Origin of the sequence: Mesorhizobium sp. L2C084A000, assembly GCF_000502875.1 — a bacterium.
Taxonomy (GTDB): domain Bacteria; phylum Pseudomonadota; class Alphaproteobacteria; order Rhizobiales; family Rhizobiaceae; genus Mesorhizobium.
The window spans coordinates 1-57671 of record NZ_AYWX01000004.1 but is presented as its reverse complement, the minus strand read 5'-3'; the positions used below and the strand labels follow the sequence as shown (position 1 = coordinate 57671).

Sequence of the window (57671 nt, the reverse complement as noted above, 5' to 3'; positions counted from 1 at the left end):
GTGCTGATGCTGTCGACCGAAGGCGGCGACATCGACAAGATCGTCGCCGCCGAGCGCAAGGCGATCCTGCGCGTCTTCGGTATCGCGGCCCTTGTCACCGCCATCCTGTCGATGCTGCTTGCCTCCACCATCGCCAATCCGCTGCGCCGGCTGTCGGCGGCGGCGGTGCGGGTGCGGCGCGGCGTCAAGAGCCGTGAAGAGATCCCCGACTTTTCCGACCGTCAGGACGAGATCGGCAATCTGTCGATCGCCATACGCGACATGACCAACGCGCTCTACGCCCGTATCGAGGCGATCGAAAGCTTTGCGGCCGACGTGTCGCATGAATTGAAGAACCCGCTGACGTCGCTGCGCAGCGCGGTGGAAACCTTGCCGCTGGCCAAGAACGACGATTCGCGCGGCCGGCTGATGGATATCATCCAGCACGATGTCAGGCGGCTGGATCGGCTCATCACTGATATTTCCGACGCCTCGCGCCTCGACGCGGAGCTCGCGCGCGAGGATGCCGGGACCGTCGATTTGAAGAAATTCATCACCGATCTGGTCGCCGTTTCGCGCGAAGCGACGCGTAACAAGAAGGCGGTCGAGATCGAGTTCAAGGCCGCCAAACTGCCGCAAGGCGTCAAAGGCTACGTCGTCGTCGGGCATGATCTGCGCATCGGCCAGGTCATCACCAATTTGATCGAGAACGCCCGTTCCTTCGTTCCCGAGGACCATGGCCACATCAGCCTCTCGCTGGCGCGTGCCGGCAAGTTCAACATCGTCACCGTCGACGACAATGGCCCCGGCATCCGCGCCGACAACATCGACCGCATCTTCGAGCGCTTCTACACGGATCGGCCGGCCGGCGAGGCATTCGGCCAGAATTCGGGCCTTGGCCTGTCGATATCCAGGCAAATCGTCGAGGCTCATGGCGGCACGCTGACCGCCGAGAACATCCCCGGCACCAAACCCGGCGAGATCAAGGGCGCACGCTTTGTGGTGACATTGCCGGCCGAAGGCTGAGAGCATGAATTCCAACCACGCTTGGTCCAGCCGTGCAGCCTGAAAATATTCACGCGACAATGGTTTTGATCGGCGAGCGCGGCATTCTCGTCACCGGAGCATCCGGCTCGGGCAAGACGACGCTGGCGCTGGCGCTCATCGACCATTGTCGCCATCGCGGCCTGTTCTCGCGGCTCGTCGGCGACGATCAGCTCTTCGTCGAGGCGCATGCCGGGCGGCTGCTGTGCCGCGCTCCCGCCGCCATAGAAGGCCTCGCCGAGGTGCCGGGGCTCGGCCCCCGACCTCTGCCATTCGAGCCGGCAGGCCTCGTCGACCTCCATGTCCGCCTGGTGCCGGCCGGCGAAGCGGTGCGCTTCCAGGAGGATACCGCAAGCAGCATTGCGGGCTGTCTGGTGCCGCGGGTCGACGTGGTCGAACGCAATGTCCCAGCGGTCTTGCCGGTCGTGATGGCGCGGCTGTCGATCGCGCCTTTTCTATGATCCGTTCCGGGTTTTTTGCTGCAATGCGTCAAAATGGCATGTGCCTGCGCAATTTTGGGCTTGTCAACGGGCCGTGCGTCGACAAGATAGCGCTCCCGCCGCCTGGATTGGCTGGCGAGCATAAAATGCGCCTGTGAAGCGGCGATGACGGGAGCCACCAAAGAATGATCGGACTCGTGCTTGTAACGCACGGTCAACTGGCCACCGAGTTCCGACATGCCGTCGAACATGTCGTCGGGCCACAAGACAATTTCGAAACCGTGGCGATCGGTGCCGACGACGATATGGAGCAGCGTCGCCGCGACATCGTCGACGCTGTTGCCCGTGTCGATACCGGGGCGGGCGTCATCGTGCTGACCGACATGTTCGGCGGCACGCCCTCCAACCTTGCCATTTCGGTGATGGAATCCGGCCGCACCGAGGTGATCGCCGGCATGAACCTGCCGATGCTGATCAAGCTCTCCTCGATCCGCAAGGGCGACAACATGGCCGCCGCGCTCGATGAGGCTCAGGCCGCCGGTCGCAAATACATCAACGTCGCCAGCCAGCTCCTGAGCAGCAAATGAACGCCCTGTCCCCGGAAAAAGATCAGATTGTCCGGGACTTTCCCATCATCAACCAGCGTGGCCTTCATGCCCGCGCTTCGGCGAAGTTCGTCCAGCTGGCCAGCGGCTTCGATGCCTCGGTGCATGTCGAGAAGGACGGCGTCAAGGTCGGCGGCACCTCGATCATGGGCCTGATGATGCTGGCGGCAAGCCCCGGCTATTCGATCCGCGTCACCGCCAGCGGGCCGGAGGCCCGGCAGGTCATCGACGCCCTGGAGCAGCTGGTGGCGTCCCGCTTTGGCGAGGAATGCTGAGTGCAGATGCGCGTCTGAGAGACATGCAGGGATAAAGATTTCTTTATATCCCATTGTCGACCCTGCTCCGATCTGCTAGTCAGGCCGGCAATTCGCGCCCTTCGACGCGCCGACCGGCGCGGGCGTGTCCGCAACAAATTCGCAAGCACAACATTCGCATCGGAGTACTGCCATGACGGGTAGCAAGGACTATGTGGTCGCCGACATCTCGCTTGCCGGCTGGGGCCGCAAGGAACTCGAGATCGCCGAAACCGAAATGCCGGGCCTGATGGCCTGCCGTGAGGAATTCGGTCCCAAGCAGCCGCTCAAGGGCGCGCGCATCACCGGTTCGCTGCACATGACGATCCAGACGGCGGTGCTGATCGAGACGCTGAAGGAGTTGGGCGCCGATATCCGCTGGGCCTCCTGCAACATCTTCTCGACCCAGGACCATGCGGCCGCGGCCATCGCCGAAGCCGGCATCCCGGTGTTCGCCGTCAAGGGCGAGTCGCTCGAGGAGTATTGGGACTACACCGACAAGATCTTCCAGTGGGCCGATGGCGGCCTCTCCAACATGATCCTCGATGATGGCGGCGATGCCACCATGTACATCCTGATCGGCGCCCGCGCCGAGGCAGGCGAGGATGTGCTGTCCAACCCGCAGAGCGAGGAAGAGGAATACTTCTACGCCCAGGTCAAGAAGCGCCTGAAGGCTTCGCCCGGCTTCTTCACCAAGCAGAAGGCGGCGATCCGCGGCGTCACCGAAGAGACGACCACCGGCGTCAACCGCCTATACCAGCTGCAGAAGAAGGGCCTGCTGCCCTTCCCCGCCATCAACGTCAACGACTCGGTCACCAAGTCGAAGTTCGACAACAAATATGGCTGCAAGGAATCGCTGGTCGACGGCATCCGCCGCGGCACCGACACGATGATGGCCGGCAAGGTCGCTGTCGTGTGCGGCTATGGCGACGTCGGCAAGGGCTCGTCGGCCTCGCTCAAGGGCGCCGGCGCCCGCGTCAAGGTCACCGAGGTCGATCCGATTTGCGCCCTGCAGGCGGCGATGGACGGTTTTGAAGTCGTCACGCTGGAAGATGCGGCCCCCACCGCCGACATAGTCATCACCACCACCGGCAACAAGGATGTCGTCACCCTCGACCATATGCGCTCGATGAAGGACATGGTCATCGTCGGCAACATAGGCCACTTCGACAATGAGATACAGGTCGCCGCGCTGCGCAATTTGAAATGGACAAACGTCAAGCCGCAGGTCGACATGATCACCTTCGCGGACGGCAAGCGGATGATCCTTTTGTCGGAAGGGCGGCTGCTCAATCTCGGCAACGCCACCGGCCACCCGAGCTTCGTCATGTCGGCATCCTTCACCAACCAGGTGCTGGCCCAGATCGAGCTCTACACCAAGCCCGGCCAGTACGAGAACCAGGTCTATGTCCTGCCCAAGCATCTCGACGAAAAGGTCGCGCGCCTGCATCTCGACAAGCTCGGCGCCCGCTTGACCGAACTGTCCGGTGAACAAGCCGCCTATATCGGCGTCACGCCGCAGGGTCCGTTCAAGCCGGAACACTACCGCTATTAACCAAAGCTAAAATTACTACCAGATATTGAGGCCGGGCGATTGACTTTTCGCCCGGCCATATTTTTGCGCGCCATCAGCCTTCACGGCGATTCGGCGAGGGGTTATTGTCAGGTGATTCGGCGATGCTTCCAGCCCGAGAGGGTCAAGAGAGGCACGCATCAGGGCGGTCTTGCATTCAGGCGGCGGAGAGGACCAAGACATGCCGGGGCAACACCCGCACAGAGCGGGACGGGCCGTTTCCGGCGGCCATGACGATTCGGGGATTGCTGGCTCCGCCCTGGAAGGCGGGAGCCTGTCCTGGCGCGCCCGCGCGTCGACATTTCTTGCCACCTCCGCGCTCACGGTCCCCTTGGCTGGCGCCGTCGCGCATGCCGAAACCGCTGCTGCCAGCGTCGCCGGACTGTCGCTGAGCGCCATCGAGGTCATGCAGCTTGCCGTGTTCGTCGGCGTGACTGGTGCCGCACTGATATCGGCCATCGTTCTCATCCGCGAAAGAGCCCGCACCTCGGCGGAGAATGTCGAACTCAGGAGCCGCTTGGCCGACATCAACGCGGCGCTCCGCCGTTCGGAGGCGCTGCTCAATCTGCGCGACCAGCGCGTCGTCGTCTGGGCCGCGGAAAACAAGAAGCCCGAGCTCATCGGCACATTGCCCGTCGAAAGCGGCGCTCCCGAGGATAGGGCCGCTTTTCTTGCTTTCGGCCGCTGGCTGATGCCGCGTTCGGCGGCGGCACTCGAACATGCCGTCGCGGGATTGCGCGAAAGGGCCAAACCCTTCGACCTCGTCATCGAATCGCAGGCCGGCGCGCCGCTCGAAGTGCATGGCCGCAAGAGTGCCGCGCATGTGCTCGTGCGTTTCGTCTCGCTCTCGGAGACGCAGCGCAGCCAGGCCAGGCTGAAGATCGAGAACCAGCGGCTGGCCGCCGACCACGACACGATGATCGGCCTGCTCGACGCGATGAACATGCCGGCATGGCTCCGCGGCGAGGATGGCGGGCTGAAGTGGGTCAACCGCGCCTATGCCGATGCCGTCGAAGCCGAAAATGCCGAAGCCGCGGTTCGGGAGAAAAGGGAGTTCCTCGGCGGTCAGGCGCGCGATGCTATTGCCGCCCAGCACAAGACGCATCCGGTTTTCGAGCAGTCGCTGTCCACCGTGATCGAAGGTGACCGCCGTGTGTTCGCGGTCACCGATTTCGCCGGCAGCGATGGCTCGGCCGGCCTTGCCTGCGACACCAGCGCCATTGAGGCCGTTCGCGGCGAATACGAACGGACGGTGCGAAGCCACGCCGACACGCTCGACCAGCTCAACACGGCGGTCGCCATTTTCGACATCGACGAGAAGCTGCGGTTCTTCAATCAGGCCTTCCAGAAGCTTTGGGGGCTGGACGCCGGCTTCCTGCACAGCGCACCCGACAATGCCTTGCTGCTCGACCGGCTGCGCAGCGAAGGCAAGATCGCCGAACAGCCTGAATGGCGCCGCTGGAAGGAAGGCCTGCTCGGCGCCTATCGCGCCGTCGAATCCCAGGAACATTGGTGGCATCTGCCGGATGGCAAGACCATTCGCGTCGTCGCCAATCCGCAGCCCAAGGGCGGCGTGACCTGGGTGTTCGAGAACCTGACCGAGAAGATGGACCTCGAAAGCCGCTACCAGACAGCGGTGCGGGTTCAGGGCGAGACGCTCGACAATCTTGCCGAAGGCGTGGCGGTGTTCGGACCCGACGGCAGGCTCCGGCTGTCGAATCCTGCCTTTGCCACTCTCTGGGGATTGAGCGGTGAAGCGGCCAAGCCCAGCGTCCATGTGTCGGCGATACGTGACCTCTGCGACCGGCAGGCCGCGGACAGCCCCTGGCCCAGCTTCGTTGCCGCCATCACCGGCTTTGACGACGAGCGCCGCGACCGCCACGGACAGACCGAGCTCAACAACGGCAATGTGCTGAGTTACGCCATGATCCCGCTGCCCAACGGGCAGGTGATGATGACCTTCGTCGACGTTACCGACAGCGTCCATGTCGAGCGGGCGCTGAAGGACAAGAACGAGGCGCTGCAAAAATCCGACCAGCTCAAGAATGAATTCGTCCAGCACGTCTCCTATGAACTGCGCTCGCCGCTGACCAACATCATCGGCTTCACCGAACTCCTGTCGCAGCCCACGACCGGTCCGCTGTCGCAGAAGCAGCGCGAATATGTCGAGCATGTCAGCTCGTCCTCCTCGGTCCTGCTCACCATCGTCAACGATATCCTCGACCTGGCGACGGTGGACGCCGGCATCATGCAGCTCGACATTTCCGAGGTGCAGGTCGATCGCACCATCGCCGCTGCGGCCGAGTTGGTGGCCGACCGGCTGGAAGAGCATTCGATCAGTCTCCAGGTGGACGCCGTTGCGGCGCCGAAGACGTTCCATGGCGATGAGGTCCGCGTCCGCCAGATCCTCTACAATCTGCTCAGCAACGCCGCCAATTACGCCCCGGAAGCCAGCATCATCCGGCTCACTTGCCGCCATCTGGCGGATGGGGTGGAATTCTCGGTTCATGACGACGGCCCCGGCATGCCGCCGGATGTGCTTGATTCGGTGTTCCGCCGTTTCGAGCCGCGCGCCAATGGCGGCCGCCGGCGCGGCGCCGGCCTCGGCCTGTCGATCGTCAAGAGCTTCGTCGAGCTGCATGGCGGCAGCGTTCGCATCGAAACCGGCAAGGACAAGGGCACGACCGTCATCTGCACCTTTCCAGACATGCCGGGCATCCGCGCCGCGGCCGAGTAGCGCGTTCGATGACCGGACTGGTGCTGGAGCGATTACTCGCCGACGAGACCCACACAGCGCGGCTGGGCGAAGATCTGGCGCTGTCGCTGCGCCCGGGCGACGTGATTGCCCTCAAGGGCGATCTGGGCGCCGGCAAGTCGACGCTGGCGCGGGCCTTGATCAGGACCCTGGCCGACGATGCCGGCCTCGACGTTCCGAGTCCGACCTTCACATTGGTGCAGAGCTACGACACCCGCATTCCGGTCCATCATTTCGATCTCTACCGCCTGTCCTCGGCGGACGAGCTCGATGAGCTTGGGTTCGACGAAGCCCTGGCGCAGGGTGCTGCTTTGGTCGAATGGCCGGAACGGGCGGAAGCCCATCTGCCGAAAACCACGATCCTGATAGAGCTCGTCCAGCATGGCGACGGCCGGCTGGCGCGATTGTCAGGGCAGGGTGATGCCTTCGATCGGGCGGCACGGTCGCTGGCCATGCGCGACTTTCTCGTGAACGCCGGCTGGGGGGAAGCGCAGCGCCGCCATTTCATCGGCGATGCCTCGGCCCGCTCCTATGAGATCGTTTCGCTGCCGGACCGAAAGCCGCAAGTGCTGATGAACTCACCACGGCTGGTGCTCGGCCCGCCGGTTCGCGACGGCAAGCCCTATGCAGAGATCGCGCACACCGCCCAGTCGGTCTCCGCCTTCGTAGCCATCGACCGCGCCTTGAAAGCGGGTGGGGTCAGCGTTCCGGAAATCCATGCCGAGGACCAGGAGCAGGGATTTTTGCTGCTCGAACATCTCGGTTCCGAGGGGTTTCTCGGCGGCGATGGCCAGCCGGTGGCCGAGCGCTACATGGCGGCGGCCGAGCTGCTGGCCATGATGCATGGCAGGACCTGGCCGCAGCGCCTGGAAACAGGACACGGCGGCTTCCACGATGTGCCGCCTTTCGACCGCGATGCCATGATGATCGAAGCCGATCTGCTGGTCGACTGGTATGTACCGGCGATATCGGGCGACCCGGCAAGTGACAGCTTGCGCGCCGGTTACCACAAGCAATGGAACGCGCTCCTCGACCGGCTGCAAGGCCGCGAGTACACGCTGATGCTGCGCGATTTCCATTCACCCAACATCATCTGGCGCGGTGATCGTTCCGGCCATGACCGGCTGGGCATCGTCGATTTCCAGGATGCGCTGATCGGCCCGTCCGCCTATGACGTCGCTTCGCTTGCCATGGACGCTCGTGTTACGATGTCGCCCGAGCTCGAGAGAGCGGCGCTCGACGCCTATGTCGCCGCGCGCCACGCAGCCGGTGCTTTCGACGAAGCAAGCTTCCTCGAAACCTACGCCGTCATGGCGGCGCAGCGGAATTCCAAGATCCTCGGCATCTTCGTCCGTCTCGAAAAGCGCGACGGCAAGCCCTATTATCTGAAACACCTGCCGCGCATCCGCGATTATCTGCGCCGGGCCTTGTCTCATCCGGCGCTGGCAAGCCTGCGCGAGTTCTACGACGCCCACGGTTTGCTGGAGGAGCGAGCGCTGTGACAGCAGGACCCGACACCGCCATCGTACTCGCAGCCGGGCTTGGCAAACGCATGCGGCCGATTACCGACACCATCCCCAAGCCGCTGGTCAGGATAGCCGGCAAGACGTTGCTCGACTGGAGCCTCGACAGCCTGGCCGCCGCCGGCGTCGGCAAGGCGGTCGTCAACGTCCACTACTTTCCCGAACAGATCGTCGCCCATGTCACTGCCCGCCGCGCGCCAAACATCGTCATTTCCGACGAGAGCGAACAACTGCTCGATTCCGCCGGCGGCATCGTCAAGGCGTTGCGGGAACTGGGCGATCAGCCCTTCTACATCCTCAACGCCGACACGTTCTGGATCGATGACGGTCCTCTGAATCTCCAGCGCCTCGCCCTTGCATGGGACGCGGCGAAAATGGATATTCTGCTGATGCTGGCGGATCTCCAACAGGCGACCGGACACTGCGGCAGCACCGATTTCCTGGTGGCGCCGGATGGCGGCTTGCGGCGTTCGAAAGGCGACCCGGCGGGGCTGATCTATGCCGGGGCGGCGATCGTCCATCCGCGCCTGTTCGAGGGTGCACCGGCCGGGCCGCACTCGCTCAACGCCTATTTCGATTCCGCCATCGCGGCCGGCCGCCTGTTCGGCATGCCGATGCATGGCCACTGGATCACCGTCGGCACGCCCGATGCCGTACCGCTCGCGGAAGCGGCGGTCGCCGGTGCGCTCATCGAGTCGCAATGAGCGGCTCCAGCCGCGTTTTCTCGATCCCGCCCGGAGCGCCGTTTCTGCCGACGCTTGCCGAGGCGCTGCTTGCCGGCCGTCTTGTCCCGGGGTTTCGATTTGACGGCGACCCGCTCGCTTTGGCCGATGTCACCATCTATGTGCCGACACGCCGTGCTGCGCGCGCTCTGCGGGGTGTCTTCGTCGACAGCCTGGCGGCACGCGGCGGCGGCGGCTCGGCGATCCTGCCGGTCATCCGGCCACTGGGCGAGTTCGACGAGGATGAGGCCGCATTCGAGACGGAGGCATCGGCGGCCATCGATCTCGCGCCGCCGATTTCGGCAACCGAACGCCTGTTGCTGCTGACGCCGCTGGTTCGGGCCTGGAAACGCCGGCTGCCGGCGCATGTCGCCGCCCTTTTCGCCGAGGAGATCGTCATCCCGGCTTCCACCGCCGACGCAATCTGGCTGGCGCGCGATCTCGCCCGGCTGATGGACGAGATCGAGACGGAAGGCACCGACTGGGCCAAGCTCACAGATCTGGTGACCGGCAATCTTGCCGGATGGTGGCAGGTGACGCTCGAATTCCTCGGCATCGTCACCGAAGCCTGGCCGAAATTCCTCGCGGAAAGCGACCGCTCCAATCCGGCCGCGCATCGCAGTGCGCTGATCCGCGCCGAGGCGGCGCGGCTGCTGCGCAATCCGCCCGCCGGNCCCGCCGGCCCCGTTATCGCCGCGGGCTCGACCGGCTCGATACCCGCCACGGCCGAACTGCTTGCCGCCATCGCCGGCCTGCCCGGCGGCGCCATCGTGCTGCCCGGCCTCGACCGTACGCTGGACGAAGCGTCGTTCCAGGCAATCGCCGCGCCAGGCGCGCGTCCAGCCGTGCTCGGCCACCCGCAATATGGCCTGGCCAGATTGATCGCCAAGGTCGGCGGGCTGCGCGGTGACGTCGACGAGCTCGGCGTGGCCGAGCCGCGTCTGGCGCTCCGCGCCGCTCTTGTCGGCGAAGCGCTGCGGCCGGCCGAGACCACCGAACTCTGGGCCGAGACACGTGCGGGCTTCCCGGCCTCCGATATGGCCGGCGCCTTCGCCGGGGTGACCTTGCTCGAAGCTGCAAGCGAACGTGATGAAGCCGTCGCCATCGCCGTCGCGCTCAAGCGCGCGGTTGAACAGCCCAGCCAAAGGGCGGCTCTCGTCACCGGCGACCGCGCGCTGGCGCGGCGCGTCTCGATCGAGCTCCAGCGCTTCGGCGTCGCGGCCGACGATTCCGGTGGCACGCCGCTCGCCAACACCCCCGCGGCCAGCCTGCTCAGGCTGGCGCTCGAGGCATTATTCAGGCCAGGCGATCCGGTCGGCCTGCTGTCGCTGCTCAAGCATCCGCTGCTTGGCCTTGGCCTCGAACGGGCCGATGTGCGCCACGCGGCGGAACTGGTCGAGCTGGTGGCGCTGCGCGGCGGCACCGGCCGCCCCGACATCGTTTCGCTGCCGGAACTGTTTGAGGCCCGCCTCACCGGCCTGGGCGGCGGCAGCCGGCAGCCCTTCTGGTTTTCCCGGCTGACCGTGCGCTCCATCGAAACCGCCCGGAATTTGCTTGAACGTCTCAAGCAGGCGCTGGCGCCGCTCGCAGCCTTCCGCGGCCGGGACGATGCCGACCTTGCCGCGCTTGTCAGGGCCAGTGTCGCCATCCTCGAAAATCTCGGCCGCACCGTCGATGGCGGCCTTGCCGAACTCTATGCCGGTGACGCCGGCGAGAAGCTTGCCGAACTGCTGCGCGGGCTGGTCGCGGCTTCGGCTTCGCTATCCTTCGCGGCGACCGAGTGGCCCGATATCATGGCGGCGCTGATCGCGCCTGAAACGGTCAAGCCGGCACACGGCACCGACCGGAACATCGCCATCTGGGGCGCGCTGGAAGCGCGCTTGCAGACTGTCGATACGCTGGTCATCGGCGGGCTCAACGAGGGCGTGTGGCCGCGCAAGCCAGAGAGCGACCGCTTCATGTCGCGGCTGATGAAGACCGGCATCGACCTCGAACCGCCGGAACGGCGCATCGGCCTTGCCGCGCATGATTTCCAGATGGCCATGGGGGCTGGGAAGGTCGTGCTGTCCCGCTCGGCGCGTGCCGGCGACGCACCCGCCGTGCCATCACGCTGGCTGCAGCGGCTGTTGACCTTCATCGGCAACGATCAGGCAGCAGAGTTGCGCCGGCGTGGCGACGAACTGCTCGCCTGGGCGCGCGCGCTGGATACAGGCCCAAGGCAGGATTTCGCGCCACGGCCGCAGCCGAAGCCGCCCTTGTCGGTGCGCCCGACGCATTTCTCGGTCACCGAGATCGAGACCCTGCGCCGTGACCCCTACGCCGTCTATGCAAGACGCATCCTCGGCCTGATGCCGCTCGATCCGGTCATTCGCGATCCTGGTGCGGCCGAGCGCGGCACGCTGTTTCACGCCATCCTGCACCTGTTCTCAGGCAGCGTCGCCGATCCGCGCGCCCCCGATGCGCTTGCCGGCCTTATCGCCGCCGGCCGCGTCTGTTTCGTCGAAGCCGACCTTCCGGCGGATGTCGAGGCCGTGTGGTGGCCACGTTTCGAGAAACTCGCCGCAAACATCATCGAGTGGGAGCGCACGCGCGCCGATGCAGTGACAAGGCGCCATGCCGAGGAGCGCGCCGGAAAGACCGTCGTCGGCCAATCCGGCGTGACTCTGTCCGGCTACGCCGACCGCGTTGACCTTTTGGCCGGCGGCATGGCCGACATACTGGATTACAAGACGGGGTCCTCGCCGTCCAAGGCGCAGGCGCACACACTGCTTGCGCCGCAACTGGCGTTGGAGGGCGCGCTGCTCAGGCGCGGCGCCTTCAAGGATTTGGGCGCGCGCGAGCCCTCTCAACTGGCCTTCATCAGGCTGAAGCCGAATGGCGAGGTGTTCGAGGAATCCATCCTCGAACACAATCGCCAGCCGCGGACCGCGACCGACCTTGCCGAAGAGGCCTGGGCGCGGCTGGAAAAGCTGTTGATCCACTATGCCGATCCTGCGACGGGTTATCTGTCGCGCGCGCTGCCGTTCCGCGAAGGCGAGACCGATGGCGACTACGACCATCTTGCCCGCGTGCTCGAATGGTCGGCAGGCGGCGATGCCGGTGACGAGGGAGGGGAGGCATGAAAAAGGCCTATCCGATCCCCAGCGACACCGCGACCAGCCAGGCCCGCGCCGCCGATCCCGGCAATTCCGCCTGGGTGTCGGCGAATGCCGGATCCGGCAAGACCCATGTGCTGGCCCAGCGCGTCATCCGGCTGCTGCTGCGCGGCACCGATCCGTCGAAGATCCTGTGCCTGACCTATACGCGTGCCGCCGCCGCCAACATGTCGAACCGGGTGTTCTCGACGCTGTCGGAGTGGACGACGCTTGGTGACGCGGACCTTGCGGCAAAGGTCGAGGCGCTGGAGGGCCGCCGGCCCGATCTCGAGACCATGCGCCGGGCGCGGCGCCTGTTCGCCGAGGCGCTGGAAACACCCGGTGGGCTGAAGATCCAGACCATCCATGCCTTCTGCGAATCGGTGCTGCACCAGTTCCCGCTGGAAGCCAATATCCCGGCCCATTTCGAGATGCTCGACGGCCAGATGGAGGCCTCGCTGTTTGCCGCGGCTCGCCGCGAGATGATTTCGGGCACATCCGCCGGTGACAAGAATCTGGCTGAGGCTTTTGCCGCCATTCTCGATCGGGGCGGCGAAGCCGGGCTAGACGCCTTGCTGGGTGAGATCGTGCGCAAGCGCGACGGCTTGCGCAATTTCATCGACGCCGTCGGGCGTGACGGCACGCGCTTCCAGGCCCTGTTCGACGAATTCCATTTCCATCCAGGCCAGACGGCCGAGGGCATAGCCGCTTCGGTATGGCCGTTGCCGGGTTTCCTGCCCGACTATTTTGCCGGCTTCGCCCACGCAGCCGAGGCCACCGACGCCAGATCGGTGCTGAACAACATCCTGCCCTATGCGCGGCAGGCTTTCGCCGAGGGCGATCCCATTCGGCGCCTGCAACTGCTCGCGCGAGCCTTCCTCAAGACCGATGGCGACGCCTACGACCCGGCAAAGGCCTTCAAGAAGGCCCTGGTCGACCGGCTGCCGGATCTGGCGGAGCGCTATCTCTCGGCCGCCAACGCCATCGTCGAAACCACCGACCGGCTGGCCCTGTTCCGGATGCTGGAGGGTACAAGAGCGGCGCTGACCATCGCCGACTGGCTGATCGCCCGCTACGAAATGCTGAAGCGCAGCCGCGGCTTTCTCGATTTCAACGACCTGATCACCCGCACCGTCAACCTGCTGGCGCGACCAGACGCCGGCCCCTGGGTGCAGTACAAGCTCGACCAGGGCATCGACCATATCCTGCTCGATGAAGCGCAGGACACCAGTCCGGACCAATGGGAAGTGGTGAAACGGCTGGCGGAAGAATTCTTTGCCGGCTTGGGCGCGCGCGACAGGGTCCATCGCACGGTCTTCGCCGTCGGCGACGAGAAGCAGTCGATCTATTCGTTCCAGGGGGCTGCCCCGGACTCCTTCGCCGACAGCCGGCTGTTGTTCGCCGGACGAGTGCGTGACGCCGAGGCGTCCTTTGCCGACCTCAAGCTGACCTGGTCGTTCCGCTCGACCGACGATGTTCTGACCGCGGTCGACCGCGTCTTTGCCGACGCGAGCGTGCGGCGCGGCATCAGCCATGATCCCGATCCGCTGCGCCACCAGGCGATCCGCACCGACGCACCGGGCTATGTCGAGGTGTGGCCGTCAGTCGGCGCCGATGTCGTCGATGAGCCCGACGACTGGACGCAAGCCATCGACCATGCGCACGCGCCGGCGGTGCGCGTGGCCGAGAACGTCGCCGCCACCATAGCCGGCTGGATCGGCACCGGTGAGATCATCGAGGGTCGCGGCAAGCGGCTGCGGCCGGGCGATGTGCTTGTGCTGGTGCGCAAACGCGATCGCTTCGTCCATGCGCTGACCCGCGCACTCAAACGCCGCGACATTCCGGTCGCCGGCGCCGACCGGCTGAGCCTGCCCGGGCACATCGCGGTCAAGGACCTGATTGCGCTCGGTCACCTCCTCATCCAGCCGCAGGACGACCTGTCGCTCGCCGCGGTGCTGCGCAGCCCGATCTTCGATCTGCCGGAAGAGACGCTTTTCACGCTCGCCGCGCAGAGGCCGGCTGGCCTGTCGTTGATCGCATCGCTGCGCCAGCACGCCGGCGAAAGCGAGAGAATGGCGAAGATCGTCGCTCAGGTCGACATCTGGACGAACGAGGCCGCCTTCAAACCGGTGTTCGAGTTTTACGCTTGCCTGCTGGCGCGCGATGGCGTGCGCCGCAAGATGATCGCGCGGCTTGGGCCCGAAGCCGGCGACATTCTCGACGAGTTCCTGAGCTTCTGCCTTGCCGAGGAGCGGACCGGCCTGCCGGGGCTGGAAGCCTTCCTGTCGACGCTGGAAAACGCCGGTCCCGAGATCAAGCGGGAGATGGACCAGACCCGCGACGAGGTCCGAGTCATGACCGTGCACGCTGCCAAGGGGCTGGAAGCGCCGGTCGTGTTCCTGGTCGATGGCGGTTCCGCCCCGTTCAGCGACCAGCATTTGCCGCGCCTGATGCCCTTCGACGGCTCCGGCGCGAACTGGGACGGCAAGGGCTATCTCTGGCGCTCGGCCAGCGACGTCGCCAACGGCTTTTCCAAAGCAGCGGCAGCGCGGGCACGGGAACTCGCCGACGACGAATACCGCCGGCTGCTCTATGTCGGCATGACCCGTGCCGAGGACCGGCTGATCGTCTGCGGCTATCACGGCAAGCGGGCGCCGAACGCCGGCACCTGGCACTCGATCGTCAGCCGCGCGCTGATCGGCGCGCCGGAAAGCGAACAGCGTGCGCATCCCGCCGGCGGCGAGCCGGTGCATCGTTTCCATGTCACCAAGCTGCCGCCGGTCGCACAGGCTTCCAGCGAGCAGGCGCGGCGGACGGATGCTTTCGGACCTTTGCCGGCGACTTTGTTCCGGCCCTTGCCGCCCTTCGAGGATCTGCCGCGTCCGCTGTCGCCATCCGGTGCCTCGGCGCTGATAGACGAAGGCAAGGAAGCTGTGGTCGACAAGACGTCTCCGGTGCTGGACGCCGATGCCGAGCCGGGCTTTGCCGTGCTGCGGGGGCTTGCCCTGCACAAACTGCTGCAGATGTTGCCCGGCATTGCGGAGCCTGACCGCTCGGACGCCGCCGAGCGCTATCTCGCACGAACGGGTGCTGATTGGCCTCCGTCAGAGCGTAAAAAGGCCCTGGCGTCGGTCACGTCAATCCTTGCCGATCCCGGCTTCGGTCAGCTGTTTGCACCGTCGTCGCGCGCCGAGGTCGCGATCATGGGCAGCCTGGAGGTCAAGGGCAAGAAGCGCTCGATTTCCGGCAAGATCGACCGGCTGGCGGTGACATCGGACAGTGTGTCGATCGTCGACTACAAGACCAATCGGCCGGCGCCCGGCTCTCTGGCCGAGGTTACGCCGGCCTATGTCCTGCAGCTCGCGCTCTATCGCGCCTTGCTGCAACCGCTCTATCCCGGCCGCATGGTCAAGGCGGCCTTGCTGTTCACCGAGGCGCCACGGCTGATCGAACTGCCGGCCAGCGCCATGGACGACGCTCTTGCTCGACTCACGCGAGCGTGACACAACACCTGCTTGAAGAAGGGCGCGATCGCCACCACATTTGGTGGTACAAAAACTTTCAAAAGGATTTTTCCATATGGCAACCGTGAAGGTCGACAAGAGCAACTTCCAGGCTGACGTGCTTGACGCCAACGTACCGGTCGTCGTCGATTTCTGGGCGGAATGGTGCGGCCCCTGCAAGCAGATCGCTCCGGCGCTCGAAGACATCGCCACCGAACTCGGCGCCAAGGTCAAGATCGCCAAGCTGAACATCGACGAGAATCCCGAGCTTGCCGCCCAGTTCGGCGTGCGCTCGATCCCGACGCTGATGATCTTCAAGGGCGGCGAAATGGCCGACATGAAGGTCGGTGCGGCGCCGAAGACCGCGCTGTCGCACTGGATCAATGGCAACCTCGCCTGACCTATCTGAAATTCCTGATATCAAGCCCGGCCTCGCGCCGGGCTTTTTGTTGGCGTCATTGGTAACAGGCTCTGGCCCTCACATCCGGGCAATCCATGTCTTCTGTTGGCAGCGCAAGCAGGGAGAAATGATATGACCGGATCCGCCAAGGCCACCGTCTTCATCGACAATGAGCGCGTCATCGTCACCGAATACCGCTTCCAGCCCGGCGACAATACTGGCTGGCATCGCCATGGCCATGACTATGTCGTGGTGCCGCTGATGGACGGCAAGGTGAAGCTGGTGACCAAGGATGGCGAGAACTTCGCCGAGATGAAGAAGGGCGCACCCTATTTCCGCAAGGAAGGCGTCGAGCACGACGTGATCAGCGCCAATGAGGGTGAATACGCCTTCATCGAGATCGAGCTGAAGTGATGGCGTGCCATCATCTGCCATCTTGATGGCAGGGGCAGGAAAGGCTATATCTTTTCAAAAGGGAGTTTGAAATGGCCGAACCCCAGCTTTCCGTCCGCAGCGCAAAAGCACGTGATCTTGCGCATCGACTCGCTCGTCGCGAAAACCGCTCAATAGCTGATATCGTCGAACGCGCGCTTGAATCCTATGAGATTCGCGAGGCCGGGCGAGAACCGGCATCCGCCTTCTACTCCCGCCTGACGGCAAGCGTTGGCGTCGACATCGATCTGGAAGAAATCATACGGGAAAACCGCAAGGTCCATACAGGGCCGGAGCTTTGATTTTCGTCGACACCAATGTGATTTCTGAGAGCCTTAGAAAGGCGCCTGACGCGGCTGTCATGGCTTGGCTGGTTCGCAACGATACCGAACTGGCGCTTCCCACGGTGGCGATTGCCGAAATCGCTTTCGGTATCCAAAAGATACGACCTGACGAGCGTGCCGATCGCCTGGAGCAAGGTCTCTCCCAATGGCGCCATCGCTTTGCCGGTCGCATTTTTGGGCTGACGGAGGAGGCGGCTCTGGCTTATGGCGAGATTATGGGAACGGCGACGCGCAAGGGCCGGGGCATGTCGGCACCCGATGGCATGATTGCAGCGATAGCGCGCGTGAATGGCGGTCGGCTGGCAACGCGTAACCTGAACGACTTCGGCCCGGCCAACCTCGAGCTGATCTCACCTTGGGATTTCTAATGCATGTCGCCCAAAAGTGATCTCGGTTTTGGGAAGACGACATGCATAAAAACAATGGCCTAAAGCGGGTCACCTGAATTCGTTCAGACGCGACACGCGTTAGGGCGTTTCACCGTTTCACGGAAAAGGAGGAATGCTCTACCAATCGGCGATGCGGTCGCCGCCGGCGAACTGTGCGCTTTTGCCGGTGTATTCGAACAGCTCGATCTTCACGCCGTTGGGATCGCGGATCCAGGCCTGGAAAGTGTCGTCGCAGGCGTGCTTCTTGGCCGTGACGTCGATGCCCTTCGATTTGATGTGATCGATCGCAGCATCGATGTTTTCCACCTCAAGGCAGAAATGGTTGATCTGGTTCTGCTCGGTGTAGGCCGTGCCGTCCTTCTGGAACACCTCGATGTGGCTGCGCCCGCCGCAATTGAGGTAGAACCCGAAAATCTTGCCGTCGCGCAGGAAATTGAACTGCGTATCCAGGCCCAGCACGTCGCGATAGAAGCTTCGCGTTGCCTCCAGGTCATGCGCGAAGATGCAGACGTGAGCGAGCTGCTTAACCTTGATCATGACGGGTTCCTCGCAACTCCGACCTCAGGTCGGCGGAGTGCCGTTCTCGGCCAGCACCGCGCCGGTCAGATACAACGAACCGCTGATCAGGATGCGTGGCGCCGGGCCGTCCCAGGTGTCGCGCAGCAGCATCAGCGCGCTGGCGACGGAACTCACCGGCTCGGCGGTCAGCCCGGCTTCCGTCGCGCGGATCGCCAGTTCGTCATTAGGCACGCCGGCCTCGCTGAGGCTCACCGGCACCGTGTAGACATGCCGGGCGAGGCCCTTGAAGGCACGGAAATAGCCGCTCTGGTCCTTGGTGTTGATCATGCCCGAGATGAGGAACAGCGGACGCGGGTTCTTCTCTTCCTGCTCGGCCAACGCTTCGGCAACCACCACGCCGGCTCCCGGATTGTGGCCACCGTCGAGCCAGATATCGGCGCCCTTGGGTGCCAGTTCGGCCAGCCGGCCCTGCATCAGCTTCTGCATGCGGCCGGGCCAGGCGACATTGATCATCGCCTTTTCGGCGGCGCGATGGCTGATCTCGAAACCGGCCGCCTTGACCGCGGCAATCGCCGCCGCCGCATTGGCGAACTGGTGGCGGCCGGGCAGCCTGGGCGGCGGCAGGTCCATCAACCCGTCTTCGTCCTGGTAGACCATGCGGCCGTTCTCCTCGAAGGCAAGGAAATCCTGGCCGTAGACGAAGGTGGGGCATTCAAGCCGCTCGGCGGTTTCGATCAGCACCTGCAGCGCCGTTTCGCTCTCCTGCGCGCCGATGACCACCGGACAGCCGGGCTTGACGATGCCGGCCTTTTCGGCCGCGATCAGTTCGACCCGGTCGCCGAGATAGGCCTCGTGGTCGAGCGACACCGGCATGATCACCGACACGGCGGGCTCCTTGACGACATTGGTCGCGTCGAAGCGGCCGCCGAGCCCGACCTCGATGATGGCGGCGTCGGCCTGGTGTTCGGAAAACAAGAGGAAGGTGACTGCGGTGAGAATCTCGAAGACGGTGATCTTCTCGCCCTCATTGGCCCTGGCGGCACGGGCAATAGCATCGGCGAAAACCCTGTCTTCGACCAGCCTGCCGCCGCCATCGGCAGCCAGCCGGTAACGCTCATGCCAGTTGACCAGATGCGGCGAGGTATGGACATGGACGCGGTAGTCCGCGGCCTCGAGCAGGGCGCGCGAAAAGGCGGCGCACGAGCCTTTGCCGTTGGTGCCGGCGATGTGGATGACCGGGGGCAGCCGATCCTGCGGATTGTCAAGCCGCTCCAGCAGCCGCGAAATGCGGTCGAGCGAAAGGTCGAAGCCTTTCGGATGAAGTGCCATCAGGGCTTCGATTTCGCGGTCGGCGGCAAGCGTCGTCATGGGTAGAATCCTAGCGCATGAGCCTGAAAACCAGAATCGTTTCGGATGGCCATGGCAATCAAAAGCTACAGCGCGCCGAAGCCGTCGTGCAATCGCGGTCGCGGCGCTTCGTGTCGCTTCAGGCTTGCGGCCGAGCTTCCGCGGCGACCGCTGCCGGCGGCAGGATTTCCGGCTCCAGCGGCTTTTGCTCCTCCGGCAGCTTGAGCAGCATCTTGAGCAGCCGCGATATGGTTTCGCGCAGCTCCAGCCGCGACACCACCATGTCGACCATGCCGTGCTCCATCAGATATTCGGAGCGCTGGAAGCCGTCGGGCAATTTCTCGCGGATCGTCTGTTCGATGACGCGCGGTCCGGCAAAGCCGATCAGCGCGCCGGGCTCGGCGATGTGCACGTCGCCCAGCATGGCGTAGGAGGCGGTCACGCCGCCCGTGGTCGGGTTGGTCAAAACGACGATATAGGGCAGGCCGGCTTCCTTCAGCCGGTCGACACCGATCGTTGTCCGCGGCAATTGCATCAGGGACAAAATACCTTCCTGCATGCGCGCGCCGCCGGAAGCGGCGAACAGGATCAGCGGCCGCTTGCGCTGCAGGGCCACTTCGAAGCCATGCACGATGGCGTCGCCGGCAGCCATGCCGAGCGAGCCGCCCATGAAGGCGAAGTCCTGCACCGTGACCACCACCGGCAGACCCTCGACGGTGCCCAGCGCATTGATGATCGCGTCCTCAAGGCCGGTCTTGGCCTTGGCGTCCTTCAACCGGTCGACATAGCGCTTCTCGTCGCGGAATTTCAGCGGATCCTGCATCACCTTGGGGTTGTCCAGGGTCTCGTATTTGCCGCCATCGAAGAAGAATCTCAGCCGCTCCTTGGCCGAGATCTTCATGTGATGGCCGGACGAAGGAATGACGAACTGGTTGGATTCCAGGTCCTTGTGGAACACCATCTCGCCGGTCTCCGGATCCTTGATCCAGAGATTCTCGGGCATGTCGGTGCGCCGGCCGAGCATCGAATTGATCTTCGGGCGAACGTAATTGGTGATCCAGTTCATCGCTTCGGCTCCTGTCCTGACGAAGATTTGGCTAAAGACGTAGGGAAACTATTCGGCAGCAGCAAGGCGGGCCGAGCGCACACCTTGCGCAAGGCCGCTGACCAGCGTGGCGACGGCTTCGGCCGGATCGGCGGTCTTTTCGCCCTTCGGTCCCAGCACATTGGCCACCGCATTGACGATCGCGGTGCCGACGACGACGCCGTCGGCATTGGCGCCGATCACCCGGGCCTGCTCGGCGGTCTTGACGCCGAAGCCGACGCAGACCGGCAGGTCGGTGTGGCCCTTGATGCGCTTGACCGCCGCCGCCACCTTGCCGGTGTCAGCCAGCGCCGAGCCGGTGATGCCGGTCATCGAGACGTAATAGACGAAGCCCGACGTGTTCTGCAGCACTTTCGGCAGGCGCTTGTCGTCGGTGGTCGGCGTCGCCAGCCGGATGAAGTTGATGCCGGCCTTGAGCGCCGGAATGCACAGTTCCTCGTCCATCTCGGGCGGCAGGTCAACGACGATCAGCCCGTCGATGCCGCTGGCGATCGCGTCCTTGAGGAAGCGGTCGACGCCATAGATGTAGATCGGATTGTAATAGCCCATCAGCACGATGGGCGTCTCATTGTCGCCAGCACGGAAGTCGGACGCCATCTTCAGCGTCTTGACCAGCGTCTGGCCGCCCTTCAGCGCCCGCAGGCCCGCTGCCTGGATCGCCGGGCCGTCGGCCATCGGATCGGAGAACGGCATGCCGAGCTCGATGATGTCGGCGCCAGCCTTGGGCAGTGCCTTCATGATCGACAAAGAGGTGTCGTAGTCGGGGTCGCCGCCCATGAAATAGGTGACGAGCGCCGGGCGGCCCTCGGTCTTCAGCTTCGCCATGCGGCGGTCGATGCGGGTCACCATGATCAGATCTCCATGCCCAGCATCGAAGCCACCGTGTGCACGTCCTTGTCGCCACGGCCGGACAGGTTGACGATGACGATCTGGTCCTTGTCCATGGCGGGCACGATCTTCACCGCATGCGCAATGGCATGCGCGGATTCCAGCGCCGGGATGATGCCTTCGACGCGCGTCGTCAGCTTGAAGGCCTCCAGCGCTTCGTCGTCGAGGATCGGCACATATTCGACGCGGCCTGAATCACGCAGCCACGAGTGCTCCGGGCCGACACCAGGGTAATCGAGGCCGGCCGAGATCGAATGGCCATCCATGATCTGGCCGTCAGAGTTCTGCAGGAGATAGGTACGGTTGCCGTGCAGCACGCCGGGCGCGCCGGCATTCATCGACGCGCAATGCTCGATGCCGTCGAGACCGCGCCCGCCGGCTTCGATGCCGATGATGCGGACATCCTTGTCGTCGAGGAACGGATGGAACAGGCCGATGGCGTTGGAGCCGCCGCCGACAGCGGCGATGATCGTGTCCGGCAGCCGGCCCTCCTGTTCGAGGATCTGCGCCCGCGCCTCGATGCCGATCACCGACTGGAAATCGCGCACCAGCTCCGGATAGGGATGCGGGCCCGCAGCGGTGCCGATCAAGTAATAGGTGTCCTCGACATTGGTCACCCAGTCGCGCAACGCCTCGTTCATGGCGTCCTTCAGCGTGCCGTGACCGGCGGTCACCGGCCGCACTTCGGCGCCGAGCAGCTTCATGCGGAAGACATTGGGGCTTTGCCGGGCGACGTCGGTGGCGCCCATATAGACGACGCAGGGAAAGCCGAAGCGGGCCGCGACCGTGGCCGACGCCACGCCGTGCTGGCCGGCGCCGGTCTCGGCGATGATGCGCTTCTTGCCCATGCGCTTGGCCAGCAGGATCTGGCCGAGGCAATTGTTGATCTTGTGCGAACCGGTATGGTTCAGATCCTCGCGCTTGAAATAGACCTTTGCGCCGCCGAGATGCTTCGTGAGGCCTTCGGCGAAATAAAGCTTCGACGGCCGTCCGGCATAGTGGGTCGACAGGTCAGTCAGCTCGGCCCTGAAATCCGCATCGTTCTTGACCTCGTTCCAGTGCCGCTCCAGATCGAGGATCAGCGGCATCAACGTTTCGGCAACGAAACGACCGCCGAAAATGCCGAACATGCCCTGTTCGTCGGGTCCGGTGCGGAAGGAATTGGGTGTCGCCGGCTTGTTCATCGCCGATCTCCTGGCTTGTCGTTTACAGCACGCTCAGGCTGCGCGGGTGTTCCGCGCGGCCCTGACGGCCCGGAAAAACTGTTCGATCAGCGCCGGATCCTTGATGCCCGGCGCGCTTTCCACGCCTGAGGAAATGTCTATTCCGGGCGGGTCGGCAAGCCGAAGGGCATCGCCGATATTGGCGGCGTTGAGCCCACCGGAAAGCATGTAATCGACGCTGCCGTCAAGGCCGGCGAGGATGTGCCAGTCGAAGGCCACGCCGTTGCCGCCCGGCAGTTGCGAGCCTTTCGGCGGCTTGGCGTCGAACAGGAACCGGTCGGCTATGCCGATGAACGGCTTTATCCGTTCGAGATCGGCGGCCTCGCTGAGCGGCAGCGCCTTCATCACCGGCAGGCCATAGCGGGCTTTGACCTCGGCGACGCGATCGGGCGTTTCCGCACCATGCAGCTGCAGCATGTCAGGCTGCATTTTGGCAACGATTTCATCAAGGAAGGCGTCGCTGGTATCTACGGTGACGGCAACCGCCATCGCCTTGCCGCGCGCAGTCTCGCGCAGACGGCCAGCCTCGGCAGGTTCGACATAGCGCGGGCTTTTGGCGAAGAAGATAAACCCGACATGGCTGGCGCCGCCGGCCAGCGCCGCGGCCATTGCCCCGTCGGTCTTCAAGCCGCAGATCTTGATGTCGAGTGCCATGGCGCGGGAATTGGCATGAAAAGCGAAAAGAGTCGAGAAAAAGCATGCTGTTTGCCGACACGGCCAAAGGCGCTACCTATGGATGAACAGGACACGGCGGGAGCACGATCATGACCGACAGGACAATTGCCGAACTCAGGCAGAAGGTCGCGCAGGCGCGCGAGGTCATCGCGCACCTGATCGACAAGGCTGCCTTCAACGGCGCCGAAGCGCACCGGGCGCTCGACTATTTCGGCGGCGATGAATTCGACGGCAATTTCCTGCCGTGGCCGCATCATGGCGATGAGGGGTTGCGGCCTGAGGACTTGAACGCCGCAAACGACGACTGAGCGATCTACTCGAACATGATCGCCTGCAGCGCACCGCCATTGCGCTTCAGCCAGTCCTTGCAGCGATCGGTGTCGGGGCAGAGCTTTTCGCACAATTTCCAGAATTTCGGACCATGGTTCATCTCCTTGAGATGCGCCACTTCATGCGCGACGAGATAGTTGATGACCGGCGACGGCGCCATCATGATGCGCCAGGAGAAGGACAGATTGCCTTCGGAGGTGCAGGAGCCCCAGCGGCTCGACGTGTCCTTGAAGCGGACGGCCTTGGCGCGTTTGCCTAACGCCTGGGTGTGCTTGAGCACCAGCTTCTCGATGTCCTTCTTGGCCTCGCGCTTGAGGAAGTCGGCGATGCGGCGCGGTAGGTGTATGCGATCGCCGTGCACGATCAGCAGCGGGCCGCGCTCATCGCTCGACACCGTCACGGTCCCGCGCTTTGATGGCTCATGGACGATGCGGTGCGCCACGCCACGCACCGGGATCCTGATGCCGGGCCGCACCTGCGGCCGCGTCGGCACCTTGGCCAGTCGCTGCTCCAGCCAGTCCTGGTGCCGCTCGAGGAACCTGTCTACCTCGCCGCGGCGCAGGCCTGGCGGCACGGTGATGCGCAGACCCTGGCCGCCTGAATCGATGCGCAGCGTCATTCGGCGCGCCCTGGCGCTCTCGACGATCTTGAGCGGCAGCGTGCGGCCGGCGATGCAATATTCGCGTTCCACGACAGGCGTGGGCTTGGGCTTTGTCAGATTGCGAAAGAAGCCGAGAGTCATGGCGGGACGATACGCGATTCGAGAAAAACGACTAGAACAAAAAAGAAACGGCGCCGCTCGCGCGACGCCGTCGTCATACCTTGGCCTGTCCTACAGCGCCGCGCGTCCTCTGGGACGCGCAAAGGACGCTGTAGCACTTTAAGTTGGCGCATGACCCGAAAACCGGTTCCGGTTTTCGGGGTTATGCGTCGGGCCTCAGTCGTCAAGCAGGTTCGAACCCTTGCCACGCTTGGTGGTCGTCGTTCCGGCGCCCGGATCGGTCTTCGTCGGAGCCGTCGACTTGTTGCGGTTGGCCATGAACCGGTCGAACTCGTCCTGATCCTTGGCGCGGCGCAATTCGCGGGCATACTCGTCGAACTGGGTCAGCATCTCGTCGAGCTTGCGACGCTCTTCGTTCAGGCGCTCCAGTTCCTTTTCGCGCCAGTCGTCGAAAGCGACGTTGCCGGTGCGGGCGGAGCCATTGCCCCAGCGCGCGGCCTTGTCGGAACCGCGGCGGCATCCGGCGAAGATGCCGTCGGTCGCGCGGTTGACGTCACGCTTGAAGCCATCGAGGCGGTCGCCCCAGATGATGTAGGCGAGCATGGCGAAGCCGAGTGGCCAGAACACCATGAAACCCACAACCATCAACGCGATGGTTGCGGGCGTCCAGGCCGGACGGATCAATGCGGATGTGTTCATTTTCTCCCATTCCTTCGGTTGGAGACAGCCAAACCCGGCTGCGTGGAATCGAAATGGGAAGAGAAAAACGGCGATTCAAGACAATGTCCGCCAAATCCGGACAAGCATCTGAAATGATTACCGCTTTTTGATCATATCGAGGGAAAGCACGACCAACCCGGCAATCAGGCCCCAGAATGCGGCGCCAACGCCGAACAGCGTCAGGCCCGACGCGGTGACGACAAAGGTGACGGTGGCGGCCATGCGATCCGCCTCTTCCTTCAGCGCGATAGACAGCGCGTTGGCGAGCGACGCCATCAGCGCCAGGCCTGCCACCAGCACGATCAGGCTCTGCGGCAGCACCGCGAAGATCGCCACCAGCGAAGCGCCGAAAATAGCAAAGATGAGATAGGCGAGCGCATAAAACGGCCCGGTCTTCCAGCGCTCGGCGGGATCGGGGTGGACGTCCGGCCCGGTGCAGATCGCCGCCGAGATCGCCGCCAGATTGGTCGTCGAGCCGCCGAACGGCGCCGACAGCAGCGAAAACAGGCCCGTGACACCGATCAGCGGGCCGGGCTCCGGGTGATAGCCGGCGGCGCGCAGCACGGCGAGGCCGGACAGGTTTTGCGACGCCATGGTGACGAGGTAGAGCGGCAGTGCCAGGCCAATCACCGCCTTGGTGGTGAAGTCAGGCGCAATCAGCGTCAGCGTCGACAGTTCCGGTGTCGGCAGGCCACCGACACGGCCGGTGAGGAAAGCGGCGAGGCCACCGCCGATCAGAACCGCCAGCACCGACAGCGCCGGGTTGAACAGCCTGATAACGAAGAAGACGGCGATCAGCGGCAGGATCAGCCACGGGTCGATCGGAATGGTCTTCACCGCATTGAGCGCGAAGGTGACGACGATGCCGGCCAGCATGCCCGAGGCGACGGAGGGCGGTATCCTCGAGATCAGCTTGGTCAGGGGCCGAAACAGCCCTGTGGCGATCAGAAGGACGCCGGTGACGATGAAGGCGGCGACGGCCTCGCTCATCGAAAAGCCGCTCGATGCCGCGATCAGCGCCAGGCCCGGCGTCGACCAGGCGGTGATGACAGGCATTTTCGTGCGCCATGACAGCCACAGGCTCTCGATCGCCATGGCCAGGCAGATCGTCGTCACCCAACTTGCCGTCTCGATCTGCGTCGCACCGACTGCGGTGGCGGCTGCGATGACGATGGCCAGCGTGCCGCCGAAGCCGACGATCGCCGCGACGAAGGCGGATATCGGGATGGAAAGGCGCATCAGTTTCCCCTCTGCGCCATCGCATCGACGGCCCGCACCAGCATGTCGAGATCTTGGGGTCGCGACAAGCGATGGTCGCCGTCGGGGATCAATGACAGTGTCACGTCGTCGGCGGGCAGCAAGCTGACCAGCTTCAGTGCGTGGCTTGCAGGCACGTCCGCATCGGCCAGGCCCTGCAGGATGTGCACCGGGCAATGGGTGTCGATCGGGCCTGTCATAACCCGGTTGTAGCGCCCGTCCTCGATCAGGGCGCGGGTGTAGATGTAGGGTTCCGTGGAATAGTCCGACGGCTCTTCGAAGAAACCTTTTTTGGCGAGATCGCGCTTCTGCGCCTTGGTCAGCACCGGTTCGACCAGGTCGGCGGTGAAATCCGGGGCTGGCGCCAGCAGCACCATGCCGGCGACGTTGCTATCGCCTGCCTTGCGCAATTCCTGCACCATGCGCAGCGCGATCCAGGCGCCCATCGAGGAGCCGACCAGGATCTGGCTGCCCCGGGTGAAATGCCGGAACACGGCAAGGCTCTGCGCAAGCCATGTCGAAATCGTGCCGTCGGCAAAGGCGCCGCCGGATTCGCCATGGCCAGAATAATCGTGGCGCAGGAAGGCGCGGCCTTCTTTCGCCGCCCAGTCCGTCAGCGTCTGCGCCTTCGTGCCCAGCATGTCCGACTTGTAGCCGCCGAGCCAGACGATGCCTGGCGCAGAGCCAGCAGTATGGCGCACCGCGATGCGCGATCCATCTACATCCAGAAAGATTGGGGGCGTAGCAGTCATGGCTTTTCCTCAACGCGGGTCTTGTGACACAGCCGGTGGCGTGGCGAAAAGTGCTCACGATGTTGTTTGTTTGGTGCAGAGCAGCGATCAGGGTGATTTTCTGTCAATGCTGTGCTATTGACTCCGCCCGCGCGCTCACCACATTGCGCGTCCACGCATCAACACTGACGAACCTGAACGAAACGGCCAAGGAGACCACGACCATTCGCAGACCTTTCAAAGCAGCGGCGCCGACCAAGGATGGCCCGCGCTCCAACCGTGACATCCGGGTTCCCCGGGTCCAGCTTATCGACGCCGATGGCCAGAACCGCGGCGATATTTCCATCAACGATGCGTTGCTGCTCGCCGAAGAGGCTGGGCTCGATCTCGTCGAGATATCGCCCAATGCGGTGCCCCCCGTCGTCAAGATCCTCGATCTCGGCAAGTTGAAATACGCCAACCAGAAGAAGGCGGCCGAGGCGCGCAAGAACCAGAAGGTCATCGAGATCAAGGAGATCAAGATGCGCCCGAACATCGACAGCCATGACTACGAGACCAAGATGAAGGCGGTTCGCCGCTTCTTCGAGGAAGGCGACAAGGTCAAGCTGACGCTGCGCTTCCGTGGCCGCGAGATGGCGCATATGGAACTCGGCATGCAGCTTCTGAACAAGGTCCGCGAGGAAGTGGCGACGATTGCCAAGGTCGAAGCGGAACCGAAGCTCGAAGGCCGCCAGATGATGATGGTGCTGTCGCCGCGCTAGAGCGATCCCCGTCAAAAGCAAAGGCCGCTTCGGCGGCTTTTGTTTTGTTTTGCCTCCGCCATGATTTCTCCGCAAGTTGCTTCGACAAGGATTCTGGTTGCCGGTCCTCGCGGCGAAAGGATTCTCCCATGACCGCTGCGGCACGTTCTACAAGTGAAATGGGTCGCTATCAGCGGCGCCGGCGCGTCCTGCTGGCGCTGCTAATCGGCGCTTTTTGCGCTTTGCTGATCTTCGGCGGCTCCCCGCACGATGAACTGACCCACGAACGCATAGAGGCGCACGGGATCGCCCTGATACTGATCGGAATCGGCGGCCGGCTCTGGTCGATCCTCTATATCGGCGGCCGCAAGTCGGCCGAAGTGGTTGCAACCGGCCCATATTCGGTGATGCGCAACCCGCTGTATTTTTTCTCCACCGTAGCGGCCGTCGGCATCGGCACCCAGACCGGCAGCGCGATCGTCGCGGTAGCGTCGGCGGTTTTGTGCGCGGCCGCGTTCCACATCGTCACGCTGCGCGAGGAACGGCATTTGACGACCGTGCTCGGGGCGCCGTACAAGGACTACGTTGCACGGGTGCCGCGTTTTTTTCCCAATCCCCGGCTTTATCGCGATCAGGCCGAGGTCACCTTCACACCGCGCATCTTCAATCACACGCTGCGCGACGGCTTGATGTTTCTGGTTTCCATACCGTTTTTCGAACTCATCGAGTCCGGACAGGAAAGCGGTGTAATTCCCGTCCTCTTCTGGCTGTATTGAGCTGCGGTAGGCAGTCAAAAGAGGCGACATGCATTAAATCCGCCTGAATTATCCTGCAAGCCGTCCCAACGATCGGCGGGGCCCTGTTTTCTTGGCCAGAAGCTGCGATCGCCGGCAAGTTTTTCGACGATCGGATTCCGCCATGGTCAATGAAATCAAGTCTGCGCCCGTCGAGGCACACGGGCTGGGCAACTACCAGCATATGCGCCGCATGGTGCTTGCGGTGCTGGTGGTGGTGCTGTTTCTGGCACTGCTGTTCGGCCAATCGACGTTTCCGCCTGAAACCTGGGTGCATGAGTCGATCGAAATGTTCGGCGTGCTGCTGATTTTCCTCGGCATCGTCGGGCGCCTTTGGGCGACGCTCTACATAGGCGGGCGCAAATCTTCCGAGGTGGTGACCGGCGGGCCTTACTCGATCACCCGCAACCCACTTTATGTGTTCTCGACCGTGGCCGCGGCGGGCGTCGGCGCCCAGATCGGCTCGTTCTCCGGCATCATCCTCTTTGCGCTGCTGTGCGCGGGTGCCTTCCACATCGTCATCCTGCGCGAAGAGAAGTTCCTCAAGGAAGCGCTCGGCGCGCCGTACCAGGCCTATCTGGAGAAGGTGCCGCGCTTCTTCCCGAAGCTGTCGCTCTACCAGGAGGGCGATACGGGCAGCTTCAAGCCCCGCCTGTTGCTGACCACGCTGCTCGACGGCCTGGTCTTCCTCGTCGCCCTGCCGGCCTTCGAGCTGATAGACGGAGCCCAGCTGTCAGGCATGTTGCCGGTCTGGTTCACGCTGCCCTGACCAAGGACACAGCGCCGCATCTCCACAGGTGTTGCACGCGGGCCGTCTTTGACGTATAGCACCGCCGTTCAAGAAAACCGCCCGGCAGGGCATGCCGTGGCGGTTTCATTTGCTTTTCGGGCTTTGGTCGGCCCGAAGCGAACAAGAAGCGCGATAGTGCGCCAACAATACGGAGTAGCAAAATGCCCAAGATGAAGACCAAATCGGCCGCCAAGAAGCGGTTCAAGATCACAGGTACGGGTAAAGTCCTGTCGGCTGCGGCCGGCAAGCGTCACGGCATGATCAAGCGTTCCAACAAGTTCATTCGAAATGCCCGCGGCACGATGGTTCTGGCTGAACCGGATGGCAAGAAGGTCATCAAGAATTTTCTGCCGAACGGTCTCTAGGGAATGATGCCAAAAAGTTGCAGACTTTTTGGAAAACATCATTCGCCAAAATAAGATCATTCGGTCCGGACACGCATTTGTTTTACGCAATTCCGAACGGAAAACCGCAAGGCACTTTTCCTGGAATTGCTTTTAAGGAGATCATGACATGGCACGCGTAAAAAGAGGCGTCACTTCGCACGCCAAGCACAAGAAGGTCCTGAAAGCCGCCAAAGGCTTCTACGGCCGCCGCAAGAACACCATCCGCATCGCCAAGCAGGCGGTGGAAAAGTCGATGCAGTACGCGTATCGCGACCGCAAGAACCGCAAGCGCTCGTTCCGCGCGCTGTGGATCCAGCGCATCAACGCCGCGACGCACGAGCATGGCCTGACCTATGGCCGCTTCATCGACGGCCTCAACAAGTCGGGCATCGAGATCGACCGCAAGATCCTGTCGGACATGGCCATCCATGAGCCGCAGGCTTTCGCAGCCCTGGTCGCCAAGGCCAAGGTGGCGCTCGAATATCTGAAGAACACCACGCCGAACGCTTTTGAAAGCGCTGTCGCCTAAGACCAGCGCTTCCCAAGCATTCGCAATTCTGATTTGGGGAACCCGCGCTGGCACGGCTGGCGCGGGTTTTTCTTTTGCCTGAACTTTCAACTTAAAAGTGACTTTCACTTTGAGCTGATTTCCAACGTAGCGAGTTTGACCGTGAACGACGCAACCACTGGCCTGGATACGCTTGAAAACTCACTTCTGGCCGAAATCGCCTCGGCCGCCGATGAGCCGGCCATCGAGGCCGTGCGCATCGCTGCTTTCGGCAAGAAGGGCGCCGTGTCCGAGATGCTGAAGACCCTTGGCGCCATGACCGCTGAGGAGCGTCAGGTCAAAGGCCCCGCAATCAACGGACTCAAGAACCGCGTCACAGATGCGCTGACGGTGCGCAAGGCCGAGTTGAAAGATGTGGCGATCACCGCCCGCCTCGCCGCCGAAAGGGTCGATGTGACGCTGCCGGTGCGGCAGTCGCCGGCCGAGCGCGGCCGTATCCACCCGATCAGCCAGGTCATCGATGAGATCGCTGCGATCTTCGGCGACCTCGGGTTTTCCATCGCGGAAGGTCCCGATATCGAGACCGATTACTACAATTTCACTGCGCTGAATTTCCCCGAAGGCCATCCGGCGCGCGAGATGCACGACACCTTCTTCTTCCAGCCGGACGAGAAGGGCGAGCGCAAGCTTTTGCGCACGCACACTTCGCCGGTGCAGATCCGCACCATGGAGACGAGGAAGCCGCCGATCCGCATCGTCATTCCGGGCAAGACTTACCGCCAGGATTCGGACGCCACTCACTCGCCGATGTTCCATCAGGTCGAGGGGCTGGTGATCGACAAGACGGCCAACGTCGCCAACATGAAGTGGGTGCTGGAGGAGTTCTGCAAGGCCTTCTTCGAGGTGCCGCAGGTCAAGATGCGCTTCCGGCCGTCCTTCTTCCCGTTCACCGAGCCGAGCCTCGAGGTCGACATCCAGTGCGACCGCTCGCGGCCGGGCGAAGTGCGCTTCGGCGAAGGCTCCGACTGGATGGAGATCCTCGGCTGCGGCATGGTCCATCCCAACGTGCTGCGCCATGGCAGGCTCGATCCGGACGAATATCAGGGCTTTGCCTGGGGCATGGGCATCGACCGCATCGCCATGCTGAAATACGGCATGCCGGACCTGCGCGCCTTCTTCGATGCCGACGTGCGCTGGCTGTCGCATTACGGGTTCAGGCCGCTCGACATGCCGACGCTGTTTGGGGGCCTGAGCGCATGACAGCGCCCTACGCCGGCGGCTGTCGCTGCGGCGCCGTGCGGTTCGAGGCATCGGCCGAACCGCACCACGTCAGCTATTGCCATTGCGGCGATTGCCGGCGGGCCAGCGGCGCGCCTGTATCGGCCTTTGTCGGCTTCCCGGCCGGTCAGGTCGCGTTCACCGGCAAGGCGCTGAAGATGTTCGAGAACGGCCCGGTGACGCGCTCGTTCTGCGGCACTTGCGGCTCACCCATCGCCTATGTCGACGAGCGGCTGGAAGACGACATCTACTTCATGCTCGGCGCCATGGACATGCCAGCCGATTTTGAACCCACGCTGCATGCCTATGTCGGCGAGCAGCTGCCCTACCTGCATATGTCCGACGACCTGCCGAGACATCTGAAATCAAGCGTCAAAAGACCAGACGGAACAGCCCCATGAAATTCACCCTCTCCTGGCTCAAGGACCACCTAGAGACCGACGCTACGCTCGACGAGATCGTCGAGCGGCTGACCTCGATCGGCCTCGAAGTCGAGCATGTCGACGACAAGTCAAGCCTGAAGCCCTTCGTCATCGCCAGGGTGCTGACGGCGGTCCAGCATCCCGATGCCGACCGGCTGCGCGTGCTGACCGTCGATACGGGCGACGGCAAGCCACCCGTGCAGGTCGTCTGCGGCGCGCCAAACGCCCGCGCTGGCCTGATCGGCGCCTTTGCCGCGCCCGGCACCTATGTGCCCGGCATCGACGTGACGCTGGCGGTCGGCAAGATCAGGGGGGTCGAAAGCCACGGCATGATGTGTTCCGAGCGCGAGCTGGAACTGTCAGACGAACACAACGGCATCATCGACCTGCCCGAGGATGCGCCGGTCGGCACCAGCTTCGCCGCCTATGCGCATATCGACGATCCGGTCATCGAGATCAATTTGACGCCGAACCGGCCGGATGCCACCAGCGTCTATGGCATCGCCAGGGATCTGGCGGCGAGCGGGCTTGGCCGCCTCGTTGGCGGCGCCATCATGCCGCATGTCGGCAATGGCATGTGTCCGGTCAAGGTGACGATCGAAGCGCCGGAGCTTTGCCCCGGCTTCGCGCTCAACCTGGTCAAGGGCGTCAAGAATGGGCCGTCGCCAAAATGGCTGCAGCAGCGGCTGATCGCCATTGGCCTGAGACCCATCAGCGCGCTGGTCGACATCACCAACTACGTCACCTTCGACCGCGGACGCCCGCTGCATGTGTTCGACGCCAGCAAGGTTGCCGGCAATCTCGTCGTGCGCCGCGCGCGCGATGGTGAAAAGGTGCAGGCGCTCGACGGCCGCGAATACACGCTGACGCCGGAAATGTGTGTCATCGCTGATGACAATGGCGTCGAGTCCATCGCCGGCATCATGGGCGGCGAGCATTCGGGCTGCGACGAGAACACGACCGACGTGCTGATCGAATCCGCCCTTTGGGATCCGATCACCACGGCGCGCACCGGCCGTACGCTCGGCATCATCACCGACGCGCGCTACCGCTTCGAGCGCGGCGTGGACCCTGAATTCATGGTGCCTGGCGTCGAGCTGGCAACGAAACTGGTGCTCGATTTCTGCGGCGGCACGCCGACCGAAATGGAAGTCGTCGGTTACGCCGGCCACAAGTCGAAGATCGTTTCCTTCCCGCTTTCGGAAGTGAAGAGGCTGACCGGCATCGAGGTTCCCAGGGCGGAAAGCCTCGACATCCTGTCGCGCCTCGGCTTCAAGCCGGAGGGCTCGGGCGATGTCGTCGATGTCGCCGTGCCGTCCTGGCGCCCCGACGTCGATGGCAAGGCAGACCTGGTCGAGGAAGTCATGCGCATCCACGGCGTCGACAACATCGCGCCGCAGCCGCTCGGTGCGCATGACGCGGTCAACGCAAGGATACTCACCACGCTGCAGGTCCGCACCCGCACCGCCAAGCGCGCGCTTGCCGTGCGCGGCATGATGGAAGCCGTCACCTGGTCGTTCATTCCGGCCAAGCATGCCGAGCTGTTCGGCGGTGGCCAGACCGCGCTGAAGCTCGCCAACCCGATCGCCGCCAACATGTCCGACATGCGGCCGTCGCTGCTGCCGGGCCTGATCGCGGCTGCCCAGCGCAACGCCGACAAGGGTATCGGCGACGTGGCGCTGTTCGAAGTGTCGGGCACCTATGAGGGCGACGGCGCCGACCAGCAGCGGCGCGTCGCCGCCGGCGTGCGCCGCGGCACCGCCAAGCTCGACGGCTCAGGCCGCAACTGGGCCGGCAATTCGGGTGCGGTCGGCGTGTTCGACGCCAAGGCCGACGCGATCGCCGCGCTCGAAGCCTGCGGTGCGCCGGTCGAGCGGCTGCAGATCGAGGCCGGCGGTCCAGCCTGGTACCATCCCGGCCGTTCCGGCACCATCAAGCTCGGCCCGAAAACCGTGCTCGGCACCTTTGGCGAATTCCACCCGAAGACGCTGGAGGGGCTCGATGTTTCCGGGCCGCTGTGCGGCTTCGAGGTGTTCGTCGATGCGGTGCCCGAACCGAAGGCCAAGCCGACGAAAACCAAGCCGAAACTGGAACTGTCCCCCTTCCAGGCGGTCAAGCGCGACTTCGCTTTCGTCGTCGACAAAACGGTCGAGGCCGGCACGCTGGTCCGCGCGGCGCTCGCCGCCGACAAGAAGCTCATCACGGGCGTTTCGGTCTTCGACATCTTCGAAGGCGCTTCGCTCGGCGAGGGCAGGAAGTCTATTGCCATCGAAGTGTCGATCCAGCCGGTCGAAAAGACGCTGACCGACGAGGATTTCGAGGCACTGGCCAAGCGTATCGTCGAGAATGTCGGCAAGCAGACGGGCGGCGTTCTGCGCGGCTAAGACTTGCGAGCAGATGGCGAATCGCCCTCCAAAGGGCGATGGACCATCTGCGGTATTCCGGACTTCCTTTCGAAGAACAGCGCGCGGCGTTTCTCGCCATCGTGCCTGCCGACCCGCTGGTCCGCGACGCGCTGGCGCGGGCTCGCACGCTCGACCTGCCGGGCTGGCTGGTGGTGTCCGGCGCGCTCTACAACAGTGTCTGGAACCACCTGACCGGCAAGCCTTCGGGTTACGGCATCAAGGACGTTGATCTCTTCTACTTCGATGACAGCGACCTGTCCTACGAGGCCGAGGACGCGGTGATCCGCCGGGCGGCGCGGCATTTCGAGGGGCTAGCGTTGCCGGTCGAGGTGCGCAACCAGGCGCGGGTGCATCTATGGTATCCGCAGAAGTTCTGCCAACCCTGCCCGCGCTATTCGAGCGCCAGCGAATCCGTCAGCTATTTTGCGTCGAAGACCCATGCGGTGGGTGTGCGATACGATGCGGATGGGCAGCTCGAGATCGTGGCTCCATTTGGTCTTGACGATATTTTTTCGTTCCGCATCACACCGAACCGGGTGATGGACAATCAGCGCACGCATGAGGTGAAGGGCAGACGCGCCCAGGAGTATTGGCCGGGGACCACTGTCGTGCCTTGGTAGGGAGTTGCCGGAATGTTGGCGCGAGGCACCCCCCTCTGGCCTGCCGGCCATCTCCCCCGCAAGGAGGGAGATTGGCAACTTCATCGGCGGCACCCTTCTTGCAACGTTGGTGATTGGCGAAAGCCGGCGTGACATCCGATCTCCCCCCTTGCGGGGGAGATGTCCGGCAGGACAGAGGGGGGTGCCTCGCGCCAACGTCACGCAACCTTCTGCACCATCGCGCATGAAAAGGGGCGCCGAAGCACCCCTTCCGCTTACTCACCAGCTTTCACCCATTCACCAGCGCCAACTCCTTCTGCGCATAGCGCCTACCGACCACCTTGTCGGGCGACAGCGCATCGCCAATCGCCTGCACCTCGACAGCGCTAAGTGCAATGTCCGCCGCCGCCGTGTTCTGCTCGAGATGGCGGATTTTGCGCGCACCGGGGATCGGTACGATGAAATCGCCCTGGTGCAGCACCCAGGCCAGCGCCAGCTGCGCCGAGGTTGCGCCCTTTTCAGCCGCCAGCTTTTCCAGCGTGGCGATGACGGCGGCATTGGCTTCCATCGCCTCGGCCTGGAAGCGCGGCAAGGTCCGGCGCCAGTCGTCGTCGCTCAAGGCCTCGGGCTTGGCGATCGTGCCGGTCAGCAGCCCACGGCCGAGCGGGCTATAGGGAACGAAGCCGATGCCGAGCTCGCGGCAGACGGCGAACACCTCGTCTTCCGGGTCGCGGCTCCACAGCGAATACTCGCTCTGCACGGCCGATATCGGATGAACGGCATGGGCCCGGCGGATGCTCGCGGCACTCGCCTCGGACAGGCCAAGCGCGCGCACCTTGCCCTCGCGCACCAGTTCGGCCATGGCGCCGACCGTATCCTCGATTGGCACGTTGGGGTCGACGCGGTGCTGGTAGTAGAGGTCGATCACATCCGTGCCCAGCCGTTTCAGCGAGGCCTCGGCGACCGCCTTGACGTGCTCGGGGCGGCTGTCGACGCCCGCCATGCGGTCGAGGCCTGTGCCTTCCTCCAAAATCTTGAAGCCGAATTTTGTCGCGATCGTCACCTTGTCACGCACCGACTTCAGCGCCTTGCCGAGCAGGATCTCGTTCTCGTAAGGGCCATAGACTTCCGCCGTGTCGAAGAAATTGACGCCGATGTCGACGGCGCGGTGGAGCGTGGCGATCGCATCGGCTTCCGCTTGGCCGCCATAGGCGAAGCTCATGCCCATGCAGCCGAGGCCGACGGGGTAGACGTTCAATTCAGTTCCTAGCTTGCGGGTGTGCATAACGCGTCTCCTTGTTGCGATGTGGCAGAAATAGCGCCTTGCCTTGTGTTCGATAATCGGTTTTCATCCGCACGGGCTGTACTAAAAGATAGATCAATGAATCGAGCGCATCTTTCACAACTGGCGGTGCTGGCGACTGTCGCTCAATGCGGCAGCTTTCGCGGCGCTGCCAGGGAATTGGCCATCGCGCCTTCGGCGGTTAGCCACGCGGTATCCAGCCTCGAAGCCCGGCTTGGCGTGCGCCTGTTGGCACGCAGCACGCGCAGCGTTGCCCCGACCGAGGAGGGCGCGCAACTGCTCGAGCGATTGCGGCCGGCGCTTTCCGAGATCGACCTGGCGCTGGAGACGGCAATCGAAGCGCGCGACCGACCGGCCGGCAATCTGCGGCTGACCGTGCCGCGCACGGCGGCCCATTTGGCGCTGACGCCACGGCTGGGCGCCTTTGCGTCGGCCTATCCCGACATCGTGCTGGAGATCGTCATCGAGGACCGCTTCACCGACGTGGTGGAAGGCGGCTTCGATGCTGGAGTCAGGCTAGGCGAGAGCCTGCAGCGCGACATGATCGCGGTGCGCATCGGGCCGGACCTTCGCGGCGCGGTGGTCGGCGCCCCGGTCTATTTCGAGGTGAGCCCCAAGCCGCTCCACCCGCGCGACCTAGCCGGCCACCGCTGCATCCGCTTCCGCTTCTCCAGCGGCATCCTCTACCGCTGGGAATTCGAGAAAGGCCGCGAGACGATCGAGATGGCGGTGGAGGGACCGCTGATCCTCGATGAGGACCATCTGATCGCGCAGGCGGCGGTCGACGGCGCCGGGCTTGCCTTCGTCTTTGAGGATTATGTCCGCGCCCCGCTCGCCGACGGCAGGCTGATCCGCGTGCTGGAGGATTGGTGCCCGCCCTTCGACGGCTTCTTTGTCTATTATCCGAGCCGCCGTCAGATGCGGCCAGCGCTCAGGGCGTTTGTCGATTTCTTCAAGGTGAGTGGATAGAGCGGGCTCGCCCCTCCCCCTGGTGGAAGAAAACCGGCATCGCGGTCGTTCACCAACGATGCAAACATCGATCACCAATAGCACGACCAGCTACGGCTGGGGCGCGATCATTCTCCACTGGCTGATTGCGCTCATCTTCATCGGCCAGTTCGGACTCGGCTTCGTCATGGTGCGGCTGACCAGCCAGCGCACCGCCTTCGAACTGATCCAGCTGCACAAATCCTTCGGTTTTCTGCTGCTCGGCCTGATCGTCCTGCGCATCGCCTGGCGCCTTGGCAATGTATGGCCGCCGCTGCCGCGCTCGGTCGGGACTCTGGAGCGTCGGGCGGCACCGTTGGCCCATTTTGCGCTCTACGCGTTCCAGCTTGCCTTGCCCTTGTCCGGCTGGGCGCTGGTGTCGGTCTCGATGCTGGAGATTCCCAGCCTGCCGTTCAACCTGTTCATCATGCCGAACCTGCCGCTGGCCGAATCGGATGGTGCCGAAAGCTTCTGGGCGGCGGCGCACTGGTATCTCGGCTATGCCGGCATGGCTCTGGTCGCGCTCCACGTCGCGGCGGCACTGCGGCATCATTTCCAGCTCAGGGATGGCGTGCTCACGCGCATGATCACGCCTTCGTCAGATCCGGAATAGAGCGAGCGGTTCATTCGTTCATGGAGTGAGGGCGCAAGAAATGCGCTGCCTCCAACAAGGAACATCCCATGTACACGCGCATCCTCGGATTTGCGGCGGTCGCCGCTTGCCTTGCCATGCCTGTTTCAGCGGCCGTCGCGCTTGGTGACGCCGCCGGCAGCTATTCGATCAGCCCGGCCAGCTCCAGCATCCGCTTCTCCATCGACAAGGTCGGCGGCGGCGGCCTCAATGGCGCCTTTGCCCGCTTCAAGGGGTCGATCCGCATCGACAACAGCGATGTCGGGCGCTCGCAGGTCAATTTCACCATCTTTCCCGAAAGCGTCGGCACCGGCCAGGGCCGTATCGATGCCTTCCTGCGCTCCGACGCGGTGTTCGATGCCGCCAAGAACCCGGAAATCCAGTTCCGCTCGACCAGTGTGACCCGAACCAGCGACACCACGGCCCTGGTCTCCGGTAGGCTGACGGCGCGCGGCAAGACGTTCCCGGAAAAATTCACGGCCGAGCTTGGCGGTCTCAAGGCTGGCACCATAAAATTCCATGTCACCGGCAAGGTGTTGAGGTCACGCTACGGCATGGATGTCGGCACGCCGATCTATTCCAACATCGTCGACTTCGACATGACGCTGACCGGCAAAAGGGGCTGACCCTCGTCATTGGCTTTTCCGGCAATTTCGGGCAAACCTCGTGGCCTGTAATCGTGATGGAGAAGCCTGATGTTCCGATGGGGTGTGTTGTCGACGGCCAAGATCGGCCGCGAGCATTTGTTGCCGGCCATGGTCGAGGCGGAGAACGGCGTGCTGTCGGCGATCGCCAGCCGCGACCTGTCGAAGGCCAAGGCGCTCGCCGACCGCTTCGGCGCGCGCCATGCCTTCGGCTCCTATGAGGAACTGCTTGCCTCCAATGAGGTCGACGGCGTCTACATCCCGCTGCCGACTTCGCAGCATGTCGAATGGACGGCAAAGGCCATCGAAGCCGGCAAGCACGTGCTGGTCGAAAAGCCGCTGGCGCTCGACGCCAACGACATTCTTCCGCTGATCAAGCTGCGCGACCAGAAAAAGGTGCTGGTCTGCGAGGCCTTCATGGTCATCTACCACCCGCAATGGATCAAGGTACGCGACCTGATCGCCAGCGGCGCCATCGGCCGGCTGCGCCATGTGCAGGGTGCCTTCTCCTACTACAATGTCGACCCCAGCAACATGCGCAACCAGCTCGACCTCGGCGGCGGCGCGCTGCCCGACATCGGCGTCTACCCGACCGTGTCGACGCGCTTTTCGACCGGCAAGGAGCCGCTGCGCGTGCAGGCGACGATCGAGCGCGACCAGAAATTCGGCACCGACATCTACTCCTCGATCCGCGCCGATTTCGGTGACTTCGAACTGTCCTTCTACCTGTCGACGCAGATGGCGGCGCGCCAGGTCATGGTGTTCCACGGTGAGAAGGGTTTCATCGAGTTGTTCTCGCCTTTCAATGCCGGGCTCTACGACCACCACCGCGTCGAACTGCACAACCAGAACCACTCCGAGGCGCAGGTGTTCCGCTTTCCCGGCACGCAGCAGTACCGGCTGGAGGTCGAGACCTTCGCGCGTGCGGCACAGGGCGGCAAGGAGCGCGTCTTCACGCTGGAGGAATCTGTGCTCAACCAGAAAGTCATCGATGCGATCTTCCGCGCCGGCGGCACGGACGGCTGGGAGACCGTCTGACCGCTTGCAATAAAGTAACCGGCTAATTCTGGGAGGAAAGATGGCTGACGATGCGGACGTGATCATTGTCGGCGCTGGCCTTGCCGGGCTGGTTGCCGCCGCCGAGCTTGCCGAGGCCGGCAAGAAAACCATCATCGTCGACCAGGAGCCGGAGCAGTCGCTCGGCGGCCAGGCGTTCTGGTCGTTCGGCGGCCTTTTCCTCGTCGATTCGCCCGAGCAGCGGCGCATGCGCATCCGCGATTCGCATGACCTGGCGCTGGAAGACTGGCTGGGCACCGCGGCTTTCGATCGGCCCGAGGATTTCTGGCCGCGCAGATGGGCGGAAGCCTATGTCGGCTTTGCCGCCGGCGAAAAACGATCCTGGCTGCTGCAGCGCGGCCTGAAGTTCTTTCCCGTGGTCGGCTGGGCCGAGCGCGGCGGCGGCAATGCCATCGGCCACGGCAATTCGGTGCCGCGCTTCCACATCACCTGGGGCACGGGACCGGGAGTGCTCGAACCTTTTGTCCTACGCGTGCGCGAGGCGCAAAAGCGTGGATTGATCAGCTTCAAGTTCCGGCACCGAGTCAATGAACTGACACGGACGGGCGCTGTTGTAACCGGCGTGCGTGGCGACATCCTGCAGCCCAGCGCTGTCGAGCGCGGCCACAAGAGTTCGCGCGAAATATCAGGCGATTTCGAGCTTCACGCCCAAGCGGTGATCGTCGCCTCCGGCGGCATCGGCGCCAACCATCAACTGGTGCGGGAGAATTGGCCCAAGCGGCTTGGCACGGCGCCCAAGCGCATGATCACCGGTGTGCCCGACCATGTCGACGGCCGAATGCTGGCGATCACCGAACGGGCCGGCGGCTCGATCGTCAACCGCGACCGCATGTGGCACTATGTCGAGGGCATCAGGAACTGGTCGCCGATCTGGACCGACCATGCGATCCGCATCCTGCCCGGCCCGTCATCGCTGTGGCTCGATGCGCGCGGCAAGCGCTTGCCGGTGCCGCTCTATCCCGGCTTCGACACGCTGGGCACGCTCTCCCACATCATGAGCACCGGCTTCGATTATTCCTGGTTCATCCTGACCAAGAAGATCATCCAGAAGGAGTTCGCGCTGTCGGGCTCAGAACAGAACCCGGACCTGACCGGCAAGAGCTGGCGCCAGGTGCTCGGCCGCGCCACCTCGGGCATTCCGGGTCCGGTCAAGGCGTTCATGGAAAGAGGTGAGGATTTCATCGTCGAGGCCGATTTGCCGGCGCTGGTCGCGCGCATGAACGCGCTTGCCGGCGGTGAGCCGCTTCTTGAGGTGGCCCAGGTCGAGCGCGAAATCCGCGCCCGCGACCGGCAGCTGGACAACCCGTTCTCCAAGGACATGCAAATCAGCGCCCTGCGCGGGGCGCGCGCCTATCTCGGCGACCGCCTGATCCGCACGGCCAAGCCGCACAAGATGCTCGATCCGGCAAACGGCCCGCTGATCGCGGTGCGCCTCAACATCCTGACCCGCAAGACGCTGGGCGGCCTGCAGACCGATCTCGACAGCCGCGTGCTGGGTGCCGATGGCCAGCCGGTTGCGGGGCTCTACGCTGTCGGTGAAGCCGCCGGTTTCGGCGGCGGCGGCGTGCATGGCTACGCGGCGCTTGAGGGTACCTTCCTCGGCGGCTGCATCTTTTCCGGCCGCAGCGCCGGCCGGGCGGCGGCGGCGGCCGTGCAATAAGGTCCAAACCGCGAGACGATAAAACCGCTCACCAGAGCCAGGCGCCCTGTCCAAGGGCGGCCACCGCATCGACGATCCGGGTAAAACTCGCTCGGGCGCGGCCCACCGTGTGCCGGGCTCTGAGATAGCCATGCACCAGCCCTGGTTCCTCGAACCAATATGCCCGTCCGCCGGCCGCGACGATGCGGTCGCGATAGGCTTCGCCGTCGGACGACAGGGGATCGCATTGCGCGGTGATCAGCACTGTCGGCGGCAGGTTGGCAAAATCGGCATCGGCAAGCGGCGACTGCGTGATGTCGCCGGTGCCGTCTTGCCCGCCGGTGCGGATGTTCTTGTAGAATTCGAGATCGCGCGTGGTCAGCATCGGCGCTTCGGCATGCGTTATGTACGATCCTTGCGACCGGTCGCCGCCGAGGCCGGGATAGATCAGAACCTGGCCGATCGGCCTTTTCGAATGGCCGCGCGTTGCATGGCTGACGGCGGCGCAGAGATTGCCGCCGGCGCTGTCGCCGCACAGCAGGATCGGGTGCGAAGGGGTCGCGGCGGCCCATTCGAAAGCGCTCATCAAATCGTCGAAGGCGGCCGGATGCAGATGTTCAGGCGCCAGCCGATAATCGACCGAGACCACCTCATAGCCGGTGCGGGCACAAAGCTCGGCGCAGACATCGTCATGGCTGTCCAGTCCGCCGAGGATGAAGCCGCCGCCATGGACATAGAGCACCGTCACGGCTGCCTGGAGTGGGCTTCGATAGATACGGGTCGGGATATCGTGCGTGGACGTCGCGATGGCTGAGGTTTCGACAGCAACGCCGTCGGGATAGCCGGCAAAGAATTCGCGGCACATGCGGTCGTAGATCTCGCGCTGCTGCGCGATCGTGTAGTCGATTGTATCCGGCGGGTAATAGGAATTGGTGCGCTCGATGAAGGCCCAGGTCTCGGCGTCGATGAGGGTTTTGTAGTCGGTCATGAGTGAGGCTGCCGAAGTCGAACCTGGGCACCCCCCTCTGGCCTGCCGGCCATCTCCCCCGCAAGAGGGGAGATTGGCAGTTTCGATCGCGGTGCTCTTCTTGCAACGTTGACGATTGGCGAAAGCAGAAACGACATCCAATCTCCCCCCTTGCGGGGGAGATGCCCGGCAGGGCAGAGGGGGGTGTGACGGGACGCCATCGTTCCCACTACTTCCCCTTCCACACCGGATCGCGCTTTTCCGCAAACGCACGAAAGCCTTCCATGCCGTCCTCGGAGCCGTAGAGTGCATCGACCGTCGCCAACTGGCGCCGCGTCACCCTGTTCATCGCATCCTGGAAGGTCAGCGCCTCGGCCACGCGCGCCGTCTCCTTGATCGCGGCAAACACCAGCGGCGGGCCGCCGGCCAGCAGCCGGGCGATCTCCCAGACGCGCTCCTCGAGCTTCTCCTTGGGCAGCACTTCGTTGACCAGGCCCCAGCGATGCGCTTCAGCGACATCCATCCAGCGGCCGGTCAGCAGCAGGTCCATGGCGACATGGTAGGGGATGCGCTTCGGCAGCTTGATCGTTGCCGCATCGGCCAGCGTGCCGGCGCGGATTTCGGGCAGCGCGAAGGAGGAATGGCCGGAGGCGTAGATGAGGTCGCAGGAAAGCGCCAGTTCGAAGCCGCCGCCCACCGCCATGCCGTTGACGCAAGCGATCACCGGCTTGTTGAGGTCGCGCAATTCCTGTAGCCCGGCAAAGCCGCCGACGCCATAGTCGCCGTCGACCGCATCGCCGCCTGCAGCGGCCTTCAAATCCCAGCCGGCGCAGAAGAACTTGTCGCCTGCGGTCTTGACGATGGCGACGCGCAATTCCGGATCGTCTCGGAATGCCTTGAAGGTCTCGCCCATCAGCCGCGAGGTCTTCAGGTCGATGGCGTTGGCCTTGGGCCGGTCGAGCGTGACTTCGAGGATGGTGCCCTCGCGGCGGGTCGAAATGACGTCAGACATTCTTGTTCTCTCCCAGCACCAGCAGTGCGTCGGCGATCCAGGCGCCCTTGCCTTCGGCGCAGACGATCAGCGGGTTGATGTCGAGTTCCTCGATCTCGCCGGCATTCTGCTGCACGAAGGCGGCAATGCCCGAGATGGCGTCGATGGCAGCGGCGACATCGGCTTTCGGCCGGCCGCGATAGCCTTCGAGCAGCGGGAACAGTCTCAGGCCGCGAAGCGCCGCCTCAATATCGTCGCGCGTCGCCGGCAGCATCAGCGTGACGCTGTCGCGCAACAATTCGACCAGCACGCCGCCGGTGCCGAGCGTCATCACCGCGCCGAACATCGGATCGCGGGTGAAGCCGACAATGAGTTCGGCGACACCGTCGCGCACCATGCGCTCGACATAGAGCCCGGTGCCGAGCGGCAGCAGGTCATGCGCTGCGGTGCTGACGGATTCGGCATCCCTGAGATTGAGCCTGACAGCGCCAACTTCGGATTTGTGAGTGACGCCGAGCGCCTTCAGCGCCACCGGGAAGCCGAGCGCCATGGACGAGATCACCGCCTCGACCGCATTGGCGGCGCGTTCGCCCTTCGGCACCGGCAGGCTGGCCTTGATCAGCCGTGACTTCGCCTCGGCCTCATCGGGCGTGACGTGGTCACCGCCAGGCGCACCGGATGCGGACGTGTCGATCGGCTGCGCCTGCGGCTCGTGCCACGCCCAGCCGATGAAGGCTGCCGCCTGGGCGGCGTCCATGGCTTCGGAAATGCCGAACAACGGCACCATGCCGCGTGCCATCAACTCGGCGGTGTATTCCTCCGGCAGGTTCTCCGGCAGCGAGGAGACGATCGCGCCGTGCGCTTTATTGGTCTTCAGTGCCGATTCGAAGGCGCGCAGCGTCGCCCACCAATCGGTGACCGAGCAGCGGTCGGGGCGCGGGAAATCGAGCACCAGCATGTTGAGGTCGAAGCCGCCCGACACCATGGCGGTGAAGGTGGCGGTCATCGCCGGCTCGTTGTTCCAGATGAAGGTGTGATAGTCGAGCGGGTTGGCGACCGCGACCAGCGGCCCGAGCGTCGATTTGACATGGGCGCGGTGGCTGTCGATCAGCACAGGGAAATTGACCCAGCGCCCTTCGGCGCTGTCGGCCATGACGGAGGCCTCGCCGCCGGAGCAGCTCATCGACGACAGCCTATAGCCTGGCAGCGGGCCGGTGATGTGCAGCAGCTTCAGCGCCTCGATGAAGGCGGGGATCGAATCGACTCTCGCAATGCCGAGCCGCCGCAGGAACGCACCCGAGGCCGCGTCCGAGCCGGCCAGCGAGGCGGTATGCGAGACAGTCGCCTGCCTGGCCTGTTCGGAACGGCCGACCTTCATGGCGATGATCGGCTTCTTCAGCTCGCGCGCCCGTGCCGCCAGCCGCTCGAAGCCGGCTACCGAATCGAAAGCCTCGATATGCAGGCCGAGCGACGTGACCCGCTCGTCCTCGATCAGGCCGAGCGCCATTTCGGACAGGCCGGTCTGCGCCTGGTTGCCGGCGGTCATCAGGAAGGCGATCGGCAGGCCGCGCCTTTGCATCGTCATGTTGATGGCGATGTTGGAGGACTGGGTGATGATGGCGACGCCCTTGCCGCCCTCGGCCAGTCTTATCCCGCCATGCTGGTCGGGCCACAGAAGCGCGCCGTCGGCATAATTGATCAGGCCGTAGCAATTCGGCCCGATGATCGGCATCGAGCCGGCCGCCCCGACCAGCTCGGCCTGCAGCCGCTCGCCGTCGTCGTCATAGGCCTCGGTTTCGAGGAAGCCGGCGGCAAAGCAGACGGCGCCGCCGGCGCCGCGTTCGGCCAGCGCCTTGACCACCTCTATGGTCAAATGCCGGTTGACGCCGACAAAGGCGGCGTCCGGCGCGGCCGGCAGGTCGGCGACCGAGCGATAGGCCTTGCGGCCGGCGACCTCGTCCTTGGTCGGATGCACCGGCCAGATCTCGCCGGCAAAGCCCATCTTGATCGATTGCGCGACGACGGCTGCAGCCTGCGCACCGCCGAATACGGCAATCGACTTCGGCCGCAGGAGACGCTCAAGTTTATGCATATGTTATGCCCCAAACGGACGCAGCAGCGCCCGTGAAATGATGTGGCGCTGGATTTCCGACGTGCCCTCCCAGATGCGCTCGACGCGGGCGTCGCGCCAGATGCGCTCCAGCGGCAAATCGTCCATCAGCCCCATGCCGCCATGGATCTGGATCGCTTCATCGGCAACGTATGCAAGCATTTCGGTGGCCTTCAGTTTGGCCATGGCCATGTCCTGGTCGGTGACTGTGCCCTGATCGTACTTCCAGCCGGCTTCGAACACCATCAGGTCGGCGGCCTTCAGTTCGGTCGCCATGTCGGCAAGCTTGAACGATACGCCCTGGAACTTGCCGATCTGCTGGCCGAATTGCTGGCGCTGCGCGGCATATTCGACGGCATGGCCAAGCGCCCGCTCGGCGCGGCCGAGGCAGGTGGCGCCGACCTGCAGCCGGGTGGCGCCGAGCCAGGAATTGGCGACGTCGAAACCCTTGTGGACTTCGCCCAACACTTGGGCGGCGGGCAGCCGGCAATCGTCGAATTCGAGGATGGCGTTGGTGTAGCCGCGATGCGAGACGTTGCGGTAGCCATCGCGGACGGTGAAGCCCTTCGTCCCTTTGTCGACGAAGAAGGCGGTGATCTTCTTGCGTTTGCCGCGCGGCGAATCCTCTTCGCCTGAGGCCATGAAAACGATGGCAAAGTCGGCGAGGTCGGCGTGGGAGATAAAATGCTTGGTGCCGTTCAGCACCCAGTCGTCGCCGTCCTGCACCGCCGTCGCCTTCATGCCGCGCAAATCGGAGCCTGCGCCCGGCTCGGTCATCGCCAGACAGTCCCATTTCTCGCCGCGGATGCAGGGGAACAGATACTTCTCGCGCTGCTCGGGCGTGCCGGCCAAGAGGATGTTGGAGGGCCGCGCCACGCAGGTCCAGTGCAGCGCATAGTTGGCGCGGCCGAGTTCCTTTTCGTAGAGCAGCCAGGTCACCGTATCCAGGCCAGCGCCGCCGACATCGGCCGGCATGTTGGCGGCATAGAGCCCGGCTTCGATCGCCTTGACCTTGATCTCCTCGATCAGGTCGCGGCGCAGCACGCCGGTGCGCTCGACCTCGCGCTCATGCGGGTAAAGCTCGTTCTCGACGAACGCACGCGTCGTCTCGACGATGAGCCTCTGTTCCTCCGACAGCCCGAAATCCATGCTCTCAGCCTTTCTTCTTGCCGGTCTTTTTCTTCGGCTTTTCGGCTCTCTTGACCGGTTTCAAGGCTTTGGCCTTCTCGGCCGCCTTGGAGGCCGTGGGCTTCTTCGCCGCCAGCTTGGCCAACTGCCTGGTATAGTCCTTGTGCAGGGCGCCGGCGCCCCAGCCCTTGCCTTTGTTCTGCTTCGACAGCGCATCCATGATGGCGACCAGATTGTCGTCGCGGATCTTTTCCAGTTCGCGGATCGACAGGCCATGCGCCTGGTCGTCCGACTGCGTGGCGATCAGGTCGACCAACTCGTCGTTGAACTCCGGCACATCCATCAGCTTGGTCCATGGCCATTTCAGGCAGGGCCCGAACTGCGCCATGAAGTGGCGCATGCCGGCCTCGCCGCCGGCGACGCGATAGACCTGGAACATGCCCATCTGCGCCCAACGCAGGCCGAAGCCGTAGCGCATGATGTCGTCGAGTTCCTCGACCGTGCAGATGCCGTCCTTGATCAGCCACAGCGCCTCGCGCCATGCCGCTTCGAGCAGGCGGTCGCCGACGAAGGCCTCGATCTCCTTGCGGATGACGACCGGCTTCATGCCGATCGAGGCATACATCTCCTTGGCGACCTCGATCGCCTCGGGAAAGGTCTGCTCGCCGCCCACGATCTCGACCAGCGGCAGGAGATAGACCGGGTTGAACGGATGGCCGACGACCAGCCGCTCCGGATGCTTCTTCATCGCCACCTGCATGTCGGTCGGCTTGATGCCGGAGGTCGATGAGCCGACAATCGCATTGGCCGGCGCGTGGGTATCGATCTCGGCGAGCACCCGGTGCTTGAGGTCGAGCCGTTCCGGCACGCTTTCCTGAATGAAATCGGCATCGGCCACTGCCTCGGCGATGGTCTTGGCGAAGGTCAGCTTGCCCTCCTTGGGCAGGCCGCCGGGCACCATCTGCTTGTAGGCGCGGCGCGCGCCCTTCATCACTTCGCCGACCTTGCGCGACGCCTCGGGATCGGGATCGAAGATCGACACGTCGATGCCGTTGAGCAGCAGCCGCGCCACCCAGCCGGCGCCGATGACGCCGCCACCGATGGCGGCTGCCTTGTTGATGATGCTCATGCGGAAGCTCCGGTTCTGGTCATGGCGGTTGTGGGATCTATGAGCGGCACGCGTTCGCCGGCGCGGATCACGGACGGGTCGTAGGCCTTGCGGGCAAAGGCTTCGAGCACGAAGGGCCGGAAGAATTCGATCGGCAGGGTGTCATAGTCGGGGTCGAAGCTCGACTGGTCCCAGCGTTCGCAAAACTGGTCGCAATCGTCGAAATAGGCGTGGCCGGCAAAGCGGTCGCGCGCATGGCGGTTACCGCCCAGATGATGGGCATAGTAGAGCCGCTGGAAGTCGCCATGCTTTTCCACCACCCAGGTGCATTGTTCGCGCACGAAGGGTTTCAGGATCGAAGCGGCATATTCGTCGTGATTGTATGGCGCGTAAATGTCGCCGATGTCGTGCAGCAGCGCGCAGGCGATCCAGTCGGTGTCGGCGCCGTCGCGCCAGGCACGCGTCGCCGCCTGCAGCGAATGGCCGAGCCGGGTGATCTTGTAGCCCGACAGGCCCGCGTCGAGCTGCACCAGCGCATCGAGCAGCCGCTCGCCTGTCCTTGCCGCATAGTCGATCTCATGCGCGGTCAGGAACTCGTAGTCGTCCCGGTCGCCATCCTTCATCGCGGTGAATTTTACGGTAGTCATGCCGACCCTCCCGATGAATAATTTATGCCGCGATCGGCGCCCGCTTGGTGAGGTTGAGCTTTTGCCGCACCTCTTCCGGCCCAAGAATCCTGGCGCCGAGATTGGTGACGATGCTGGCGGCACGCTCGACCAGCTGCGCATTGGTCGCCAGCACGCCCTTGTCGAGCCACAGATTGTCTTCGAGACCTACCCTGACATTGCCGCCAGCCAGCACCGCCGCCGCGGCATAGGCCATCTGGTTGCGGCCGATGGCGAAGGCCGACCAGTTCCAGGTGGACGGGACATTGTTGACCATGGCCATGAAGGTGTTGAGGTCGTCAGGCGCACCCCACGGCACGCCCATGCAGAGCTGCACCAGCGCATCAGGGTTGAGTACTTTTTCCTCGACCAGCTGCTTGGCGAACCACAGATGACCGGTGTCGAAAGCCTCGATCTCCGGCTTGACGCCGAGCGCCGTCATCATGCCGCCCATGGCGCGCAGCATGCCGGGCGTGTTGGTCATGACATAGTCGGCTTCGGCGAAATTCATGGTGCCGCAGTCGAGCGTGCAGATTTCCGGCAGGCACTGGCGCACATGTTCCATGCGGTTGGTGGCGCCGCCCATGTCGGTGCCTTTTTCGTTGAGCGGCAGCGGCGCTTCCGGCGATCCGAACACCATGTCGCCGCCCATGCCGGCGGTCAGGTTCAGGATGACGTCGACTTCCGCCGCGCGGATGCGCTCGGTCACTTCGCGGTAGAGATGCACATCGCGCCTCGGCTTGCCGGTTTCGGGATCGCGCACATGGCAGTGCACGATCGCCGCACCCGCCTTGGCTGCGTCGATGGCGGAATCGGCGATCTGCTTGGGCGAGCGTGGCACATGCGGGCTGCGGTCCTGCGACCCGCCGGACCCGGTCACGGCACAGGTAATGAAGACCTCACGGTTCATCGCAAGCGGCATGGAACTCTCCTCCGATAGAAACAGACCACAACAATGCCCGACTTGCCGGAAATTGTTTTGCGCTTTACGAAGCTTCCATGACAAAAAGCGAAAAACCGACGATCTTTCGCGCCGAGCGTCTGCCGCTCAAGGTGACGCTGCTGGTGTTTTCCGGCTCGTCGATCATGTGCGTGGCCTCGGCCGTCGATCCGCTGCGCGCCGCCAACCGTATCTCCGGCGAGACCCTGTTCGATTTTCGGCTGGTCTCGGTGACCGGCGAGGCTCCGGTCACCACATGCGGCCTGCCGGTGGCGGTCAGTGGCCGTTTCGACGCGGGCGAGCCAACCGACGTCCTTGTCGTCGTCGCCGGCTTCGGCACCCAGAACTATGCAACTTCGGCTTTGTTGTCCGGACTGCGCCGGGCCGCACGCACGGCGCGTGCTTGCGGCGGTGTCGAGGCGGGCACTTGGCTGGTGGCACGCGCCGGCCTGCTGGAAGGGCGCAGCGCCACCACCCACTGGGAGGACATGGAGGATTTTTCCTCGGCCTTCCCTGGCGTCGATGTCCGCCCGGATCGCTACGTCATCGACGGGCCGGTGTTCACCTCGGGCGGCGCTTCGCCGACCTTCGACCTGATGCTGCATCTCATCCGCACGCGGCTCGGCATGGCGGTGGCGCTCGATGTCGCCAGCGTCTTCATCTATGACCAGGCGCGCGCCGCCACCGACGCACAGCCGCTGGTCTCGCTCGGCCGGCTCGACGGCTACGATCCGCGGCTGGCGCATGCGATCCGGCTGATGGAAGCGCATGTCGACCAGCCTCTGACCATAGAGGCGGTGGCAAAGCGTGCCGGGGTGACGGCACGGACGCTGGAAAGCATCTTTCGCAAATCTATCGGCGAGACACCGGGCGCCTATTACCTCAGGCTGCGCCTCGGCGCCGCGCGCCGGCTGGTGGTCGATACGAGGGTTGCCATGGCCGATATTGCCGGGCGGACCGGGTTCTCGTCCGCCGCCGCATTTTCGAGAGCGTTTTCAAGGACTTTCGGCGAAGCGCCGGTCAGATTGCGGAGGGGGTAGGTTTCAACGGGCGATCACGCCGCGTTCTGACGGTCGCCGTCGATCTGCGAGCGCATCTGCCTGGCCAGACGGGTCTCGAAGCGGCTGGCGACAGCGCGATCCCATTCGTTCGCAATCTTGGCGTCGTCGGATTTCCTCGGCATCGCCATCAGCCGGTCGATGATCGATCCGGCCTCGCCAGGTGAGAGCAGGGCGTCGATTTCACGTTCGTTCTGCATATCGGTTCGCCTCCTTCTTCCTCTCCCGCCACGAGCCAGTCTTATACGAGATTCGTGACGGCAGTTTGAAGGCAAGAGCGAGGTCATTGAAGGGCGTCGAAGGGCAAAACCATGTCGCGGGACCGGGCAATGCGCAAAGCTGTTCCTGCGCCTTGGCAGGTCAGGTCAAGGAGAGATCTACAGCCGCTTTTCGAACAGCACCGTGGTGAAGCCACTGTCCCATTCGTCGTCTGGATAGCGGTTTTTCTCGATATAGCCGACCGCCTTGTAGAGTGCTTGTGCGGGCAGATTGAACGTGTCGGTTTCCAGCCGCGCCTGCGCCAATCCGGCGGCGCCGATCGCCTGTTCGGCGTGGGAAAGCAGCTTGCGGCCGACACCTTGCCCTTGACGGGATGCCGTCACGTGCAGGGCCTCGATGAAATCCGCGCGCCAATGGATCAGGCCGGCGACCTCGCCATCGATCTCGGCAACGGCGAATTCAGGCCAGCTCTGGTCGACATAGCGCCCGCCAATATCCGTCTCGACATAGCGCCGCGCCGCTGCTTCGGTGATGTTCGGCAGCCATGTGCCTTCGAAGGTTTCATGCAGCACCTGCTTCAACGCCGGAATATCGCTCGCCTGCGCCGGGCGCACGATGGTTCGATCCTCTGCCATTTTCCGTCTCCCGCCAATGCATGTCGCCCAAAAGCGCACAGCGATTTTGGGATGGCGACATGCATAAAATAAAGGCTGCCGCACGGGCCCTCTTTCGGCGGCACGCGTGGCATCTTGATCACACGCTGGCTGCCGAAGATCTGTGCGATCCTCGGCAGCCTCGTGCGAAGTGGGCTGACTAGCAGATGGCGATGGCGGCGGCTTTCAGCCAGTGGTGTCGGATGTCGGTCCAGAGATGGAGCGGCGCGCGCCTTACACGTAGCGGTTGACGATATTTTCCAGCAGTTCCTGGCGACCGGACCTCGGCTGCGGCTCGATCTTCTTCTTGACGACGCGCTCGGCGATATCCTCCAGCGTGCGCTTGCCGGCGAGCATCGCCTTGCCCTCGGCCGTGTTCCAGCCGGCATAACGTTCGGCCAGCGGCGCCGATAGCGCCTTGTCCTCGACCATGCCGGCCGCGGCTTTCAGGCCGCGTGCGCAAGAATCCATGCCGCCGATATGGCCGATCAGCAGGTCCTGCGGATCGAGCGACTGGCGGCGCAGCTTGGCGTCGAAATTGGTGCCGCCGGTCTTGAAGCCGCCGGCCTGCAGGACCTGATAGTAGGCCAGCGCCATTTCCGGCACGTTGTTGGGGAACTGGTCGGTGTCCCAGCCCGACTGGTAGTCGTTGCGGTTCATATCGATCGAACCGAAAATGCCGAGCGCATTGGCCAGAGCCAGTTCGTGCTCAAAGGAATGGCCGGCCAGGATGGCGTGGCCCTGCTCGATATTGACCTTGACCTCCTTCTCCAGCCCGAAGCGCTTGAGGAAGCCGTAGACGGTGGCGACATCGTAATCGTACTGATGCTTGGTCGGCTCCTGCGGCTTCGGCTCGATCAGGATCGTGCCCTTGAAACCGATCTTGTGCTTGTAGTCGACGACCATGCTGAGGAACCGGCCGGCCTGTTCCTGCTCGCGCGCGAGGTCGGTGTTGAGCAGCGTCTCATAGCCTTCGCGCCCGCCCCACAGCACGTAGTTTTCGCCCTTCAGCCGCTTGGTGACGTCGATGCAGCTTTTTACCGTCGCCGCCGCGTAGGCAAAGACGTCCGGATCGGGATTGGTGGCCGCACCCGACATGAAGCGGCGATTGGAGAACAGATTGGCGGTGCCCCAAAGCAGCTTGACGCCGGTCTGCTTCATCTTGCCCGCGAAGTAATCGGCGATCTCGTCGAGGCGCGCGGCACTTTCGGAAAAGTCCTTGCCCTCCGGCCGCACATCGGCGTCATGGAAGCAGAAATAGGGCGCGCCGAGCAGCGAGAACATCTCGAAGGCGACGTCCGCTTTCAGTTTTGCCAGCTCCATCGTGTCGGTGCCGCCTGCCTTGGGAAACCACGGCCGGTCGAAGGTCTGGCCGCCGAACGGATCGCCGCCCGGCCAGGCAAAGGAGTGCCAGTAGGCCACGGCGAAGCGCAGATGATCTTCCAACCGCTTGCCGGCGACGACCTCGTCGGGATTGTAGAACCTATAGGCCAGCGGATTGGTCGAATCCGGCCCTTCATATTTGATTTTCTTGATGTCGCCGAAGAATCCGCTGCTCATGATTTCTGTCCTCTCACAAAGTTCTGCCGCCATTACCTCAGGCGTAATTGGTTTCAGGCCAGCGCTGGTCGAAAAAGGTCATGTCAAAGCCACCAAACGAAGGAGACAGACCATGACCGACCTCACCAAGATCGCTGAAAACTACATCACCGCCTGGAACGAAAGCGATGCCGGCCGCCGGGCCGAATTGCTCAAGGCGACCTTCACGGAAGACGTCAGCTATCGTGATCCGCTCATGCAGGGCGACGGCCATGAAGGCGTCACGGCTCTGATCGACGGCGTGCAGCAGCGCTTTGCCGGCTTCCGGTTCTCGCTGAAGGGCACGCCGGATGGTTTTGCCGACAAGATCCGCTTCTCGTGGAACCTCGGACCTGAGGGGACGCCTTCGGTGATCGAAGGTACCGACATCGGAATCATCGAGAACGGCCGCCTGAGGAGCGTCACCGGCTTTCTCGACAAGGTGCCTGCGCAGTAAGGACTTCTGGGGGAGGCGGGCGTGAAGCGCCCCCCTCTGGCCTACCGGCCATCTCCCCCGCAAGGGGGGAGATTGGTTGGCATCCGCGCCTTCGCCAATCACCCACCTTGCAGGACTGGCATACCCGCCAACGCTGCTAATCTCCCCCCCCGCGGGGGAGATGCCCGGCAGGGCAGAGGGGGGTGCCTCGCGCTCACTCACGCGGTCACGCTCTTAATTGCCGGGTACAGCGACCGGTAGCGCTGATATGCATCCGCATACGCCCCAGCGAGCGCAGCGTCCGGTTCAACGGTAGCATCCGTCCTGGGCGCCGTGCACACAGCCAGCGGATCGGCATCCGTTGCCGCAATCAGACCGAGCCGTGCGGCACCAAAGGCGGCGCCGAAATCGCCGTCGGCGGGAATGTCGACAGGCAGTTGAAGCGCGGTGGCAATCGCCTTCAACCAGTAGTGCGAGCGCGAGCCGCCGCCGATCGCCGTCACCCGCGTCAAGGTCGTGCCGGCCGTGGCCAGGGCTTCGAGGCTGTCGCGGAAGGCAAAGGCCACACCCTCCAGCACGGCCTGGGTCAGCACGGCACGGCTCGATTCATGCGCCAGCCCGGTGAACGCGCCGCGAATGGCGGCATCATTGTAGGGTGTGCGCTCACCCGAAAGATAAGGCAGGAAGGACACGCCGCTGGGCGCCTTCAATGTGTCGCCGAGCTGAGCGGTCAATTCGCCGGCGCTCTTCCCGGTGATTTCGGACAGCCAGTTGAGCGAATCCGTCGCCGACAGGATGACCCCCATCTGATGCCAGGTGTTCGGCAGGGCGTGGCAGAAGGTGTGAACCGCGCTAGCCGGGTTGGGCAGGTAGGAAGCGTTGGCGGCAAACAGCACGCCCGATGTGCCGAGCGAGACGAAAGCGTGGCCGGCGCCGACCGTGCCCATGCCGCAGGCCGAGGCCGCATTGTCGCCGGCGCCGCCGGCGATCAGAATGCCGGCCTGGACGCCCCATTTCGATGCCAATTCGCTGCGCAGTGCGCCTGCCTTGTGCGTACCCTCAACCAGCGACGGCATCTGCCTCTCGTCGAGCGACGTCGCTGCGAGCAGGTCCGTACTCCAGCGCCGCTTGCCGACATCGAGCCAGGAGGTACCGGCAGAATCCGACATTTCCGAAATGTGTTCGCCCGAAAGCCAGAGCCGCAGGAAGTCCTTGGGCAGCAGCACTTTTGCGACCTTGGCGAAGAGAGCGGGTTCGTTGTTTTTCACCCAGGCAAGTTTCGGCGCGGTGAAACCGGGAAAGACGATGTTGCCGGTCAGGGCGCGGAAGCGCGGATCGGCGTCGAGCACGGCCGCCTCGGCATGGCTGCGCGTGTCGTTCCACAGGATGCAGGGACGCAGCACCTTGTCGGCGGCGTCGAGCAGCGTGGCGCCATGCATCTGCCCGGACAGGCCAATGCCCTTGACTGCCGCGAGTTCATCCGGATGGGAGGATCTGAGTTCGGCGATTGCGTCTTCGCAGGCCCGGATCCAGTGCTCGGGATTCTGTTCCGACCAGCCGGGATGCGGCCGTGAAACATCAAGCGAACCGTGGCCGGAACCGATGACGGTTTGCCCGGCATCGATCAGCAGCGCCTTGACGCCCGACGTCCCGAGATCGAGGCCCAGATACATGTCTTCCTCCCACGCCAGTTAATTTTTTCGGGTCTCGAAAAAATCTGACTTGGCCAGTTTTTAAAACAAGATCCGCTTCGGGTCAATTCTCCGACAAATCGGCGGCGCGTCGCACAAACAGCGCTGACAGCGGACTGTCGGGCCGCGCCATCGAACGCTCCGCCGTGAGCGCCCTGGCCAGCGCACCGTCACCGGCGCGCAACGCTGCCTCGATCAGCGTCAGGTCGATAACATCGCGCTGAGCGTGGCTGCCGCCGAAGCGATGGGAGATCGAGCGGATCGGCCGGATCAGGCGCACGGCCTCGGTGTAGCTGCCCTCACCGAATGCCTTGATGGCGAGCGTCAGCGGATGGCCGACATCCCGCGTGAAAGCCGCATTGTCATCGCTGCCACGCATGGCCTCGCGCTGCGCCTCGAGCAAAGCGAGGGCCGGCGCATCGAACCCTGCACCGACAAAGGCCATCATCGCGTGGGCATCGTTGAAGGCATAAAGGCCCGCTCCGGCCTTGCGCCAATTGGCGGCAAGCGCTGCCCAGCGGTCGCCGACATCGACGCTGCCCAGGGCGAGCCGCCACAGGACTGCCGAGGCATCGACCATGTTGAGCGCCATCGTCGATTGCACGCTGTAGATAGGGCCGTCATAGAGGGCCAGCACCGCGTCGGTTTCGCCGAGATCGTAATGGAACAGCGCCAGGTGCCACCAATTGTGCACCTGCAGGAAGCTCTCCCTTGTCCACGCTTCCGGGTTGGCCTGCATCCAGGCGATGCCATCCCTTTGCCGGCTCTGCATTTCCATGACATGGGCGACGGCGTGCTGGGCCCAGCCATCGCGCGGCTCCATGTCGACCGCCGCGCGGCCAAGCTGCTCGGCCCTGACATAGTCACCCATTTCCTCCAGCCCGAAGGCCTGCATGCCGAGCATGGCGTGGTAGCCGGGCATGCCGCTTTGCCATGACGGCAGGGGCCCGCGCGATGCGGTCGCGCAGCATGCGTGCATTGCCGGTGAAGAAATCGATCTGGTGGCCGACCTGCAGCGCCAGCCCGTCGCGGGGGGTCTCGATGGTGATGTCCTCGAGAATGCGGCTGGCTTGATGCCATCGTCCGCCGGCGAGATGCCCGAGGGCCGAGACATGCGCCCGCTCGCGCGTGGTCGCGGCAAGCGGCAGTGCGGTCTCATGGCAGGCCTTGGCCACGGCCGTCGCCTCCCGCTCGGTGGCGAGGCCGAACAGATAACCCTTGAAGACATGCGCCATGACGAAGCCGGGATTTTCCGCGATGGCGCGGTCGACGGAGGCTACGGGATCGCCGACGAAGCACTGCAGTTCACGCACTGCCTGGCTGTAGGGGGTGAATCCCGCCTCCGTGGCGCCCGAAAGTGCCAGGCCGAATGCGTCCCTGGTTGCCATGCGATGTCCTTCTGTCGACCCGTGACAGGCCCTCGATCCTTCGGCCCAAACCGATCCTAAAGCATGGGCCACGGCAACGCCAACCGCGCGCTACGCCAGGTCATTTGAGTAGTCTTTGCAGTTTAGCAACCATGCGAGGCAGATTAGGCTTTGTAAAATCGAATGAATTGTGTCTTCATTACGGCGACTGGCGGGGGCTGGAAATCGCGAATCGAGAGGGGACGCGATGCGGCATATGAAGAACTCACTTCCGAACAGTCGTTCGGAGGATGTGCAGGTGGCAGTTGCTTCGCTACGGCGAAAGCCGCAGCCGCTACACCCGTGGCTTATTAGCATCCTCTCAACTACGGCTTTTGCGTTGCTGCCCAACTCCGCCGCGTTTGCCGCATGCGTGCTGGGTCCATCCGCCGGAAACACCGTCTACACCTGTGATAGCGGCGACTCAGGCGGCAGCCTCGCCGATCCCGATGGCGACAACACGCTGAATTTTCCCGCCGGCGGCACCGGGCAGATATCAGGCAACGTGACCTTTGGTGTAGGCACGGACCGCATCGATATGCAGTCAGGCACCATCACCGGCGCCGTCGATCAGGGTGGCGGCACGGATTTCTTCACTATCGGCGCGGGTACCGTCGCCGGCAATGTCCAGCAGGGCGCCGGCATCGACGACTTCAACATGAGCGGCGGCCAGATCGGCTCGCTCAACCAGGGCGACGGCCTCGACACCTTCACCATGACCGGCGGACGCATCGTCGATTTCTTTGACGATGGCGACCGCGCCGTGATGACCGGTGGCCGCATCGGCCGCGTCAACATGAAGCTCGACCAGAATTATTTCAACATGTCGGGCGGCACCATCGACCGCAACCTCGTCACCGGCTTCGACAAGGACACGATCATCCTCTCGGGCGGCACCATCGGCGGCAACATCAGCGTCAGCGGCGGCAATGACAGCGTCACGGTCACCGGCGGTACGGTCGGTGGCGATATACTGATGAGCTTTGGCGCCGACAGTTTCGTCTGGAATGGCGGCGGCATCATCTATGGCGCCGTCGACCTCGGCGGCGACAACGACACCGCCGAACTCAGCAACCTCACCAACGCCAATATCGGTGCCACGGATGCCATATCAGGTGGTGCCGGCACCGATGCGCTGACCCTGGACAACGTCAAACTGGATGGGGTCAGCCGCCTTCAGAACTGGGAAAGCATCGACGCCACCAACGACACCGAGCTGACGATGGACAGCAATCTGGTGCTCGGCGATAGCGGCACCGGCACAGGTTCGCTCAGTGTCGATGCCGCAAGCACGCTCTATGGCGGCGGCTTCAATTCGGCGATCCAGGCGTTTACGGCGGGTCAGTTGGCGCAGGTCACCAATGCCGGCCGCATCGACCTGACCAATGGCAGTACCGGTGCCACCGACAGCCTGACGATTTCGGGCAATTATGTCGGGCTGGGTGGCCTGCTGCTTATCCAGACCGAGCTCGGTGACGATTCCTCCGCATCCGACAAGTTGGTCCTGTCGAGCGGAACGGCTTCCGGTTCGACCGGCATCTCCGTGGTCAATCTCGGCGGCGCGGGGGCTGCGACCACGCAGGACGGCATCATGGTCGTCCAGGCAATCAACGGCGCCACCTCGGGCGCCACGACATTTGCGCTCGACGCCCCGGTCGCCGCCGGTGCCTTCGAATATTACCTGTTCAAGGGCGGCGTCAGCGCCGGCAGCGAGGAGAACTGGTACCTGCGCTCGACGCTGAACACGCCGGCCCCGCCGGCCGCAGCCCCGCCGGTGCTGGAACCTGCTGCGCCGCCGGAACCTGAGCCGCCGGCGGCCGAACCGCCACCGCCGCCGCCCATCGACCCTGCGCCGCCGCCGCCGCC

At 64.0% G+C, this 57671-nt stretch carries 53 protein-coding genes and 2 pseudogenes (1 of these 55 running past the window's edge); 32 read left to right on the top strand and 23 right to left on the bottom strand.

Annotation, left to right across the window (positions count from 1 at the left end):
• From X735_RS154660 to X735_RS154725, 14 genes are all read left to right on the top strand, one after another.
• Positions 1–1005 carry the 3' portion of a sensor histidine kinase gene (locus X735_RS154660; protein ID WP_023810632.1) on the top strand. 780 nt of this gene lie to the left of the window's left edge, so only the last 1005 of its 1785 coding nucleotides appear in the window; its start codon lies off the left edge, out of view; the stop codon is at positions 1003–1005.
• 32 nt (positions 1006–1037) lie between these two features.
• Positions 1038–1484, top strand: coding sequence for an HPr kinase (locus tag X735_RS154665; protein ID WP_023810631.1), 447 nt, complete (start codon positions 1038–1040; stop codon positions 1482–1484).
• A 164-nt stretch (positions 1485–1648) separates the two neighbouring features.
• Positions 1649–2050, top strand: coding sequence for a PTS sugar transporter subunit IIA (locus X735_RS154670; protein ID WP_010912939.1), 402 nt, complete (start codon positions 1649–1651; stop codon positions 2048–2050).
• A complete protein-coding gene (locus X735_RS154675) occupies positions 2047–2343 on the top strand; it encodes an HPr family phosphocarrier protein (RefSeq protein WP_023810630.1) in 297 nt (98 codons plus the stop codon). Before X735_RS154670 ends, X735_RS154675 begins: the two co-directional genes overlap by 4 nt.
• Before the next feature lie 172 nt (positions 2344–2515).
• Positions 2516–3916: an adenosylhomocysteinase gene (gene ahcY / locus X735_RS154680; RefSeq protein WP_023810629.1), complete on the top strand. Its 1401-nt coding sequence runs from the start codon at positions 2516–2518 to the stop codon at positions 3914–3916.
• Positions 3917–4115: 199 nt separating this feature from the next.
• Positions 4116–6671 (top strand): PAS domain-containing sensor histidine kinase, encoded by a 2556-nt coding sequence (locus X735_RS154685; RefSeq protein WP_023810628.1) that lies wholly within the window; start codon positions 4116–4118, stop codon positions 6669–6671.
• Between the two features lie 8 nt (positions 6672–6679).
• Positions 6680–8191 carry a tRNA (adenosine(37)-N6)-threonylcarbamoyltransferase complex ATPase subunit type 1 TsaE gene (gene tsaE, locus X735_RS154690; protein ID WP_023810627.1) on the top strand — a complete coding sequence of 504 codons (1512 nt, stop codon included), beginning with the start codon at positions 6680–6682 and terminating at the stop codon, positions 8189–8191.
• Positions 8188–8916: a nucleotidyltransferase family protein gene (locus tag X735_RS154695; RefSeq protein ID WP_023810626.1), complete on the top strand. Its 729-nt coding sequence runs from the start codon at positions 8188–8190 to the stop codon at positions 8914–8916. Before tsaE ends, X735_RS154695 begins: the two co-directional genes overlap by 4 nt.
• Positions 8913–12056, top strand: coding sequence for a double-strand break repair protein AddB (addB, locus tag X735_RS154700; RefSeq protein ID WP_023810625.1), 3144 nt, complete (start codon positions 8913–8915; stop codon positions 12054–12056). The genes X735_RS154695 and addB overlap by 4 nt, the downstream gene beginning before the upstream one ends.
• Complete coding sequence (gene addA, locus X735_RS154705; RefSeq protein ID WP_023810624.1) at positions 12053–15571, top strand: double-strand break repair helicase AddA; 3519 nt, start codon at positions 12053–12055, stop codon at positions 15569–15571. Before addB ends, addA begins: the two co-directional genes overlap by 4 nt.
• A gap of 76 nt (positions 15572–15647) precedes the next feature.
• Positions 15648–15971, top strand: a complete 324-nt coding sequence (trxA, locus tag X735_RS154710; RefSeq protein WP_023810623.1) for a thioredoxin — start codon at positions 15648–15650, stop codon at positions 15969–15971.
• Between the two features lie 132 nt (positions 15972–16103).
• Positions 16104–16385 carry a cupin domain-containing protein gene (locus X735_RS154715; RefSeq protein WP_023810622.1) on the top strand — a complete coding sequence of 94 codons (282 nt, stop codon included), beginning with the start codon at positions 16104–16106 and terminating at the stop codon, positions 16383–16385.
• A gap of 71 nt (positions 16386–16456) precedes the next feature.
• Positions 16457–16705: a hypothetical protein gene (locus X735_RS154720; RefSeq protein WP_023810621.1), complete on the top strand. Its 249-nt coding sequence runs from the start codon at positions 16457–16459 to the stop codon at positions 16703–16705.
• Positions 16702–17115 (top strand): type II toxin-antitoxin system VapC family toxin, encoded by a 414-nt coding sequence (locus tag X735_RS154725; RefSeq protein WP_023810620.1) that lies wholly within the window; start codon positions 16702–16704, stop codon positions 17113–17115. Before X735_RS154720 ends, X735_RS154725 begins: the two co-directional genes overlap by 4 nt.
• 138 nt (positions 17116–17253) lie before the next feature.
• Here the strand turns inward: X735_RS154725 and X735_RS154730 are convergent, their stop codons facing one another.
• The 6 genes from X735_RS154730 to X735_RS154755 form a co-directional block, all read right to left on the bottom strand.
• Positions 17254–17673 (bottom strand): VOC family protein, encoded by a 420-nt coding sequence (locus tag X735_RS154730; protein ID WP_023810619.1) that lies wholly within the window; start codon positions 17671–17673, stop codon positions 17254–17256.
• Positions 17674–17697: 24 nt separating this feature from the next.
• Positions 17698–19023 (bottom strand): folylpolyglutamate synthase/dihydrofolate synthase family protein, encoded by a 1326-nt coding sequence (locus tag X735_RS154735; RefSeq protein ID WP_023810618.1) that lies wholly within the window; start codon positions 19021–19023, stop codon positions 17698–17700.
• A 118-nt stretch (positions 19024–19141) separates the two neighbouring features.
• Positions 19142–20068: an acetyl-CoA carboxylase, carboxyltransferase subunit beta gene (accD, locus tag X735_RS154740; RefSeq protein WP_023810617.1), complete on the bottom strand. Its 927-nt coding sequence runs from the start codon at positions 20066–20068 to the stop codon at positions 19142–19144.
• Between the two features lie 48 nt (positions 20069–20116).
• Positions 20117–20956 (bottom strand): tryptophan synthase subunit alpha, encoded by an 840-nt coding sequence (trpA, locus tag X735_RS154745; protein WP_023810616.1) that lies wholly within the window; start codon positions 20954–20956, stop codon positions 20117–20119.
• A 2-nt stretch (positions 20957–20958) separates the two neighbouring features.
• Complete coding sequence (gene trpB, locus X735_RS154750) at positions 20959–22179, bottom strand: tryptophan synthase subunit beta (RefSeq protein ID WP_023810615.1); 1221 nt, start codon at positions 22177–22179, stop codon at positions 20959–20961.
• 33 nt (positions 22180–22212) lie between these two features.
• A complete protein-coding gene (locus X735_RS154755) occupies positions 22213–22872 on the bottom strand; it encodes a phosphoribosylanthranilate isomerase (RefSeq protein ID WP_023810614.1) in 660 nt (219 codons plus the stop codon).
• 110 nt (positions 22873–22982) lie between these two features.
• Between X735_RS154755 and X735_RS154760 the strand changes: the two genes are divergently transcribed.
• Positions 22983–23201 carry a hypothetical protein gene (locus X735_RS154760; RefSeq protein WP_023810613.1) on the top strand — a complete coding sequence of 73 codons (219 nt, stop codon included), beginning with the start codon at positions 22983–22985 and terminating at the stop codon, positions 23199–23201.
• A gap of 5 nt (positions 23202–23206) precedes the next feature.
• Here the strand turns inward: X735_RS154760 and X735_RS154765 are convergent, their stop codons facing one another.
• The 4 genes from X735_RS154765 to X735_RS154780 form a co-directional block, all read right to left on the bottom strand.
• Positions 23207–23965 (bottom strand): M48 family metallopeptidase, encoded by a 759-nt coding sequence (locus X735_RS154765; RefSeq protein ID WP_023810612.1) that lies wholly within the window; start codon positions 23963–23965, stop codon positions 23207–23209.
• Between the two features lie 195 nt (positions 23966–24160).
• Entirely contained in the window at positions 24161–24643 is a 483-nt protein-coding gene (locus tag X735_RS154770; RefSeq protein WP_023810611.1) for a DUF2852 domain-containing protein, read from the bottom strand.
• 117 nt (positions 24644–24760) lie between these two features.
• On the bottom strand, positions 24761–25903 hold the full coding sequence (locus X735_RS154775) for a benzoate/H(+) symporter BenE family transporter (protein WP_023810610.1): 1143 nt from the start codon (positions 25901–25903) through the stop codon (positions 24761–24763).
• Positions 25903–26673, bottom strand: coding sequence for an alpha/beta hydrolase (locus X735_RS154780; protein ID WP_023810609.1), 771 nt, complete (start codon positions 26671–26673; stop codon positions 25903–25905). The genes X735_RS154775 and X735_RS154780 overlap by 1 nt, the downstream gene beginning before the upstream one ends.
• 203 nt (positions 26674–26876) lie before the next feature.
• On the opposite strand from X735_RS154780, the gene infC reads away from it, so the two are divergent.
• From infC to X735_RS154825, 9 genes are all read left to right on the top strand, one after another.
• Positions 26877–27413 (top strand): translation initiation factor IF-3, encoded by a 537-nt coding sequence (gene infC / locus X735_RS154785; protein WP_023810608.1) that lies wholly within the window; start codon positions 26877–26879, stop codon positions 27411–27413.
• A gap of 128 nt (positions 27414–27541) precedes the next feature.
• The gene (locus tag X735_RS154790; protein WP_023810607.1) at positions 27542–28168 is read left to right on the top strand and encodes an isoprenylcysteine carboxylmethyltransferase family protein; all 627 of its coding nucleotides are present in this window, start codon (positions 27542–27544) and stop codon (positions 28166–28168) included.
• Positions 28169–28310: 142 nt separating this feature from the next.
• Positions 28311–28955 (top strand): isoprenylcysteine carboxylmethyltransferase family protein, encoded by a 645-nt coding sequence (locus X735_RS154795; RefSeq protein WP_023810606.1) that lies wholly within the window; start codon positions 28311–28313, stop codon positions 28953–28955.
• 182 nt (positions 28956–29137) lie between these two features.
• Positions 29138–29341 carry a 50S ribosomal protein L35 gene (gene rpmI, locus X735_RS154800; RefSeq protein WP_006201248.1) on the top strand — a complete coding sequence of 68 codons (204 nt, stop codon included), beginning with the start codon at positions 29138–29140 and terminating at the stop codon, positions 29339–29341.
• A gap of 148 nt (positions 29342–29489) precedes the next feature.
• Positions 29490–29891 (top strand): 50S ribosomal protein L20, encoded by a 402-nt coding sequence (rplT, locus tag X735_RS154805; RefSeq protein WP_023672281.1) that lies wholly within the window; start codon positions 29490–29492, stop codon positions 29889–29891.
• 141 nt (positions 29892–30032) lie between these two features.
• Complete coding sequence (gene pheS, locus X735_RS154810; RefSeq protein WP_023810605.1) at positions 30033–31130, top strand: phenylalanine--tRNA ligase subunit alpha; 1098 nt, start codon at positions 30033–30035, stop codon at positions 31128–31130.
• Positions 31127–31549: a GFA family protein gene (locus X735_RS154815; protein ID WP_023810604.1), complete on the top strand. Its 423-nt coding sequence runs from the start codon at positions 31127–31129 to the stop codon at positions 31547–31549. Before pheS ends, X735_RS154815 begins: the two co-directional genes overlap by 4 nt.
• Entirely contained in the window at positions 31546–33954 is a 2409-nt protein-coding gene (gene pheT / locus X735_RS154820) for a phenylalanine--tRNA ligase subunit beta (RefSeq protein WP_023810603.1), read from the top strand. The genes X735_RS154815 and pheT overlap by 4 nt, the downstream gene beginning before the upstream one ends.
• A 38-nt stretch (positions 33955–33992) precedes the next feature.
• Positions 33993–34595 carry a nucleotidyltransferase family protein gene (locus X735_RS154825; RefSeq protein ID WP_023810602.1) on the top strand — a complete coding sequence of 201 codons (603 nt, stop codon included), beginning with the start codon at positions 33993–33995 and terminating at the stop codon, positions 34593–34595.
• Between the two features lie 268 nt (positions 34596–34863).
• On the opposite strand, the gene X735_RS154830 is transcribed toward X735_RS154825, so the two are convergent.
• Complete coding sequence (locus tag X735_RS154830; RefSeq protein WP_023810601.1) at positions 34864–35859, bottom strand: aldo/keto reductase; 996 nt, start codon at positions 35857–35859, stop codon at positions 34864–34866.
• A gap of 96 nt (positions 35860–35955) precedes the next feature.
• Between X735_RS154830 and X735_RS154835 the strand changes: the two genes are divergently transcribed.
• The 5 genes from X735_RS154835 (at position 35956) to X735_RS154855 (ending at position 40876) form a co-directional block, all read left to right on the top strand.
• A complete protein-coding gene (locus tag X735_RS154835; protein WP_023810600.1) occupies positions 35956–36846 on the top strand; it encodes a LysR family transcriptional regulator in 891 nt (296 codons plus the stop codon).
• A gap of 58 nt (positions 36847–36904) precedes the next feature.
• Positions 36905–37477 carry a cytochrome b gene (locus X735_RS154840; protein WP_023810599.1) on the top strand — a complete coding sequence of 191 codons (573 nt, stop codon included), beginning with the start codon at positions 36905–36907 and terminating at the stop codon, positions 37475–37477.
• A gap of 68 nt (positions 37478–37545) precedes the next feature.
• Positions 37546–38121, top strand: a complete 576-nt coding sequence (locus X735_RS154845) for a YceI family protein (RefSeq protein ID WP_023810598.1) — start codon at positions 37546–37548, stop codon at positions 38119–38121.
• A gap of 69 nt (positions 38122–38190) precedes the next feature.
• A complete protein-coding gene (locus X735_RS154850) occupies positions 38191–39177 on the top strand; it encodes a Gfo/Idh/MocA family oxidoreductase (protein WP_023810597.1) in 987 nt (328 codons plus the stop codon).
• 40 nt (positions 39178–39217) lie between these two features.
• A complete protein-coding gene (locus X735_RS154855; RefSeq protein ID WP_023810596.1) occupies positions 39218–40876 on the top strand; it encodes an FAD-binding dehydrogenase in 1659 nt (552 codons plus the stop codon).
• A 28-nt stretch (positions 40877–40904) separates the two neighbouring features.
• On the opposite strand, the gene X735_RS154860 is transcribed toward X735_RS154855, so the two are convergent.
• The 7 genes from X735_RS154860 to X735_RS154890 all read right to left on the bottom strand — a co-directional run bounded on the left by X735_RS154860 (position 40905) and on the right by X735_RS154890 (position 48746).
• The gene (locus X735_RS154860) at positions 40905–41843 is read right to left on the bottom strand and encodes an alpha/beta hydrolase (RefSeq protein WP_023810595.1); all 939 of its coding nucleotides are present in this window, start codon (positions 41841–41843) and stop codon (positions 40905–40907) included.
• Positions 41844–42051: 208 nt separating this feature from the next.
• Positions 42052–42834, bottom strand: coding sequence for a carnitinyl-CoA dehydratase (locus X735_RS154865; protein WP_023810594.1), 783 nt, complete (start codon positions 42832–42834; stop codon positions 42052–42054).
• The gene (locus tag X735_RS154870) at positions 42827–44905 is read right to left on the bottom strand and encodes an acetate--CoA ligase family protein (RefSeq protein WP_023810593.1); all 2079 of its coding nucleotides are present in this window, start codon (positions 44903–44905) and stop codon (positions 42827–42829) included. Before X735_RS154870 ends, X735_RS154865 begins: the two co-directional genes overlap by 8 nt.
• Positions 44906–44908: 3 nt before the next feature.
• A complete protein-coding gene (locus tag X735_RS154875; protein ID WP_023810592.1) occupies positions 44909–46072 on the bottom strand; it encodes an acyl-CoA dehydrogenase in 1164 nt (387 codons plus the stop codon).
• Positions 46073–46076: 4 nt separating this feature from the next.
• Positions 46077–47180 carry a carnitine 3-dehydrogenase gene (locus tag X735_RS154880; protein ID WP_023810591.1) on the bottom strand — a complete coding sequence of 368 codons (1104 nt, stop codon included), beginning with the start codon at positions 47178–47180 and terminating at the stop codon, positions 46077–46079.
• Positions 47177–47806, bottom strand: a complete 630-nt coding sequence (locus X735_RS154885; protein WP_023810590.1) for an HD domain-containing protein — start codon at positions 47804–47806, stop codon at positions 47177–47179. The genes X735_RS154880 and X735_RS154885 overlap by 4 nt, the downstream gene beginning before the upstream one ends.
• 22 nt (positions 47807–47828) lie before the next feature.
• Entirely contained in the window at positions 47829–48746 is a 918-nt protein-coding gene (locus X735_RS154890) for a 3-keto-5-aminohexanoate cleavage protein (protein ID WP_023810589.1), read from the bottom strand.
• A gap of 77 nt (positions 48747–48823) precedes the next feature.
• On the opposite strand from X735_RS154890, the gene X735_RS154895 reads away from it, so the two are divergent.
• Positions 48824–49804: a GlxA family transcriptional regulator gene (locus tag X735_RS154895; protein ID WP_023810588.1), complete on the top strand. Its 981-nt coding sequence runs from the start codon at positions 48824–48826 to the stop codon at positions 49802–49804.
• A 14-nt stretch (positions 49805–49818) separates the two neighbouring features.
• Here the strand turns inward: X735_RS154895 and X735_RS154900 are convergent, their stop codons facing one another.
• The 3 genes from X735_RS154900 to xylA all read right to left on the bottom strand — a co-directional run bounded on the left by X735_RS154900 (position 49819) and on the right by xylA (position 52254).
• On the bottom strand, positions 49819–50022 hold the full coding sequence (locus X735_RS154900; protein WP_023810587.1) for a hypothetical protein: 204 nt from the start codon (positions 50020–50022) through the stop codon (positions 49819–49821).
• A gap of 177 nt (positions 50023–50199) precedes the next feature.
• Positions 50200–50676 (bottom strand): N-acetyltransferase, encoded by a 477-nt coding sequence (locus X735_RS154905; protein WP_023810586.1) that lies wholly within the window; start codon positions 50674–50676, stop codon positions 50200–50202.
• Positions 50677–50928: 252 nt separating this feature from the next.
• Positions 50929–52254, bottom strand: coding sequence for a xylose isomerase (xylA, locus tag X735_RS154910; protein ID WP_023810585.1), 1326 nt, complete (start codon positions 52252–52254; stop codon positions 50929–50931).
• 112 nt (positions 52255–52366) lie between these two features.
• On the opposite strand from xylA, the gene X735_RS154915 reads away from it, so the two are divergent.
• The gene (locus tag X735_RS154915; RefSeq protein ID WP_023810584.1) at positions 52367–52729 is read left to right on the top strand and encodes a nuclear transport factor 2 family protein; all 363 of its coding nucleotides are present in this window, start codon (positions 52367–52369) and stop codon (positions 52727–52729) included.
• Positions 52730–52926: 197 nt separating this feature from the next.
• On the opposite strand, the gene xylB is transcribed toward X735_RS154915, so the two are convergent.
• Entirely contained in the window at positions 52927–54381 is a 1455-nt protein-coding gene (gene xylB / locus X735_RS154920) for a xylulokinase (RefSeq protein ID WP_023810583.1), read from the bottom strand.
• Between the two features lie 82 nt (positions 54382–54463).
• Positions 54464–55787, bottom strand: a pseudogene (locus X735_RS1000000170385) (tetratricopeptide repeat protein).
• 226 nt (positions 55788–56013) lie between these two features.
• Here X735_RS1000000170385 and X735_RS154925 point away from each other — a divergent pair.
• Positions 56014–57671: pseudogene (locus X735_RS154925) on the top strand (autotransporter outer membrane beta-barrel domain-containing protein); the annotation flags it as partial.

Bases quoted from the DNA above. Each gene is read 5' to 3' on its own strand.
- X735_RS154780 (WP_023810609.1), bottom strand. From the start codon at position 26,673: ATGACTGCTACGCCCCCAATCTTTCTGGATGTAGATGGATCGCGCATC.
- X735_RS154865 (WP_023810594.1), bottom strand. From the start codon at position 42,834: ATGTCTGACGTCATTTCGACCCGCCGCGAGGGCACCATCCTCGAAGTC.
- X735_RS154670 (WP_010912939.1), top strand. From the start codon at position 1,649: ATGATCGGACTCGTGCTTGTAACGCACGGTCAACTGGCCACCGAGTTC.
- X735_RS154900 (WP_023810587.1), bottom strand. From the start codon at position 50,022: ATGCAGAACGAACGTGAAATCGACGCCCTGCTCTCACCTGGCGAGGCC.
- X735_RS154895 (WP_023810588.1), top strand. From the start codon at position 48,824: ATGACAAAAAGCGAAAAACCGACGATCTTTCGCGCCGAGCGTCTGCCG.
- X735_RS154850 (WP_023810597.1), top strand. From the start codon at position 38,191: ATGTTCCGATGGGGTGTGTTGTCGACGGCCAAGATCGGCCGCGAGCAT.
- X735_RS154835 (WP_023810600.1), top strand. From the start codon at position 35,956: ATGAATCGAGCGCATCTTTCACAACTGGCGGTGCTGGCGACTGTCGCT.
- trxA (WP_023810623.1), top strand. From the start codon at position 15,648: ATGGCAACCGTGAAGGTCGACAAGAGCAACTTCCAGGCTGACGTGCTT.
- X735_RS154815 (WP_023810604.1), top strand. From the start codon at position 31,127: ATGACAGCGCCCTACGCCGGCGGCTGTCGCTGCGGCGCCGTGCGGTTC.
- X735_RS154825 (WP_023810602.1), top strand. From the start codon at position 33,993: ATGGACCATCTGCGGTATTCCGGACTTCCTTTCGAAGAACAGCGCGCG.
- pheT (WP_023810603.1), top strand. From the start codon at position 31,546: ATGAAATTCACCCTCTCCTGGCTCAAGGACCACCTAGAGACCGACGCT.
- X735_RS154755 (WP_023810614.1), bottom strand. From the start codon at position 22,872: ATGGCACTCGACATCAAGATCTGCGGCTTGAAGACCGACGGGGCAATG.
- X735_RS154845 (WP_023810598.1), top strand. From the start codon at position 37,546: ATGTACACGCGCATCCTCGGATTTGCGGCGGTCGCCGCTTGCCTTGCC.
- tsaE (WP_023810627.1), top strand. From the start codon at position 6,680: ATGACCGGACTGGTGCTGGAGCGATTACTCGCCGACGAGACCCACACA.
- trpB (WP_023810615.1), bottom strand. From the start codon at position 22,179: ATGAACAAGCCGGCGACACCCAATTCCTTCCGCACCGGACCCGACGAA.
- trpA (WP_023810616.1), bottom strand. From the start codon at position 20,956: ATGGTGACCCGCATCGACCGCCGCATGGCGAAGCTGAAGACCGAGGGC.
- X735_RS154840 (WP_023810599.1), top strand. From the start codon at position 36,905: ATGCAAACATCGATCACCAATAGCACGACCAGCTACGGCTGGGGCGCG.
- rplT (WP_023672281.1), top strand. From the start codon at position 29,490: ATGGCACGCGTAAAAAGAGGCGTCACTTCGCACGCCAAGCACAAGAAG.
- xylA (WP_023810585.1), bottom strand. From the start codon at position 52,254: ATGAGCAGCGGATTCTTCGGCGACATCAAGAAAATCAAATATGAAGGG.
- X735_RS154685 (WP_023810628.1), top strand. From the start codon at position 4,116: ATGCCGGGGCAACACCCGCACAGAGCGGGACGGGCCGTTTCCGGCGGC.
- accD (WP_023810617.1), bottom strand. From the start codon at position 20,068: ATGAACTGGATCACCAATTACGTTCGCCCGAAGATCAATTCGATGCTC.
- X735_RS154870 (WP_023810593.1), bottom strand. From the start codon at position 44,905: ATGCATAAACTTGAGCGTCTCCTGCGGCCGAAGTCGATTGCCGTATTC.
- X735_RS154915 (WP_023810584.1), top strand. From the start codon at position 52,367: ATGACCGACCTCACCAAGATCGCTGAAAACTACATCACCGCCTGGAAC.
- X735_RS154770 (WP_023810611.1), bottom strand. From the start codon at position 24,643: ATGAACACATCCGCATTGATCCGTCCGGCCTGGACGCCCGCAACCATC.
- xylB (WP_023810583.1), bottom strand. From the start codon at position 54,381: ATGTATCTGGGCCTCGATCTCGGGACGTCGGGCGTCAAGGCGCTGCTG.
- X735_RS154880 (WP_023810591.1), bottom strand. From the start codon at position 47,180: ATGAGCATCATCAACAAGGCAGCCGCCATCGGTGGCGGCGTCATCGGC.
- X735_RS154875 (WP_023810592.1), bottom strand. From the start codon at position 46,072: ATGGATTTCGGGCTGTCGGAGGAACAGAGGCTCATCGTCGAGACGACG.
- X735_RS154795 (WP_023810606.1), top strand. From the start codon at position 28,311: ATGGTCAATGAAATCAAGTCTGCGCCCGTCGAGGCACACGGGCTGGGC.
- X735_RS154885 (WP_023810590.1), bottom strand. From the start codon at position 47,806: ATGACTACCGTAAAATTCACCGCGATGAAGGATGGCGACCGGGACGAC.
- X735_RS154775 (WP_023810610.1), bottom strand. From the start codon at position 25,903: ATGCGCCTTTCCATCCCGATATCCGCCTTCGTCGCGGCGATCGTCGGC.
- X735_RS154760 (WP_023810613.1), top strand. From the start codon at position 22,983: ATGACCGACAGGACAATTGCCGAACTCAGGCAGAAGGTCGCGCAGGCG.
- X735_RS154720 (WP_023810621.1), top strand. From the start codon at position 16,457: ATGGCCGAACCCCAGCTTTCCGTCCGCAGCGCAAAAGCACGTGATCTT.
- X735_RS154905 (WP_023810586.1), bottom strand. From the start codon at position 50,676: ATGGCAGAGGATCGAACCATCGTGCGCCCGGCGCAGGCGAGCGATATT.
- addA (WP_023810624.1), top strand. From the start codon at position 12,053: ATGAAAAAGGCCTATCCGATCCCCAGCGACACCGCGACCAGCCAGGCC.
- X735_RS154735 (WP_023810618.1), bottom strand. From the start codon at position 19,023: ATGACGACGCTTGCCGCCGACCGCGAAATCGAAGCCCTGATGGCACTT.
- X735_RS154855 (WP_023810596.1), top strand. From the start codon at position 39,218: ATGGCTGACGATGCGGACGTGATCATTGTCGGCGCTGGCCTTGCCGGG.
- X735_RS154830 (WP_023810601.1), bottom strand. From the start codon at position 35,859: ATGCACACCCGCAAGCTAGGAACTGAATTGAACGTCTACCCCGTCGGC.
- X735_RS154890 (WP_023810589.1), bottom strand. From the start codon at position 48,746: ATGCCGCTTGCGATGAACCGTGAGGTCTTCATTACCTGTGCCGTGACC.
- X735_RS154790 (WP_023810607.1), top strand. From the start codon at position 27,542: ATGACCGCTGCGGCACGTTCTACAAGTGAAATGGGTCGCTATCAGCGG.
- X735_RS154860 (WP_023810595.1), bottom strand. From the start codon at position 41,843: ATGACCGACTACAAAACCCTCATCGACGCCGAGACCTGGGCCTTCATC.
- X735_RS154715 (WP_023810622.1), top strand. From the start codon at position 16,104: ATGACCGGATCCGCCAAGGCCACCGTCTTCATCGACAATGAGCGCGTC.
- X735_RS154730 (WP_023810619.1), bottom strand. From the start codon at position 17,673: ATGATCAAGGTTAAGCAGCTCGCTCACGTCTGCATCTTCGCGCATGAC.
- X735_RS154765 (WP_023810612.1), bottom strand. From the start codon at position 23,965: ATGACTCTCGGCTTCTTTCGCAATCTGACAAAGCCCAAGCCCACGCCT.
- X735_RS154675 (WP_023810630.1), top strand. From the start codon at position 2,047: ATGAACGCCCTGTCCCCGGAAAAAGATCAGATTGTCCGGGACTTTCCC.
- rpmI (WP_006201248.1), top strand. From the start codon at position 29,138: ATGCCCAAGATGAAGACCAAATCGGCCGCCAAGAAGCGGTTCAAGATC.
- ahcY (WP_023810629.1), top strand. From the start codon at position 2,516: ATGACGGGTAGCAAGGACTATGTGGTCGCCGACATCTCGCTTGCCGGC.